Genomic DNA, 56,990 nt, shown 5'->3' with positions numbered 1-56,990 from the left:
GGGACGCCCGCGTCATGACCCTCTACGAGGGCACGAGCCAGATACAGAAGCTGCTGATAGGCCGCTCCCTCACCGGCGTCTCGGCCTTCTGACGCCCGGCGGCCCCGAATCCGGCCGCACCCCCCCGCATCCCGGTTGCCCCGGATCCCGGCCGCCCCCGACCCCGGCGCCCCCCGGAGGTCCGCACCCCCTCCCGTACGCCCCGACCCCGGAGCGACCGCCCCTGCCGCCGACCGCTAAGCGCTTGCTCAGCCGCCAGGTAGGGTGTGACCCTGTCAACCGACCGGGTCAGACGGGTCAAAGGAGCGTGCGATGAGTGCGGAGGCGGCAACCGGCGAGGCGTGGGAGGACATCACCCCCGACGCCGCGAGGCGGCTGGTGGTCGCCGCGGTGCAGGCGTTCGCGGAACGCGGCTACCACGCCACCACCACCCGGGACATCGCCGGCCGGGCGGGGATGAGCCCGGCGGCGCTGTACATCCACTACAAGACCAAGGAAGAGCTGCTCTACCAGATCAGCAAGGTCGGCCACCAGCGCTCGCTCGCCATGCTCTGCGAGGCGCGGGACGGCGGCGGCAGCGCCGCCGAGCGGCTGGCGGCGGCGGTACGCGCCTTCGTCCGCTGGCACGCGGAGCACCACACCACCGGGCGGGTGGTGCAGTACGAGCTCGGCGCCCTCGCTCCCGACCACTACGCCGAGATCGTCGTCCTGCGGCGGCAGAGCGAGGAGGCGATCCGCGCGATCGTCGCCGACGGGGTGGCCGCGGGCGGGTTCGACGTGCCCGAGGTGTCCGGCACCACCCTGGCCGTGCTGTCGCTGTGCATCGACGTGGCCCGCTGGTTCAACCCGGCCGGCCGCCGGACGCCGGACGAGGTCGGCGCGCTGTACGCGGACCTGGTGCTGCGGATGGTCCGCGCGGAGGGCGGCCCGGCGGCCGGCCAGGAGCCCGGCGAGGCGGCAGCGGCGGCTCAGAGGTAGAAGCGCGCCACCGTCTCGGCCACGCACACCGGCTTGTCGCCGCCCTCGCGCTCGATCGTCACCCGGGTGACCAGCTGGAAGCCGCCACCCGCCTCGGTCACCTCGGCCACCGTCGCGGTCGCTCGCAGCCGGGAGCCGACCGGGACGGTGGCGGGGAAGCGCACCTTGTTGACGCCGTAGTTGACGCCCATCCGCACACCCTCGATCCGGAAGAGCTGCGGGGTCAGCGACGGGATCAGCGACAGCGTCAGAAAGCCGTGCGCGATCGTCGTGCCGAAGGGTCCCTCGGCGGCGCGCTCCGGGTCGACGTGGATCCACTGGTGGTCACCGGTCGCCTCGGCGAAGGCGTCGATGCGCTTCTGCTCGATCTCCAGCCAGTCCGTCCAGCCGAGCTGCTCGCCGACGGCGGCCCGCAGTTCGTCGAGCGAAGCGAAGACGCGGGGCTGCTGGGACATGGTCAAGGCCTCCGGGATCGTGGGTTTCCAAGCGCTTGCTCAGCATGGTTCCGGCGGCCCCGGGCTGTCAACGCCGCCGCACGTCCGCCGCGTCGCCCGCGCCCGCCGCGTCCTGCGCTCCGGGTACGCGCGTGAGCAGCGCGTTCAGCGCCGGGCGCAGCGCCACCAGCCGGTCGAGCTGGTCGAGCTGCGCGGGGATGTCGGCGGCGGCGATCCTGATCACCAGGTGCCGCGCGCCCTGGGCGACATAGCGGCCCAGCTGCTCCACCACCGCCTCCGGCGTGCCCGACGCGTTCGCCTGGATCCTCTCCATCTCCTCGATCGGGCGCCCGTAGTTGGCCTTGGCGTACGCGTCCAGGGCCGACCGGCCGCCGTCCGCGGCGTCGGTGACCAGGGTGTTCACGAAGAGCGCGGGCGTGATCGGTGCGCCGGCCCGGCCGGCCTGCGCGGCGGCGTTCCGTATCGCGGCGAGTCCCTTGCCGTAGTCGGCCGGGTCCGGCGGGTAGGGCAGCCAGCCGTCGTAGATCCGCCCGGTGCGGGCCAGCGCGGCAGGGGTGGCGCCGCCGAGCCACACCGGCGGGCCGCCCGGCCGGAAGGTGCGGATGCCCGGCCGGATGTCGTCGAAGTGCAGCACCTCGCCGTGGAAGGACACCGGGCCCTCGCCGGTCCACAGCCGCCGCCACAGCGCCACGGTCTCGTCGAGCCGGGTGAAGCGATTCGGCCACGGCGTGCCCGCCATCGCGTAGACCGGCTGCCCGAAGGGGCCGGGGAAGCCCGCGCCGACGCCCAGCACCAGCCGGCCGCCGGACAGCAGGTCGATCGAGGCGAGGGTCTGCGCGGCCAGCACGGGTGTGCGCAGCGCGGGCAGCAGCGCGCCGGTGCCGAGCGTGACGCCCTCCGTCACGGAGGCGAGCGCGGCCAGCACGGTGAGCGCCTCCAGCCGCGGGGTGAGCAGGGAATCGGTGGACCACAGCGAGTCGAAGCCCGTGCGCTCCGCGCGCACCCCGAAGGCCACCACCTCCCTGGGGTCGGTGCACTCGCTCCACTGGACCTTCGTGCTGGGCACGAAGACACCCATCCGCACGGTGTCGGTGTCGCTGCCGCGGGTGCTGCCGGTCATGGCGGTTCCGGGTCCTGCCCCGGTGAACGTGCTCGTCATGCCGCCGATCGTGGGCGGCCGCGGGGGCTGGCCTCAATTCCCTCGAGGGAATGGCCGCCTGCCGGGCCCGGGGATAGAAATGAGCGGTGGACGCCCCCAGGACCCCCGCCCCTGCCGCCCCGCAGGCCTTCCCGCAGGCCCTGCGCGCCAGCCGCAGCCGCCGCCGTCTCAGCCAGCTGGAGCTGGCGCTGCGCGCGGGCACCACCCAGCGGCACATCAGCTTCATCGAGAACGGCAGATCCGCCCCGGGGCGCGAGCTGGTCGCCAGGATCGCCGAGTCGCTCGCCCTGCCGCTGCGCGAGCGCAACGGCCTGCTGCTGGCGGCCGGATACGCGCCGGTGCATCCGCAGCGCGACCTCGCGGACCCGGCGCTCGCCCCCGCGCTCGAAGCGCTCGACCACATACTGACCGGCCATCTTCCCTATCCGGCGATCGTCGTGGACCGCTACGGGGACCTGGTCGCCGCCAACTCCGCCTTCGGGGTGATGACCGAGGGCGCGGACCCGGCGCTGCTCGGGCCCGGGGCGAACATCGCGCGGCTGGCCCTGCACCCGGCGGGCATGGCGCCGCGGATCCGGAATTTCCCGCAGTGGGCGCGCCATGTCATCGAGGCCCTGCGCGAGGAGCAGCGGCGCAATCCGGACGACCGGCTGGCCGCGCTGCACGACGAACTCGCCGGCTACGTGCCGGAGCCCGGCCCCGCGGCGGGGCGGCAGCAGGGCGCCGACACGCTGCTGGGCTTCACCGTGCCGATGGAGCTGGAGTCGGCCGACCGGGGGCTGCTGCGGCTGATGACCACCGTCGCGGTCTTCGCCACCGCGGCCGATGTCACCATCGCCGAGCTGAAACTGGAGGCCTTCCTGCCGGCCGACCGCGCGACCGCGGACGCGCTGCGGGAGGATGCCTGACGGACCGGCCGGAGCGCCGGGCAATCCGACAGAGGAGCCGTATGAGCCTGCGCCACCACGAGATCGCCGAGTCCCGGCACCGCATCCTCAACCCCATCACCGAGGAGAAGCTGATGCTGCTCGGCGAGATCTGCCGGCTGGAACCCGGGCAGCGCCAGCTCGATCTGGCGTGCGGCAAGGGTGAGATGCTCACCCGGTGGGCGCAGCGGTACGGCATCGGCGGGGTCGGCGTCGACCTGAGCGAGGTCTTCCTGACCGCCGCGAGGGAGCGGGCGGCGGAACTGGGCGTCGCCGAAAGGGTGGGCTTCGAACGCGGCGACGCGGGGGCGTACCGGGCGGAGGCCGCCGCCTTCGACGTGGTGTCCTGCATCGGCGCCACCTGGATCGGCGGCGGACTCGCCGGGACGATCGAGCTGCTGCGCCCGGCGCTGCGCCCCGGCGGCCTGATGCTGATCGGCGAGCCGTACTGGACGCGGCCGGCCCCCGAGGAGGCACTCGAGGCGATCGGGGCGGAGGCCGACGACTTCACCTCGCTCGTGGGCACCCTCGACCGGTTCACTGCGGCCGGCATGGAGCTGGTGGAGATGGTGCTGGCCGACGGCGACAGCTGGGACCGCTACGCCGCCGCGCAGTGGTCGACCATCTCGGACTGGCTGCGCGACGCCCCGGCCGGCCACCCGGACGCGGCGGACATGCGGGACTTCCTGGACCACAGCCGGCGTACCCATCTGGCCTGGAACCGCGAGTACCTGGGCTGGGGCGTCTTCGTCCTGCGGGCGGACGCGGTCGTGAGGAATCCGAAAACCTGACGCATGTTCATCTTCCGGGATCCGGCGTACCGGCGGTAACCTCCGCGCACCGGCTTCCGGAAGGAGCAGACATGCCGCTACGGACCCCACGACGGATCGGCAGGATCGGCACGCTGAGAACGGCCACCGCAGGCGCGCTGCTGGCGCTCGCGGCGACCCTGGTGGCCCCGGTGCCACTTCAAGCGCACGCCGCAGCGCAAGGCGACTACTGCGCGGGCCAGTGCGCCGACATCCTGCCCCCAGGTGAGAACGGCAACGCCACCCTCGCCGACATCCTGGCGAACAAGGCACTCGGCACCAGGCCCGCCCACACCTCGGACCAGCTCGGCCCGTACGCCTCCCTCGCGGACGGGTACCAGAACCTCACCGACGCCACCCTCACCGACTTCTTCAACGACTCGTCCTTCGGCGTGCCCCTGAACCAGATCGCGTCCATATCGAGCCCGCGCTCGGATGTGACGATCACCCGCGACAAGAAGACCGGGGTGCCGCACATCAAGGGCACCACCCGGCAGGGCACCGAATTCGGCGCCGGCTACGCGGCGGCGCAGGACCGGCTCTGGCTCATGGACCTCTTCCGGCACGTCGGACGCGGCGAGCTGTCGTCGTTCGCCGGCGGCGCCGCGGCCAACCGCGGCCTCGAGCAGGAGTTCTGGAAGCAGGCCCCCTACACCGAGGCGGACCTCCAGGCGCAGATCGACCAGCTCGCCGGCTCGGGCGGCGCCCGCGGGCAGCAGGCGCTCGCCGACGCCCAGGCGTACGTCGACGGCATCAACGCGTACATCACCGCGTCGAAGAACGGCCGCTACTTCCCCGGCGAGTACGTCCTCACCGGGCACGTCGACGCCATCACCAACGCGGGCACCATAGACCCCTTCAAGCTGACCGACCTGATCGCGCTCGCGTCGGTGGTCGGCGCGCTCTTCGGCACCGGCGGCGGCGGCGAGGTGCAGTCCGCGCTGTCGCTGCTGGCAGCACAGCAGCAGTACGGCGTCGCCGAGGGCACCAAGGTCTGGGAGTCCTTCCGCGAACGCGACGACCCCGAGGCCACCGCCACCGTCCACGACGGCACCAGCTTCCCCTACGCGGGCAAGCCCGCCGTCGCGCAGGGCCAGGCGCTGCCTGACGCCGGCTCCGTCACCGCCGAACCCCTGGTCTACGACGCCACCGGCGGTGCCACCCTGGCGACCACCAGCAGCCCCGGGGTGCTGCCGGGCAACCTCTTCTCGACGAAGAAGGGCATGTCCAACGCCCTGGTCGTCAGCGGCGCCCACACCGCAAGCGGCCACCCGGTCGCCGTCTTCGGCCCGCAGACCGGCTACTTCGCGCCGCAGCTGCTGATGCTCCAGGAGCTGCAGGGCCCCGGCATCAGCGCCCGCGGGGCGTCTTTCGCGGGCCTGGGGATGTACGTCGAGCTGGGCCGCGGCCAGGACTACGCCTGGAGCGCGACCTCCGCGTCCCAGGACGTCACCGACACCTACGCCGTGGAGCTGTGCCAGGACGCCACGCACTACGTCTTCCACGGCAGCTGCGTCGCCATGGAGAAGCTGGAGCGCACCAACTCCTGGAAGCCGACCCTGGCCGACTCCACCGCCGCGGGCTCCTACCGCATGCAGATCTGGCGGACCGCCTACGGTCCGGTCGAATACCGGGCCACGGTCGGCGGGAAGGCCGTCGCCTACACGCAGCTGCGCAGCTCCTACCGCCACGAGGCCGACTCGATCCTGGGCTTCCAGGAGCTCAACGACCCCGGCTTCGTCCATGACGCCGCGTCCTTCCAGCGGGCCGCGCAGGACATCAACTACACCTTCAACTGGTTCTACGCGGACTCGCGGCAGACCGCCTACTACAACAGCGGCACCAACCCGGTGCGGGCCGACGGGGTCGACGCGTCCTTCCCGGTCTGGGCGCGGTCCGCGTACGACTGGCGCGGCTGGGATCCGACCGCCAACACCGCCTCGTACACGCCGCCTGCGCAGCACCCGCAGTCCGTCGACCAGGACTACTACGTCTCCTGGAACAACAGGCAGGCCGCCGGCTACACCTCGGCGGGCTTCGGCAACGGGGCCGTGCACCGCGCCGACCTCCTCGACGACCGGGTCAAGGCGCTGGTCAGGACGGGCGGCGTGACCAGGTCCGCGCTGGCCAAGGCGATGGACGACGCCGCGCTCACCGACCTGCGGGGCGAGGACGTCCTGCCGGAACTGCTCCAGGTCATCAACGCGGCGCCGGTCACCGACCCGCAGGAAGCCGCCGCCGTGCAGCAGTTGACCGCCTGGAGTGCGGCCGGTGCCAAGCGGCACGAGACGTCACCGGGCTCCCACGTCTACGCGAACTCCGACGCGGTGCGGGTCATGGACGCGTGGTGGCCGCTGCTCGTCCAGGGTGAATTCCAGCCGGGCCTGGGCGGCGGCCTCTACACGGCACTCATCGCCGACCTCACCGTCGACGAGTCGCCGTCCGCCGGCCACGGGCCGACCGGTTCCCATGCGGGAAGCGCGTTCCAGTACGGCTGGTGGAGCTATGTCGACAAGGACATACGCCAGGTGCTGGGCCGTCCGGTGGCCGGGCCGCTGGCTCACGCCTACTGCGGCGGCGGGCAGCCGGCCGCCTGCCGCGAGGTGCTGCTGAGCACGCTCAAGCAGGCCGCGGCGGTACCGGCCACGACGGTCTATCCCGGCGACGACGGGTGCGGCGCAGGCGACCAGTGGTGCGCCGACTCCATCGTGCAGCGCCCGCTGGGCGGTGTCACCGACGACCGCATCAGCTGGCAGAACCGGCCGACCTACCAGCAGGTCGTCGAATTCCCGACGCACCGCTGAGGGCGGTCGCCCGCCCGCCGGGGATCACGGGAGTGTCCTCGGCCACCGTGCGGTGGGGGTGATCGGCACCCCCCACCGCACGGTGCGGCCCCCGAGGGCGGCAGGGGCCTCGCCGGACGGGAGGGGAGGTCTCACAGCAGGCCCGCCGCGCGCAGGGTGAGGCGGGCCAACTCCGGGTGGCAGATGTCGCTGTGGGCGCCGGAGGGCGGCCCGCCCGCGCGGACCACGGCCGAGGCGTCGACGCTGACGCAGGAGCGGGGGGAGAAGGTGTGCCCCAGGGCCGCGGCCAGCGGCATGGCGGGTGCGCCCGGGAGCCCGTGGAAGCCGTCGTGCCCGAGCGCTCCCCAGCGGTCGTCCCCCAGGAGGGACCTGTCGTCGCCCGACAGCCGGGACGCGAGCGGATAGAAGACGCCGAGCGCCTGGTCGTGGCTGGAGTGGCAGGCCACGACGGGGCCGTCGACGCGGGACTGCATGCCGTGGAGGGCGCCGTCCGGCGCGTAGGCGGAGTGCGAGAAGGCGCCCTGCAGAAGGGTCACCGAGGCGACGTTGCGGGCCTCGGGCGGCAGTCCGGCCAGGGCGAAGGAGACCAGCCGGGCACCGAAGCTGTGGCCGACCAGATGCACCCGGGTGCCGGGGGACTTCGCGGCCAGCCGCCCGAGCAGCGGGCCGAGCCCGGCTCTGCCGACCTTGCCCGCGCGGCCCTTCATGGCGTAGTACGTGGCCTGCCGCAGCATCTCCCTGGCCCCCGACCACACCTTCTTGCCGAGGCCGCCGAGCCCGCCCAGCAGATCCTGCTCGCCCCGCACCGCGGCGACCGCGTCGGCCAGGGCCGCGCACACGGTCGCGGGGTCGTCGGTGAGCAGTGCGGGCAGCGCGTCGGATTCGACGTCGCCCGCGTCACCGAGCAGGTGCGCGAGGGCGGCCCGCGGTGCGGAGCACCCGGTCACCGTGCGGACCAGCGCGGCGAATTCGCCGAGCGCCGCCGGATCCTCCGGCTCAGCCGCCAGGAGTTCCGCGATCCGGTCGGCCTCGTCGTCGTGCCCGGGAAGCACCCGCTTGAGCGTGGCGATGTCGGCGGGCGATCCGGCCGCGCGGACGATCGCGGTACGCGGGAAGTCCGCGATCGGCTCGTCGGAGAACCGCATCGAGGGCCAGTGCACCCCCGCGTAGCCGAGGCGGACGGCGGGCGCGTCTGCCAGCAGGGCGGGGAAGGGGGCGTAGAAGCGCTCGTAGAGGGCCGACGCGGTGGACAGGTCGTTGTTCCAGCCGTGTGCGAAGACCACCAGGTCCGTGCGGTCGCCCACCTGCGCGAGCAGGGCGTCGCGCTGCCCCGGGTCGGCGTCGCCGTCCTTGTCGAAGGTCAGATCCCAGTAGGGTCGTACGCCTGCCTCGGTCATGGCTCCCCCTCGCCCCGGCGATTGCCGATAGGGCCGCGATTGTCCGCTCTGCCCGCATCATCCCGGCGGGCCGCGGCACCGTCCATCCCTCCGGCGGGTGAATACGCACCGGCTACGCCGCCGGGCGGGCCCGCCCCTTCCGGATCCAGTGACCGACTGCTTAGTATGCCAGCACGGGGCAGCCCGGAGTCGAGTCGAAGGAGACACGGTTGTGGTGGTGCAATCACTGCGCGACGCCCGAGTGGTCGTCACCGGAGCGGGCGGCGGCATCGGCGCCGCCCTCGCCCGCGCCTTCACCGCCGAAGGCGCCCGGGTGGTGGTGAACGACCTCGACGCCGAGGCGGTACGCAAGGTCGCCGACGAGATCGGCGCCGCGGTGGTGGTGGGCGACGCCTCGGGGATCGTGCCCGCCGCCCGCACCGCGCTCGGCGGCGGCATCGACATCTTCTGCGCCAACGCGGGCGTCGCCACCGGCGGCGGACCCGAGGCCGACGACGCGGCCTGGGAGCTGGCCTGGGACGTCAACGTCATGAGCCACGTCCGCGCCGCCCGCGCCCTGCTGCCCGAGTGGCTGGAGCGCGGCAGCGGCCGCTTCGTGTCCACCGTGTCCGCCGCGGGACTGCTGACGATGATCGGCGCGGCCCCGTACTCCGTCACCAAGCACGGCGCCCTGGCCTTCGCCGAGTGGCTGTCGCTCACCTACCGGCACCGCGGGATCTCCGTGCACGCGGTCTGCCCGCAGGGGGTGCGCACCGCGATGCTCGAAGCCGCGGGCCCCGCGGGCGACCTGGTGCTCGCCCCGAACGCCATCGAGCCCGAGGAGGTGGCCCGCGCGGTGCTCGACGGCATCGCGCAGGAGCGCTTCCTGATCCTGCCGCACCCCGAGGTCGCCGGCTACCACGCGGCCCGCGGGGCGGAACCCGAACGCTGGCTCCGCGGCATGAACAAGCTCCAGCGCGGATACGAGGAGCTGCGGGCCAAGGCGGGTGACCAGGCATGACCGGATACGCCGACCAGCCCTGGCTGCAGTTCTTCACCGAGGAGCAGCGCGCGGACACCGACCACCCGCCGTCCGTGCTGCACGGCTTCCTCGCCGCCGCGGCGGAGCGCCCCGACCACCGGGCGCTGGCGTACTTCGACGGCGGACTGACCTACCGCGAACTCGACACCCTCTCCGACGGCCTGGCCCGCCACCTCGCCGAGCGCGATTTCGCGCCCGGCGACCGGCTCGCGGTCATGCTGCAGAACGTGCCGCAGTTCGTGGTCGCGCTGCTGGCGGCCTGGAAGGCGGGCGGCGCCGCCATCCCGGTCAACCCGATGTACAAGCAGCACGAACTCGCGCACATACTCACCGACGCCGGGGCCGCGGCCCTGGTCTGCTCCGAACGCGCCTGGCAGGACTACGTACGGTCCACCGCCGCGTCCTCACCGGTCCGCATCGCGCTCACCGCCAGCGAGTTCGACCTCCAGACCCGCGACGACCCCAGGGTGCTCACCGGGGCCCGGCAGCCCGCCGCCGACGCCGAGGACCTGCTGGCCGCCGCCCGCGCCGCCGCAGGGCCGCGCCCCGACGTCCCGCTGCCGGCCGCGGACGACACCGCCCTGGTCAGCTACACCTCGGGCACCAGCGGACGGCCCAAGGGCGCGCTGAACACCCACGGCAACATCTCCTTCAACGCCCACCGGCAGATCCGCGTGCACGACCTGCCGGCCGACGCCGTGATCTTCGCGCTGGCCCCGCTCTTCCACATCACCGGCATGGTCTGCCAGCTCTCCGCGGGGCTGGCCGGCGGCCGCACCGTGGCCCTTGCCCACCGCTTCGAGCCCGGCGTGGTCCTCGACGCCTTCCGCGAGCACCGCCCCGCCTACACCGTCGGCCCCGCCACCGCCTTCATGGCGCTGCTGGCCAGGCCGGACGCCACCGCTGACGACTTCGCGTCCTTCAAGCTGATCTCGTCGGGCGGCGCCCCGCTGCCGCCCGCCGTCGTCGAGTCCTTCCGCACCCGCTCAGGGGGCCTCTATCTGGCCAACGGCTACGGCCTCACCGAGTGCACCGCCCCCTGCGCCAGCGTCCCGCCGGGCCACGAGGCACCGGTCGACCCGGTCTCCGGCACCCTCGCGGTCGGTGTGCCGGGGCCCGGCACCATGGTGCGCATCCTCGACGACAGCGGCGCGGAGGTGCCGTTCGGCGAGTCCGGCGAGATCGCGGTCAGCGGCCCGATGGTCGTCCCCGGCTACTGGAACCTGCCCGCCGAGTCGCAGGCGGCCATGCCCGGCGGCGAACTGCGGACCGGCGACATCGGCTTCATGGACACCGACGGCTGGCTCTACGTGGTCGACCGCAAGAAGGACATGATCAGCGCGTCCGGCTTCAAGGTCTGGCCGCGCGAGGTGGAGGACGTGCTCTACACCCATCCGGCCGTCCGCGAGGCGGCGGTCGTCGGCGTCCCCGACGCCTACCGGGGCGAGAGCGTCAAGGCCTACGTCAGCCTCCGCCCCGGCGCGGCGGCCGAACCCGGCGAGCTCGTCGCCTACTGCAGGGAGCGGCTGGCCGCGTACAAGTACCCGCGCCAGGTGGAGGTGCTGGCGGAGCTCCCCAAGACCGCCACCGGCAAGATCCTCCGACGCGAGCTCAAGGCGACGGCCGGATAGGGTCCATACCGGCCGGGATGCCGGCGGGCAGCGCAGGAGAGGGGCAGGTCATGGCACGCAGCACGACGAGCGACGACGGCGGTACGGGGACGGCCGCGGGCACGGGCTCCGGTGCCGCGGTGCCCGAGCGGCTGCTCGCCGAGGCCACCCGGCTGTTCGCGGGCCGCGGCTACGACCGCACCTCGGTCCAGGAGATCGTCGAGGCCGCGGGAGTGACCAAGGGCGCGCTCTACCACTACTTCGGCTCCAAGGACGATCTGCTGCACGAGATCTACGCCAGGGTGCTGCGGCTGCAGACCGAGCGCCTCGACACGATCGCGTCCCGCGACACCCCGGTGCGGGAGCGCCTCGCGGAGGCCGCGGCCGACGTGGTGGTCACCAGCATCCAGAACCTGGACGACACGAAGATCTTCTTCCGCTCGATGCACCAGCTCAGCCCGGAGAAGCAGAAGGCCGTACGGGCCGAACGCCGCCGCTACCACGAGCGCTTCCGCTCGCTGGTCGAGGAGGGCCAGCGGGACGGCCACTTCAGGCCCGGCCTGCGCGCCGACCTGGTGGTCGACTTCTTCTTCGGCTCGGTGCACCACCTCGGCACCTGGTACCACGCGGACGGCCCGCTGTCCGCGGAGCAGGTCGCCACCGAGTTCTCCGACCTGCTGCTGCACTCGGTGCGGCAGCCCTGACCCCACCGGGAGTCCCAGCGTGAAGGCATGGCGCGTGCACCACATCGGAGAGCCGCGCGAGGCGATGCGCCTCGACGAGGTCCCGACCCCTGAGCCCGGCCCAGGCCAGGTGCTGCTGCGGGTGCGGGCGGCGGCAGTCAACTTCCCCGACGCGATGCTGTGCCGCGGCGAGTACCAGGTCAGGCCGCCGCTGCCCTTCACTCCTGGCGTGGAGATGTGCGGCGAGGTCGCCGCCCTCGGCCCCGGGGTGACAGGCCCAGGGACCGGTGCCCGCGTCATCAGCTCCGCCGCGCTGCCCGGCGGTGCCTTCGCCGAATACGCCCTGGTGCCCGCCGCCGGCGTGCTGCCCGCACCGGAAGCGCTCGACGACGCGGAGGCGGCGGCGCTGCACATCGCCTACCAGACCGGATGGTTCGGCCTGCACCGCAGGGCGGGGCTGCGACCCGGGGAGACGCTGCTCGTGCACGCGGCCGCAGGCGGGGTCGGCAGCGCGGCCGTCCAGCTCGGCAAGGCCGCGGGCGCCACCGTCATCGGCGTCGTCGGCGGTCCCGACAAGGCAAGGGCCGCACGCGAGCTGGGGGCCGACATCGTGGTCGACCGGCACGCGGAGGACTTCGTGGCCGTCGTCAAGGAGGCCACCGCGGGGCGCGGGGCCGACGTGGTCTACGACCCCGTCGGCGGCGACTCCTACACCCGGTCCACCAAGTGCATCGCCTTCGAGGGGCGCATCGTGGTGGTCGGCTTCGCCGGCGGCACGGTGCCCGCGCCCGGCCTGAACCACGCGCTGGTCAAGAACTACTCGATCCTCGGGCTGCACTGGGGGCTGTACGCGGTGCGCGACCCGGAGGCGGTGCGGCACGCCCACGACGAGCTCACCCGGCTCGCGTCCACGGGCCCGGTGCGCCCGCTGGTCTCGGCCAGGCTCCCTCTCGCCGAGGCCGCCGACGCGGTGGCCCGCGTCTCCGAGGGCCTCACGACGGGGCGCCTGGTCGTCCTCCCCTGAACGCCTCCCGCGGGGTCCTGCCGAGGACCCCGCGGCCGCGCCGTGCGGGCCCGCCGCTGCCTGTGGTCGCCGTCTCCGCCGGCAGGTCCGCCCCGAGGGCCGCTGGCGGCTCGCCCTTTTCGCGGAGGGGGCGTTCCTCACAGGCGCGGGGAACCGCTCGACGAGCCACGGCGGCGGACCCGCGCTGCCGCCGCAAGGGCCTGCCACCTCGGGGGCGCCGCGATCCGCCACCGGCGGAAGAGGGCGCGACCCGCGCCCCGGGGGCCGAACGGCCCCCGGGGCCACTCAGCGGTAGCGGGCCAGTTCGCGGCGGGCGAGCGAGCGGCGGTGCACCTCGTCGGGTCCGTCCGCGAGCCGCAGGCTGCGGGCCCCGGCCCACAGCCGGGCCAGCGGGAAGTCCTGCGAGACGCCGCCCGCCCCGTGCGCCTGGATCGCCCGGTCGATGATCCGCTGCACGCCCGCGGGCGTGGCGATCTTGATGGCCTGGATCTCGGTGTGCGCCCCCTGGTTGCCCACCGTGTCCATCAGCCACGCCGTCTTCAGCACCAGCAGCCGCAGCTGCTCGATCTCGACCCGCGACTCGGCGATCCACTCCTGCACGACGCCCTGCGCGGCGAGCGGCTTGCCGAAGGCCACACGGGCGGCGGCCCGGCGGCACATGAGTTCAAGGGCGCGCTCGGCCATGCCGATGAGCCGCATGCAGTGGTGGATGCGGCCGGGGCCGAGCCTGGCCTGGGCGATGGCGAAGCCGCCGCCCTCCTCGCCGATGAGGTTCGCGGCCGGCACCCGGACGTCGTGGAAGACGACCTCCGCGTGCCCGCCGTGGTCGGCGTCGTCGTAGCCGAAGACCCGCATGCCGCGGCGCACTTCCACGCCGGGGGTGTCCCGCGGCACCAGGATCTGGCTCTGCTGCCGGTGCCGGTCGGCGGCCGGGTCGGTCTTGCCCATGACGATGAAGACCGCGCAGTCGGGGTTCATCGCCCCTGAGATGTACCACTTGCGTCCGTCGATGACGTAGGAGTCGCCGTCGCGCCGGATCCGGGTCTCGATGTTCGTCGCGTCGGAGGACGCCACGTCCGGCTCGGTCATGGCGAAGGCCGAGCGGATCTCGCCGGCGAGCAGCGGCTCCAGCCACTCCTTGCGCTGGGCGGGGGTGCCGAATTCGGCGAGCACCTCCATGTTCCCGGTGTCGGGGGCGGCGCAGTTGAGCGCGGTCGGCCCCAGGAAGGGGCTGCGGCCGGTGAGTTCGGCCAGCGGCGCGTACTGGAGGTTGGTCAGCCCCGCGCCGTGCTCGCCGGGCAGGAACAGATTCCACAGGCCCTGCCGCCTGGCCTCGGCCTTGAGCTCCGCGACGACGGGCGGAACGGTCCAGTGCTTGTCGGGCCCCGCCTGCTCGTGCTGCTCGGCGAAGACCGCCTCGGCCGGGTGGACGTGCTCGTCGAGGAAGGCGGCCAGCCGGGACCGCAGCTCCTGCGTACGGGTGTCGAAGGCGAAGTCCATCCTGCTCAGTCCTCCTGGTGCGATGCTGCCCGGTCCCGGGCGTGGTCCTGGACTTTGCGCAGTCCGCGCTCGATGAAGAGCGGGACGACGGTGCCGATCCGGTCGAATCCCGCGCCGAGGGTCTGGCCGAGGGTCCAGCGGTAGTGGATGCCTTCGAGGATGACGGCGATCTTGAAGTAGGCGAAGGCGGTGTACCAGTCGACGGCCGAGACGTCGCGCCCCGACCGCCGGGCGTACCGCTCCACGATCTCGTCGGCGCCCGGGTGGCCGGGGGCGCCGCCCGCGGTGGGGACGGGGAAGCCGGGGATGTCGTGCTGCTCGCCGTACATGACCAGCAGCCCGATGTCGGTGAGCGGGTCGCCGAGGGTCGACATCTCCCAGTCGAGTACGGCGGTGAGCCGGTCGGCGTCGTCGAAGAGCACGTTGTCGAGCCGGTAGTCGCCGTGCACCACGGTGGGCGCGGGGGAGGCCGGCAGCCCCCGGCCGAGTGCGGCGTGCAGTTCGTCGATGCCGGGCAGCTCCCGGCTGCGCGAGGCGTCGAGCTGCTTGCCCCAGCGGCGCAGCTGCCGGTCGAGGAAGCCCTCGGGCCGGCCGAAGCCGGCGAGGCCCACCTCCTGCGGGTCGACCGCGTGCAGGTCCACCAGGGTGTCCACGAGGGTCAGCGCGACCGCCCTGGTCCGCACCGGACCGAGGGCGGTGAGCTGGTCCTCGCCCCGGTAGGGGGTGCCCTCGACGAAGTCCATCACGTAGAAGGGGGCGCCGATGACCTCGGGGTCCTCGCAGAGCAGCACGGTGCCGGGCACCGGTACCGGGGTGGGGGCGAGCGCGCTGATCACGCGGTGCTCGCGGCCCATGTCGTGCGCGGTGGCCAGCACATGGCCGAGCGGCGGCCGGCGCACCACCCAGGTGGAGCTGCCGTCGGTGACCCGGTAGGTGAGGTTGGAGCGGCCGCCCTGGATCAGCGTGGCCCGCAGCTCGCCATCCGCGAGACCGGGACGCCGCTGGTCCAGGTGGCGGCGCAGCCGGTCGAGATCCAGTCCCCGCGGGCTGTCGGTTTCACTCATGCGCGAATCGTACCGACTGGTCGGTATGTCGTCCAGTTCCCGGACCGCGCCTGTCGCCCGCGTTGACGGCCGAGGGGTCCCGCGCCTACGCTCCGGTCTTATGGGTGAACGTGATTCATATATGCAGACAGCGGGTCCCTCCGACGCGTTCACGGTCGCCGAGGTGCGGCTGACCCCCATCCTCATCGCCGACCCGCCGCTGCTCAACACGCAGGGCGTCCACCAGCCCTACACCCCCCGGCTCATCATCGAGGTCGTCACCGCCGACGGTACGTCCGGGGTGGGTGAGACGTACGGCGACACCCGCTATCTGGACCTCGCCGCGCCGCTGGCCGAGGCCCTGCCCGGGCACCGGGTCACCGACCTGAACGGCCTGTTCACCCTCGCCGAGCGGGTCTGCGGCGATCCCGCCGAGGTCTCCGACTCCGTCGACGTCGGCGGACTGCGCGGGGTGCAGACGGCGGACAAGCTGCGGCTCTCGGTGATCTCCGGCTTCGAGGTCGCCTGCCTCGACGCCCTCGGCAAGAAGCTGGGCCTGCCGGTGCACGCCCTGCTCGGCGGCAAGGTCCGCGACACCGTGGACTACAGCGCCTACCTCTTCTACCGGCTCGCCGAGCACCCCCAGGGCCAGGGCGAGCGGGACGACTGGGGCGCGGCCCTCGACCCCGCGGGCGTGGTCGCCCAGGCCCGGCGCTTCGCCGACACCCACGGCTTCGGCTCCTTCAAGCTCAAGGGCGGCGTCTTCCCCCCCGAGCAGGAGATCGCCGCCGTCCGCGCCCTCGCGCAGGCCTTCCCCGGCCGGCCGCTCCGGCTCGACCCCAACGGCGCCTGGTCGGTGGAGACCTCGCTTGAGGTGGCCCGCGAACTGGGCGGGGTGCTGGAGTACCTGGAGGACCCGGCCAGCGGCACCGACCGGATGGCCCGGGTCTCGGAGGGCACCTCGGTACCGCTGGCCACCAACATGTGCGTGACGACCTTCCAGGAGATCAAGGAGGCCTTCGCGCGCGACGCCGTCCAGGTGGTGCTGTCCGACCACCACTACTGGGGCGGCCTGCGCAACACCCAGCAGCTCGCCGCGATCTGCCGCACCTTCGGCGTCGGCCTGTCGATGCACTCCAACACCCACCTGGGCATCAGCCTGGCCGCGATGACCCATGTCGCCGCCACCGTGCCCAACCTGGACTTCGCCTGCGACTCGCACTACCCCTGGCAGACCGACGACGTCATCACCGAGCGGCACGTCTTCACCGGCGGCGCGCTGACCGTCTCCGACGTGCCGGGGCTCGGCGTGGAGCTGGACCGCGACGCGCTCAAGGCACTGCACCAGCGCTGGCTCGACGACGACGGCACCATGCGCGACCGCGACGACGCCGCCGCGATGCGCAAGGCCGACCCCGACTGGGTCACGCCGTCCGTGCCGCGCTGGTGAGCCGCGGCCGGCCCGCGGCCGGCACACGCACGAGGGGCGACGGGCCCGAACGGCCCGCCGCCCCTCGCCGGTCGCGCGGCGACGTCCTGGTCAGATCACCAGCGACAGCAGCATCACGAAGCCCAGCGCCACGACCGAGATCACCGTCTCCATCACCGACCAGGTCTTGAGGGTCTGCGGGACGTCCATCCCGAAGTACTCCTTCACCAGCCAGAAGCCGGCGTCGTTGACGTGCGAGAAGAACAGCGAACCGGCGCCGACCGACAGCACCAGCAGTGCGGTGTGGGTCGACGACATGCCCTCGGCCAGCGGTGCCACCAGGCCTGCCGCCGAGATGATCGCCACCGTCGCGGAACCCGTCGCGACCCTGATCAGCACCGCGATGAGCCAGGCGAGCAGCAGCGCCGAGATGTGCCAGTCCTTCGACCAGTCGAGGATCATCTGCCCGACACCGCAGTCGATCAGCGTCTGCTTGAAGCCGCCGCCCGCGCCGACGATCAGCAGGATGCCCGCGATCGGGCCCAGCGAGGAGTCGACGGTCGACGAGATGCGGTCCTTGGTGAAGCCGGCCGCCCGCCCGAGGGTGAACATCGCCACCATCACCGCCGCGAGCAGCGCGATCAGCGGGGTGCCGATGACGTCGAAGATCCGGTAAGCCAGGCTGCCCTGGTCGTCGATGATCACATCGGCCAGCGCCTTGGCCAGCATCAGCACCACAGGCAGCAGCATCGTGCACACGGTGGCGGCGAAGCTCGGCCGCCGCTCCAGGTCGTCCGAGGCGCGGGCCGGGGTCAACCGCTCAGGCGGTGAGACATCCACCCAGCCGGCCGCGACCCGGCCGAACAGCGGCCCCGCGATGGCCAGCGTCGGCAGCGCCACCAGCACCCCGAGGGCCAGGGTGATGCCCATGTCGGCGTGGATCGCGCCGATCGCGGCCAGCGGCCCGGGGTGCGGCGGCACCAGGCCGTGCATCACCGACAGGCCGGCGAGGGCGGGGATGCCGAGCCGGATCAGCGACTGGCCGCTGCGCCGGGCGACCAGCAGCACCACCGGGATCAGGATGACGATGCCGATCTCGAAGAAGAGCGGCAGCCCGACCAGGCCCGCGATCAGGGCCATGGCCCACGGCAGCCGTTTCTCGCTGGTCCTGGCCAGGATCGTGTCGACGATCTGGTCGGCGCCGCCGGAATCGGCGAGCAGCTTGCCGAGTATCGCGCCCAGCGCGATCAGCGTGCCGACACTGGCCACCGTCGAGCCGAGGCCCGTGGAGTAGCTGGCGACCGTCTTGGCCAGCGGGGCGCCCGCGACCGTGCCGAGCACGCCGGAGCCGATGGTCAGGGCGAGGAAGGCGTGCACCTTCCAGCGGGTGATGAGCAGGACGATGACGGCGACGCCGGCAAGTGCGGCCAGGGCCAGCCGGGTGTTGCCGGCGTCGGCTATCGGCGGTGGCGTGGCGGCGGCCAGCAGCTCGACGCTGAGTGCGGACACGGGTGCTCCAAGGGGGTACGAGGGTGCGGGAGGGGCGCCGGAGGCGGCCGGAGTGAGGGGGGTCGGTCAGCGGGGGAGTGCGGCGAGCGCGCGCTCGGTGATCTGCTGCGGGCCGCCGTCGATCGGCACGACGGCGCCCGGCTCGTCGGGGGCGAGCGGTTCGAGCGCCTCGAGTTGGGAGGCGAGCAGCCCGGATGGCATGAAGTGCTGCATCCGGCCGGCCAGCCGGGCGGCGATCACCTCGGCAGGGCCGTCCAGGTGGACGAAGAAGACCTCGGGTCCCGCGGCCCGCAGCCGGTCGCGGTAGCGGCGGCGCAGTGCGGAGCAGCTGACGACGCCGCCCCGGTCGCCGCGCCCCGATATCCACTCGGCGATGGCGTCGAGCCAGGGTGCGCGGTCGGCGTCGTCCAGCGGGTGGCCGGCCGACATCTTGGCGATGTTGGCCGCCGGGTGGAAGTCGTCCGCCTCGGCGTAGGGCACGCCGAGCCGTTCGGCCAGCAGGCCGCCGACCGTCGACTTGCCGGAGCCCGACACTCCCATGACCACGACCACAGGGCGCGGTGCGGGTCCAGCCGTCATTGCACGTGCCTCCACGTCCTCCGTATGTGGCACGTGCCGCGTCCTGCGGCACGTGTGGCGACAACTGAACACCTTAAGTACTACTTATTCAAGTGGCTGTGATGTAAAAGTCATACGACTGTGCTGACGCATAGGCTGTCGTCATGCCACAGCAGGAATCCCGGCGGGACGGACAGGACGAGGGCGGCGGTCTGCACTCCCGGCTCCTGGCCGAACTCGGCCCGGCAATCGCCTCGGGCGGCTACCCGCCCGGCACGGTGCTACGCATCGACGAACTCGAGGCCCGCTACGGCGTCTCCCGCACGGTCGTCCGCGAGGCGGTCAGGGTCCTCGAAGCGATGCAACTGGTCGAGACCCGGCGCCGGGTCGGCATCACCGTGCGCCGCACCGAGGAGTGGAACGTCTTCGACCCCGCCGTCATCCGCTGGCGGCTCGCCGGCAGCGACCGCCCCCGGCAGCTGCGGTCGCTGACCATGCTGCGCACCGCAGTGGAACCCGTCGCCGCGGGGCTGGCCGCGGCCGCCGCCACCCCCGGGCAGTGCCGCGAACTGACCGTGCTGGCCGCCGACATGGCAGCCGCGGGCCGTGCCGCCGACCTGGACGCGTACCTCGTCCACGACATCGCCTTCCACCGCGTGGTGCTGGCGGCGTCGGGCAACGAGATGTTCGCCAGGCTCGGGGACGTGGTCGCCGAGGTGCTGACCGGCCGCACCGAGCACCATGTGATGTTCACCGCCCCCGACCCGGCCGCCGTCACCCTGCACATCAGGGTCGCCGAGGCGGTACGCGCCAGGGACGCGCACTCCGCCGAGGACCTGATGCGGGAGATCTGCGTCGGCGCGCTGCGCGAGCTGGACATCCTGGCGCCCTGAAATCCCGTTTACGGGCGCCCCCCGCGGCTGCTGGACTGTCCGCGTGACGCCTGACCCGACCGCCCCGCCCCGGCCCTTCCGCTGGTCGCTCTCCCGCCAGGGAGGCGCCGCCGAGGCGCGCCTCGGCGCGCTCACCGACGGCACGGGACCGGCCCGGCTGTGGCACCTGCCGGAGCTGACCGAGTGCACGGGCAAGGTGCTCGCCAGGTCACGGGCCGCCGACCTGTGCTTCCTCGGCCGCTCCCTCGACAGCATGTACGACCTGCTCAGCGGCGCCCTCGAAGGCGCCGCCTGGCCCGGCCGGCTGCTCCGGCTGCCGCTCTCCGCCCGCCGCGCCACGCGCTACGCCGAGCCGCTGCGCGCCCGCTTCCGCGAGCACCTCGCAGCGGTCGGCCTCGAACCGTACGCGCTGGCCCGCCGCAGAAGGCCGCTGGCCGTGGTCGACGTCGTCCACAGCGGATCCAGCTTCGACACCCTGCACCGCGAGCTGGCCGCCTGGATCGAGGAGAGCCGCGAGCCGTGGGCGGTCATCCGGCGCAAGCTGCGCTACGTCGGGGTCACCGTCCGCGGCCGGACCAGTCCCAACCACCCCCGCTGGCAGCAGTCCGAGGCATCCGCCGGCTGGGTGCGCACCCTTCCCGCGGGGCATGTCGTCAACGTGTCCCTGGCGTGGCCCGCGTGGTCCTGGTACGGCAACGAGCAGCCCAAGCTGCACGGCACCTTCCCCGCCGCCCGCTGGTTCGACGAGGACGCCGCCGAGCCCTGGCACCACGCCCAACTGCCGGAATCACTCGCCGAGTCGCTGGCGCTGGTCGCCGCCGGGAGGACCCGTACCGTACGCGAGCAGCTGGTGCGCACCCTGGCCGCGGAGCCCGGCTTCGCCGACCGCGAGGTGCGCGCGCTGGCCGGCGCCCTGCGCGGCCGGTCACGCTGACGGGGGTCAGGCCGATGCCGGCTCGCACCTGCGGGGGTGCATGCCGCCGCGTGCCACCGCCCGGTGCGCGGCCCGGCGACCGTCGGTGCCGCCCCCGCCGGGACCGCACCCCGGCGCCCGTGCTGAGCCTTCGCTCACCACACCACCGCGGCCCCGAAGACCGCCAGCGCCACCATGCACGCCGCCACCGCGAGCGCGGAGGACGCCGGCAGCACCACCGGGTGCGGTGCGCCCAGCCGGAGCATCCGGCGGTGCGCCAGCCACAGGAAGACCAGGAAGACCAGTGCGGCCAGGCTCACCGCGAGGGCGGCGGGCCGCCCTCCGCCGTGCAGCACCTGCCGCCCCGCGAGCACCGCGGTCACCGCGCAGGACAGGGTGGTACGCCGCCACGCCAGCCGGGTGCGCTCCGGCTGGAGGCCCGGGTCCCTGTCGGTCTCCACCGGCAGCCGCTCGCCCGTCATCCGGCCCAGCCGAAGAGGACCACCGCGACCATCGCCAGCGCGATCACGGCCACCAGCAGCGCGAGCACCGCGGGGAAGCGGGACACCGGCAGGTTCGCGCCGCGCCGCATCGCCCGTTCGCACCGCACCCAGTGGTTGACCGCCCGCAGCGTGCAGGCCACACCCCCGGCCAGCAGGACGAGCGCCAGCACCACCCGGGCCCAGTGCGTCAGATGGTCGGTGAGGAACTGGTCCACGGCGAAGCCGCCGCCGATCAGGGCGAGCGCGGTACGGATCCACGCCAGGAAGGTCCGCTCGTTGGCGAGCGAGAACCGGTAGTCCGGCGTCTCGCCCTCCTCCTGGACCCGGGCCGGCGTGAACCACAGCCTTACCGCGTCCCGGCCGGCGCCCAGCTGGTCGAATACGCTCACCCGTCCACACTATGCGGTGCCGTCCGAGCCCACCCGCCGCGCCCCGGGCAGGCTCACCTGCGGCGCTGGAATACCGCGTAGACCAGCACCACCACCGCGACGGCCAGCACCACGGACACCACGACCACCGCCGTGTGCCCGCCGCCACCGCCCTCGTGACGGGGGGCGATGTCGGCGAGCAGGACGGTGCTGTGCAGCGCGTTCACGAGGTGCCTCCGGCGGTCGCCCGGGGACCGGCCCCCAGGATGAGCATCAGCAGGACGGGGAATTCCAGGTAGGCGTGGTACGCGGCCAGCGCCGCGTAGAGCGAGGTGCCCTGGTCGTAGTCGTCGGCGAACAGTGCCGCGAGCGCCGCGCCGGCGCCCAGGCCGAGCGCCCAGGCGCGGCGGGTGTTCAGCACCGGCACCCGCCGCTCGAAGGCGGCCGTGGCGTCGGGGGCGTAGCGCGGCATGAACCACACCCACACCAGGTAGTGCATCAGCGCCATGAAGGCGAAGGCGGTCACGAAGCGCAGCCCCGCGCCGGTGTGCTGCCAGGCCGGCGGGGTGTACGTCGCGGACAGCCGGTCGGTCCAGCCGGAGCCCGCGCCCATCAGCCCGTCGAAGGCACCGGAGAGGATCAGTGCCGGAATCACCAGCACCCAGCAGAGCTGCACCGCGCGGAAGGCCCTGCGCCCCCGCCGCATCTGCCGCGACCAGTCCCACAGGAAGACCAGCGGCACCACGTTGTGCAGATGGGTGAGCACCACGAAGTGGTAGTCGGGGAAGCTCAGCGAGGCCGTGGCCGCCGCCGCGATCACCGCGCCCGCACCGGCCAGGACCGCGGGCCGGCGCCGCAGGGCGTGGACGCAGGCGACCGCCAGCAGGCCGTACGCGAGCAGGATCTCGCCGTCCCTGGCGGCGGCCGACGCGGGCAGCACCCTGCACAGCACGATGCCGGTGATGAGCGCGGCGAGCAGCCGCAGGAAGGGGCCGTGCAGCACCTGCTCGAAGCGCCCCGCCATGTACCGCAGTTCCAGGACGTTGTGCAGGATGCCCAGGCTCGCCAGGCCCACCACCGCGGTGCCCGCGGGCATCCGCAGGGAGAGCGCGAGGACGGCAGCGGTGGCCAGCGCGAAACCGGCGACCGGACCGTTCCCCACCGTCCCGGCGGCGCCGAGCCGCCGGTTCCCGAACGCGCCGCCCGCCCCTGCACCCGTGCCGACCGCACTGGCCATGGCTTCCCTCCCCGTGACACGATCCCGCCGTGTCCTACCCCCCGGCCCTCGGCCTCACCGTGGCGACCGAGGTGCCCGTCTACGTCGCGGCGCTGACTTCGGTGTCCCGCACCCCGCCGGGCCGCACCGCCTGCGCCGCCGTCATGGTCAACTGTGCGACGCACCCGCCCCTGTGGTGGTTCCTCCGCCAGGTGCCGGGCGGCGCCTACTGGGCCGCCTTCGCCGCCGCCGAGTCCGCGGTGGTCCTGGCCGAGGGCCTGCTGGCGTCCCGCGTGCTGCGGCTGCGCGGCCCCGTCCCCTACGCGGCCTCCGCCGCCGCCAACGCGGTGTCCGTCCTTGCGGGCCTCCTGCTGCTGGGCTGACGGCCCTGCGGCTGCCACCGCTCCGGCCCGGGGCCGGCTCGGCCTACGACTCCGGCTGCGCGCCCTGCTCCGCCGACAACGCGAGCAGCCGCCGGTAGGCCTCGAGGCCGTCGGGCACCCACGGCCACTCGCCGAGGCGCCGCGCCAGCTCCTGCTCGGTGAGGAAGCCGTGCCAGGCGACCTCCTCCGGCTGCGGTGACACCGGGAGTTCGCACCGCACCTGGTAGACCGCCGACCACCACGCGCGCGGACCGTCCTCGTACAGGAAGCGGAAGAGCGGCTCGGGCCGCGGCAGCCCGCTGACGCCCAGCTCCTCCTCCGCCTCGCGCAGCGCCGCCTCGTCGTAGGTCTCACCGGCGCCCAGCACACCGCCGACGAAGAGGTCGTACAGCGAGGGGAAGACCAGCTTCCGGGCGGTGCGCCGGTGGACGAAGATCCGGTCCTCGCCATCGCGCACCAGCACGAACGCGGCCCTGTGCCGCAGCCCGCGCTCGTACGCATCGGCGCGCCGCGCCTGCCCGACCACCCGGTCCCGCTCGTCGACGATGTCGATGATCTCGTCGGCCGACAGCCCGGCCCCCGTGTCGCCCTCGCTCATGTGCCGATTCAACCACCCGCGCCCGCGGCACCCCCACCTCTTGCGCACCGGGAACCACGGCAAGGAGGATCGTCGCAGTCGGAGGCCCGGGACCGGAGTGGCGGGAGAGACGGTTGACCGTACGGCGTGAACCCCTGCGGATCGCGAACTGCTCCGGGTACTACGGCGACCGGCTCTCGGCCGCGCTGGAGATGGTCGAAGGCGGCCCGATCGACGTACTGACCGGCGACTACCTCGCGGAACTGACCATGCTGCTGCTGTGGAAGGCCAGGCAGCGCGACCCCGAGGCCGGTTACGCCGTGTCCTTCCTGGCCCAGATGCGCGACGTGCTCGGCAGCTGCCTCGACCGCGGCATCAAGGTCGTGGTCAACGCGGGCGGCCTCAACCCGGCGGGACTCGCCGCCAAGCTCCGCGAACTGGCCGCGCTCAGCGGCCTGCACCCCCGCGTCGCCCACGTCGAGGGGGACGACCTGCTCGACCGGCTGCCGGAACTCCAGGCCCGCGGCCACGACTTCGCCCACCTGGCCAGCGGCCGCCCGCTGGCCGGCTCCGGAGTACGGCCGGTCACCGCCAACGCCTACCTCGGCGGCTGGGGCATCGCCCAGGCCCTGCGCTCCGGCGCCGACGTCGTCATCTGCGGCCGGGTCACCGACGCCTCCCTGGTGGTCGGGCCCGCCGCCTGGGCCCACGCATGGGCGCCCGACGACTGGGACGCGCTCGCGGGCGCGGTCACCGCGGGCCACATCATCGAATGCGGCCCCCAGGCCACAGGCGGCAACTACTCCTTCTTCACCGAGATACCCGACCCGGTCCACCCGGGCTTCCCGATCGCCGAGGTCGCCGCCGACGGCTCCAGCGTCATCACCAAGCACCCCGGCACCGGCGGCGCGGTCACCGTCGGCACCGTCACCGCGCAACTCCTCTACGAGGTCGGCGCGCCGCGCTACCTCAACGCCGATGTCGTCGCCCGCTTCGACTCGATACGGCTCACCCAGCTCGGACCCGACCGGGTCCAGGTCGGACGGGTCACCGGCGAACCCGCGCCCGCCACCCTCAAGGTCTGCCTCAACCACCAGGGCGGCTACCGCAACGCGGCCACCTTCGTCCTGACCGGCCTCGACCTCGACGCCAAGGCCGACTTCGCCGAGGCCACCCTGCGCGACGCCACCGGCGGCCCGGCCGCCTTCGCCGACTACGACCTGCGGCGCGAGCACGGCGGAGCCTGCGACCGGCTGACCCTCAGCGTCAAGGACCCGGACCCCGCGGTCGCGGGCCGCGGCTTCTTCACCGCCGTCGCCGGCACCGCGCTGTCCGGCTACCCCGGCCTCCACCTGGAGCACGCCACCGCCCGCGCCACCGAATACGGCGTCTACTGGCCCGCGCTGATACCCGCGGCCGAGGTCACCGAGGTCACCGTCCTCGCCGACGGCACCCGGCTGCCCGTACCGCACCCGCCCACCGCCGGCACCGCGTCGGCCGCGGCACTATCCGCGCCGCCGGGCGAAGACGCCGTCCCGCCGGAGCCGCAGCCGCCGCTGGCCGCGGTGCCCGACAGCGCCCCGCCCCGCCCCGGCCGGCCGGAACCCCACGAGCCGGGGCTGCGCAGGACCGTACGGATGCCGCTCGGCACCGTGCTCGGTGCCCGGTCGGGCGACAAGGGCGGCGACGCCAACGTCGGCCTGTGGGCCCGCGACGACCGCACCTACCTGTGGCTGCGCGACCACCTGGACATCCCCCGGCTGCGGGCGCTGCTCCCGGAGACCGCCAGGCTTCCCGTCAGCCGCTGGGAACTGCCCAACCTGCTGGCCGTCAACTTCGTCGTGCACGGCCTGCTCGGCGACGGCGTCGCCGCCTCCACCAGCGCCGACCCGCAGGCCAAGGCGCTCGGCGAACGGCTGCGCGGCTGCCTCACCGACATCCCGGAACACCTCGTCGACCTGCCGCAGGCCCCGTTCGAACCGCAGCTCACGGAGTGACGCCGCGAGGATCCCGCTCCCGCCCTGACCTGCCCGCCCGAGGCATGATCTGCGCATGAGCAATCTCGATGTGAAGCCGGCGGCCACCGTCTGCGGTGGCCGCCGGGACGTGCCCGCCGCCCCGGTCCGTGAACTGCTCACCGCCCGCGACGTCCAGCTCGGCGAGAGCACCCGGGTGCGGCGGCTGCTGCCCAACCTCGGCCGCCGGATGATCGGCGCCTGGTGCTTCGTCGACCACTACGGCCCCGACGACATCGCCGACGAACCCGGCATGCAGGTCCCGCCGCACCCGCACACCGGCCTCCAGACCGTGAGCTGGCTGCACGAGGGCGAGGTGCTGCACCGCGACAGCCTCGGCAGCAAGCAGACGGTACGCCCCAGGGAACTCGGCCTGATGACCTCGGGCCAGGGCATCTCCCACTCCGAGGAGTCGCCCCGCGACCACGCGCGCTACCTGCACGGCGCCCAGCTGTGGGTCGCCCTCCCCGGCACCCGCCGGGACATCCCACCCGCATTCGAGCACCACGCGGAGCTGCCCGCGGTCACCGGCGGCGGCGGGCTGCACGCCACCGTGATCCTCGGCGAACTGGACGGCGCGCGTTCCCCCGGCACCACCCACACCCCCATCGTCGGCGCCGACCTCACCCTCGCCGAGGGCACCAGCGCCCGCCTCCCGCTGCAACCCGACTTCGAGTACGCCGTGATGTCCATGTCCGGCGAGGCCGAGGCGGACGGCGTCCGCCTCTCCCCGGGATCGATGCTCTACCTCGGCTGCGGCCGCACCGAACTCCCGCTGCGCGCCGACGTCGACAGCTCCCTGATGCTCCTGGGCGGCGAGCCCTTCGAGGAGCGGATCGTCATGTGGTGGAACTTCGTCGCCCGCACCGGCGACGAGATCGCCCAGGCCCGCACCGCATGGGAGGCCGGCGACCGCTTCGGCGAGGTCCACGGCTACGCGGGCCCCCGTCTCCCGGCCCCCGGCCTGCCCCCGACCCCGCTGAAGCCCCGGGGGAGAGAGCGCTGACCTGCCCCTTCCCCGTCCGTCCTGGCGGCTTCCGATGCCGCGGCGGGCCGACTTTCCCCGGAACCCCTGTTGGAGCGTGATGGCGTGACCACATCCCCGACTCCGCAAGCGCCCGACGGCCCCACGGCCCCCGACGCGACTGCGGTGCGGTGCCCCGTGCGGGAGGTGGCGGTCGGGTCGGGTGGGCATGTCGGCTACCTGGTCACCGGATATGCCGAGGCCCGCCAGGCGCTGGCCGATCCTCGGCTGTCGAAGGACACGGCCGCCTTCTTCGCCGGCAAGGCGTCGAATCGCCGCCTGCACTCGGCAGTCGCGCAGACCATGCTGGCCACCGACCCACCTCGGCACACCCGGCTGCGTGCGCTTGTCACCAAGGCATTCACCACCGGCGCGGTCGCCAGGTTGCGCCCCTTCATCGCCCGCACCGCGGACGCACTGCTGGACCGGTGGCCCGCCGAGGGGCGGGTCGATGCCGTCGCGGGGCTCGCCCTGCAGTTGCCGGTCATCGTCATCTGCGAACTGCTCGGTGTTCCGGAGGCCGAGCGAGCAGCCGTACGGCGGTGGTCGGCTGACCTTTTCGCCGACGGCCGTCCGGACGTCATCGACGCGGCATCGCATGGCCTCGCGGAGTACATGGCCGCCCTCATCGCAAGCAAGCGGAAGCAGCCGGGTGACGCGCTCCTTGACCGGCTCATCACGGCCCGCGACGGCGAGGACCGCCTCTCCGAGGACGAACTGGTGTCGCTCGCCTGCCTGCTGCTCATCGCCGGCCATGAGACGACTGCCGACTTCATCGGCACCGCCCTGCTGAGCATCCTCCGGCGCCCGGCAGAGATGGCCCGGCTGCGCGCCCACCCCGCCGACATCCCCAAGCTCCTCGACGAGCTGCTGCGGCATGCCTCCCCGGTGAGTACTGCCACCTTCCGGTACGCCACGCAGCCCGTCTCGCTCGGCGGCACCGACATCCCGGCAGGGGCACCGGTCCAGGTGGCGATCGGCGCCGCCAACCGCGATCCGGCGCGCTATCCGGAACCGGAAAGCCTGATGGCGGAGCGGGACGCTGCCGGCCATCTGGCCTTCGGCCACGGAATCCATCGCTGCCTCGGTGCACCACTTGCAAGGGCCGAGGCCGACATCGCCCTGTGCGCGGTTCTGGCCCGCTTCCCCCACCTGCGCCTGGCCGTTGCCGCGGAGGAGCTGACGTGGCGCCGCACCCGCTTGGTCCGGGGCCTGGAGTCACTTCCCGTCCTCGTCCGGTAGCACGGCGCCGCCCAGTCCCGTGCCCGAGCAGTGCCAGGAGCGCAGAGTGTGGCCGCGGGCCTCGCCAATTGACCTTGTGCACCCCATGACTTCCCGCCCCGCTTCAGTGAAGGAAGCGGGCGGCACCTGCTGTGCACCATCGGATGGAATTCCGTGGCCACCCGCCTGGCGAGCCCAGGGCGCACCGCTGCCCGCGTCTATGTTCACGGCATGAGCACTCACTCGCAGTTCCAGGTCGACGAGGTGGAGCCCTCCTACTGGAAGGTGACGTTCACCAACGGGGACATCAACCTCTACGACCCCGACAGCGTCGAGCAGCTCGCCGATCTGGTGACGCGCATCGAGCGGGCTCCGGATCTGACCGTCGTGGTGTTCCGGAGCTCCAACCCGGATTTCTTCATGGCGCACTGGGACCTGAAGTCCGACATGGCGCGGGTGACGGCCATGCGCCCCGGCCCGACAGGACTGCACCCCTACGCGGACAACCTCATCCGCCTCAGCCGGGTGCCGGCCGTGACGATCACCTCGATCAACGGGCGGGCGCGAGGCGCGGGCAGCGAGTTCGTACTGGCGACCGACATCCGCTTCGCCGGACCCCAGGCTGTCCTGGGGCAGTTCGAGGTCGGCACCGGCTCCGTGCCCGGCGGCAACCCGATGGGGCGCCTGACCCGGTTGGTGGGCCGAGGCCGCGCCATGGAGATCATCCTGGGCGCCGACGACTTCACCGCGGAGCGCGCCGCCGAATACGGCTACGTCAACCGGGTCCTGCCCGCGGCGGAACTCGACGGCTTCGTGGACTCCTTCGCCGCCCGCATCGCCGGTTTCGACAAGGCGGCGGTGGCACAGGCCAAGGCCCTCATCGACGCGAGCGCGAAGGTGCCCGACGAGGAGTCCGCCGCCAGCATCGAGACCTTCTTCCGCACCGCGGGCCGCCCCGAGAACGCCGACCGGCTGCGCCGGCTCTTCGAACGGGGCCTCCAGCGCCCCGACGGCGCCGAACTCGACCTCGGCCGCCGGGTCGCCGAGCGCGCCTGACCCCCGGGGCGAGTGCCGCCGGGCAGGATCCACGCTGTGGTCCCCGCTCACCGGGGGAGGGAGCGCTGAGCCTGGCCGGGCACCGTCGGTCGGACACCCTCGGTCAGGTGCCGTCGGTCAGGTGCCGTCGATCATGGCCAGGAAGTCGTGGAAGGCCCGGTCGGTGCGGGCGGTGTCGCCGGTCGCGTCCAGGTCCTTGAGCAGGCCGCGGATGACGGCGAGCACGACGGTGGCCAGTCCGGGTCGCCCGATGCTGCGCATGCCGGCCTCCAGGGGCGCGAGCCAGTCGGTGGTCGCGGCCTGCCGGAAGCCGGGCCAGAGGGGGTCGCCCGCGGTGTCGTGCAGGCGGCTGAACATGCGGAGGTAGGGCGCGCCTTCCGGCCCGGAGATCGCGGACCAGGCGCGGGCGAGGGTCAGCGGGTAGGGCTCGTCGGGTCGCAGGCTTATCAGGTCGGTGAAGGCCTGGAGCTGGCGCTGCCGGGCCTGCCCGAGGATCTCGCGGAGCAGCCGGTCACGATTTCCGAAGTGGTAGATGAGCATGCGGCTCGATGTGCCCGCGGCGCCGGCCAGCGTCTCGAGCCGGTCGGGGAGCCCGTGTTCGAGCGCGTGGTCGGTGCACGCGACGAGGAGGCGCTGCCTGATCTGCGGTTGCGGGTGCCTTCCCATTCGCGCGATTTTTTCACGTAATTTTCCGTACGCCTATCGTGCCGGGAAGCGGGTGACGGCATACGAGGAGGTCGTGGTGAGGGTCGTTTTCGTGCACGGGGCGTGCGTCAAGGACGGTTCCTGGTGGTGGCACCGGGCCGGCGGGCTGCTGGCCGAGCGGGGTGTGGCCAGCCGGGCGCCCGCCCTGCCCAGTTGCGGCGAGGCGGGTGGGCCGGTGGGCGCGGCAGGACCCGGGCTGGCGGAGGATGTCGCCGCGGTCCGGCGGGTGCTGACCGCGAGCGACGAGCCGGCCGTCGTGGTCGCCCACAGCTACGGCGGGATCGTCGCCGCGGAGGCGGCCGCGGGCGTGGACGCCGTGCGCCATCTGCTGCTCGTGTCGAGCTACCTGCCGGAGGTCGGGCAGAGCCTTTCCTCTTTCGGCGGCGAGGAGCCCGCCCCCTTCCTCGACGTCGATCCCGGGGCCGGCACCTTCACCGTCAGGACCGAGGCGCTGGCGGGGACCTTCCTCCAGGACTGCGATCAAAAGATCCAGCGGCAGGCCGCGGGCAGGACGGCCGCGCAGAGCACGGCGGTCCTCGGGCAGCAGGTGAAGGCGGCGGCGTGGCGGCAGGTGCCCTCGACGTACCTCGTCTGTGCCCAGGACGGCGGCACCCCGGCCCGGCTGCAGCGCGAGTACGCCCGCAGGGCGGCCCGCGTCGTCGAACTCGACTCCGGCCACCACCCGTTCCTGTCCCGACCGGCCGCCGTGTGCGAGCTGGTCCTCGGGTTGTGAGGGCGCCCGTGCGGCGCTCCGGCGCCCGGGGGGCAGGCGGCTGGCGGCCATGTGTGGGGCACGGGCAACGCGCTTGTGTCACTACCGTTCTGACTGTATATAGATAGCAAGTACAGTCGAGGGAACGGGGGTCCGCCGTGCGGGTGGTGCTGTCCAACAGCTCCGGCATTCCGCTCTACCAGCAGATCAAGGAGCAGGTCGGCACGGCCGTCCTGTCGGGGGAACTCGCCGAGGGCAGCGCCCTGCCCTCGGTGCGCGCCCTCGCCCGCGACCTGCGGATCAGCATCATCACCACCACCCGCGCCTACGCGGAGCTGGCCGCCGAGGGGTTCATCGCCACGGTTCCCGGCAAGGGCGCCTACGTCCTGCCGCTGGACTCGGCCCTCGTGCGCGAGCAACTGCTGCGCCAGGTGGAGGAAGGCCTGCAGACCGCCCTGGACGCGGCCCGGCGGGCCGGCCTGGGCCGCGAGGACCTGATCGAGATCCTGGACGGGCTGATGCAGGCGGAGCACGAACATGCCTGAGACCGGCAGGCCGCAGACCGGGGGGGAGCGCCCGGTGACCGGCGATCTCGCGTTCGCCCTGCGGGGCGTGGGCGCCGCGGTGGGTGACGGATTCGCCCTGCGCGACATGGACTTCGAGCTGCCGACCGGCTACGTGATGGGGCTCATCGGCGCGAACGGCGCGGGCAAGACCACGACGATCCGCTGCCTGCTGGGCATGCGCGGCATCGACAGCGGCGAGATCGAGCTGCTCGGCCACCGGGTCCCGGGACCGGTCGCGCTGCGCCAGGACGTCGGGGTGGTGCTCGACCACACCTACCTCGTGGGCGACTGGCGGCTGGCCGAGGTCGAAAGGACGCTGCGCCCCTTCTACGACCGCTGGGACGGCGGACGCTACCGGCAGCTGCTGGAGGAGTTCGGCCTTGAGCTGCGGGCGAAGGTCAAGGACCTCTCCCGCGGCATGGCGATGAAGCTCATGATCGCGATCGCGCTCTCGCACCGGGCGCGCCTGCTCGTCCTCGACGAGCCGACCAGTGGCCTCGACCCCGTCGCCCGCGACGAACTCGTCGGCATCATCGGGGACTTCCTGCTGGACGAGGGGCACAGCGTCCTGTTCTCCACGCACATCACCTCCGACCTGGACCGCATCGGCGACTACGTCACGCTCATCCACGAGGGCCGCGTCGTCAGGACCGGGTCCAAGGACGAGATCCTGGACGCCTACCGGGTCGTACGGGGCGGCCCTGACGACCTGAGCGGCCTCGTCGGCGTCGAGCTGATCGGCGCCCGGCGGACACCGACCGGCGCGGAAGCCCTCGTACGCACCGAGGAGGCCGACCTGCTCGGCGGACGGGTCCTGGTCGAGGCACCCACCCTCGAGCAGATCGCCGTCCACATCGGATCAGCGCGGCGGCGGCCGGCGGCACCGCGCAACGGCCGGAGCGGGGCGGTCGCATGACCACCGTGGCCCGGGTGGCCGTGCTGCACCTGCGCACCGTCGCGCCCTACCGGAACCAGGGCCTGCTGATGTTCGCGCTGCTGGTCGGGGTGCTCGCCCGCAATCCCGTCGGCCTCGTACCGGTTCTCGCGCTGATGCTCACCCCGCTGATCGCCGCGTATCCGTTCGTGGTGGCGGACAAGGCCGGCCTGGAGACGCTGTACGCCGTGCTGCCGCTGTCCCGGCGCGCGGTGGTGCTCGGGCACTATGCCTGGGCGCTGGTGAGCTTCCTGGCCACCGTGACCGCGGGCGCGGTGCCGGCCCTGCTCTTGGCCGGGGCCGAGGGCACGCCGCTGGGCGGCCGCACCCTGATGACGCTGCTGACCCTGTCCTGGGCCCTGTTCTGCCTCAACATCGCGATCCAGCTGCCGCTGCTGATCCGGTTCGGGTACGCCCGCAGCAGCGTGCTGGGCACCAACACGCCGGTGGCGCTGGTCATGCTGCTCTTCTACCGGCTCCACCCGACCGTCGCCTCGGTCCAGGTCTGGCTGCCGCTCCTGTGGGTGGCCGGCGCCGCCGCCGTGCTGGTGTCCGCGGCCCTGGCGTCGCGTCCGCGGGCCTTGCGGTCCTGAGGCTGCGGCGACACCGGCATCACCGTACCGGCCGTCACCCGGTGCGGCCGCCGCCGACGGTCGACATGTGCGGCGCGGCCGCATCCTCGCCGGCACCGGCAGCCGTGGGAGAGGCGTAGAGGACGTCAGGCGTGTCCGCCACGCCGAGGTGGGGGAGTCGCGACAGGCCGGCGACCACGCCCCGCGGCCCTCCCCACCCGGCCGACCGCGTATCCCGCTTCCCGGAGCCGAGCGGCGCGTATCTCCTCGTGCGACATCCACATGCCCTCACCCGATTCACCGTCGCACACCAGGGGCCCTCGTGCGCCGGCCCTCAGGTGACGGCATGGCCCCGGGGTCCGCGGGTAGGCGGGCGACACCATTCGAGGAACCCGAGGGGGTGAGCCCAGGTGACGCACGAACCGCTTTCGCCCGCGGGGGTCCGGGACAGGAGCGCTGCACAACCCGCGAACGATGCGACTCCCGCCGACGGCGGGCCTCCGGCGGACGGCGCGACTGCGACCGACGGCGCGCCACCCGCGAACGGCGCCGCCCGCCCGGGGAACGGCGTCCGCCCGGGGGAGGCGGCGGGCGCTCTCGCGGCCGCCGGCCGCCGGATGCGCGGGCGTTCCTGGTTCGGCATCGGCTTCGGGCTGAGCTTCGGCGCGATCGTGGCATGGCTCATGGTGCAGACGGTGCTGCGGATCAGCGCCATTCTCACGCTGCTCCTGCTGGCCGTCTTCATCGCGGTCAGCCTGGAGCCGGTGGTCGTCTGGCTGTGCCGCCGCGGGCTGCGCCGCGGCGTGGCGGTACTCGCGGTCGCGTGCGGTCTCGCCGGGCTGCTGGCGGGCTTCGCCGCGCTCGTCGTCGCCCCCGTCACCCGCGCGGTCAACGCGCTCGACGACGCCATTCCGCGCTGGCGGACCCAGCTGCACGACCACCACTCCATGCTGGGCAGGCTGGAGGACCGCTACCACATCATCGAGAAGGTGCAGCAGAAGGTGGGCTCAGGGGGTGCCTCGGAGATCACCGGCGGGGTGCTGAACGCCGGCCAGCTGGTCCTGAGCACCCTCACCTCGGTGGTGATCGTCGTCACAGTGACGCTGTACATGATGGGCGCGCTGCCGGTGATCAAGGGATTCGCCTACCGCTTCGTGCCTGGCACCCGCCGGGCACGGGTGGAGACCGTGACCGAGGAGATCCTCACCAGGATCGGGCGGTACATGCTGGGCAACGTCGTCACGTCGGCCATCGCGGGGCTCGCCACCTTCGTCTGGTGCGAGGCGCTGGGCGTCCCCTACGGCGCGGCGCTGGGGTTCTTCGTCGCGCTGATGGACATGGTGCCGATCATCGGGTCCACGATCGGCGGGATCGTGGTCAGCCTGGTCGCGTTGATCGTCTCCTTCCCGGTGGCGATAGCGACCGCGGTGTTCTACATCGGCTTCCGGCTGGCCGAGGACTACCTGATCATGCCGCGGGTGATGAAGTTCGCCGTGGACGTCCATCCGGTCGTCACGGTGGTCGCGGTGCTGGCCGGCGGATCCCTGCTGGGCATCATCGGCGCGCTGGTGGCCATCCCGGTGGCCGTCGCGCTCGGGATCATCCTGGAGGAGTACGTCTTCCCCGGCACCCAGAAAGCCTGATCCGGCCGATGGTGCCCCCTAGCCCCCGGCGCCGACCCCGCCCCCGACCCCGCGGCGGGGTCGGTGGAAGAAAGTTTTGAGAAGTGTGGTGTGGGGGGTGAGGTCCTGGGTAGACGGGCGCCGAGCAGCCGACATTTGAGGGTGATGAACGTGACCGCAGCCACACAGTCCGCAGGGATCTCCACCGAACGGGTCCCTGCAGTCTCGCGCACCGCGTCCGACGCCGGATACGTCGGCGAACTGCCCTGGATCGAGGACGCCGGGAAGGTTGCTCCGAAGGACGCCAGGTCGCTGTCGAAGATGTTCTTCGACCGGCTGCAGAGTCTGGAGGAGGGCACCGAGGAGTATTCGTACGCCCGGAGCACGCTGATCGAGATGAACATGTCGCTGGTCCACTTCAGCGCCCGCCGCTTCCGGGGCCGGGGCCCCGAGGAGTGGGAGGACATCCTCCAGGTCGGCACGATCGGTCTGATCAAGGCGATCGACCGCTTCGAGCTCAGCCGCGAGGTGGAGTTCACCACCTTCGCGGTGCCGTACATCGTCGGCGAGATGAAGCGGTTCTTCCGCGACACCACCTGGGCCGTCCATGTGCCGCGGCGGCTTCAGGAGCTGCGGGTGGAGCTGGCCAAGGCCCGCGACCACCTGACCGCCACGCTGGACGCCCCGCCGACCGTCGCCGAGCTCGCCGCCTACCTGGAGATCACCCAGGAAGAGGTCATCGAGGGCCTGGTGGCCTCCAACGGCTACACCGCCGGTTCGATCGACCTGCCGACCGGTGACAGCGAGGACGCCGGCTCGGACGCCGGCCGCTCGTACGCCGAGACGCTGGGCGCCTGCGACCCGGCGATGGAGCTGGTCGAGGACTTCCAGGCGCTCGCCCCGCTGCTGGGCACGCTGGACGAGCGGGAACGCACCATCCTGCAGCTGCGCTTCGGCCAGGAGATGACCCAGGCCGAGATCGGCGAGCAGCTCGGCTACTCCCAGATGCACGTCTCCCGGCTGCTCGGCCGCATCCTCAAGAAGCTCAGGGCCGGGATGCTCACCGACAAGTGAGGGTCGGCCGCGAAAGGTGACGCAGTCGAGGACCACGGGGGGCGACGTCACCGGCACTCTTCCACTTACCCTTCAATGCCGCTCCCGTGTGGGTGGGCGGGGAGCCCGTGGTGGGCGGGCGAGGAGGCGAGTGGTGCGCGCGAGCCGGACCTTCGACGGGACCTCGGGTTCCATAGCAGGAGCCCGAAGGCTCGCCACCGCCTTTCTCGGCGAGGTCGCGGCCGCCGAGGGGCAGGTCATACCGGACCTGGTGGTGGACACCGCCCAACTGGTCGTCAGCGAGCTGGTGACCAACGCGGTCAGGCACACCGACGGCCCGTGCGGCCTCGATGTGGAGCTGGTGAACGGGGCGGTCGAACTGAGCGTCTGGGACACCTCCTCCCAGCCGGTGAGCGTCATGGAGCGGGACCCGGCCAGGGTCGGCCGGCACGGCATGGAGATCGTCACGGCGCTGTGCGGGGGCTTCGAGGTCGTTCCGACCGCCGCGGGCAAGCGCGTCGTGGTCCGCATACCGCTGTGAGGGCGCGGGGCCGCCCCGGCCCCGCGCCCTCATGGGCCGCCGCGGCTCGGGTACGGCTGCCCCGCCGGGCGGCCCTCAGCCGGTGGGACAGATGACGAAGCGCGCGAAGGCCCGCCGCGCGGGCCGGTCGCCGATCTCCCGCAGCGCGTCCCGGATATCGCGCAGGTCGCCTGTGGTCATTTCCAGCGGCGGCTCGTCGGGCTGGTAGGCGGTGAGCACCGGGTAGTCCACGCCCGCTTCCGTGGTCATCTCGATGTGGCAGCCCAGCACATGGGTGACGGGCCGGCTCTCGGCGAACTCGATCAAGCGGTCGATGCTGCGGGTGTATGCCGCCCAGTCCTGGACGTAGAGCCGGCCGGGATAGACCGTGTCGCCCGTGAGCAGGAAACCGGTCCAGGGGTCGTAGAAGGTGACTGCCGCCTCGTGGTGGCCGGGAGTTGCCAGGCACTCCAGCACCCGGCCCCCCAGATCGACCCGCGCGGGGGCGGTGGGATCGGCGCGGAAGCCGAAGTAGTCCCAGGCGGTGTCGAGGCCGGCGTCGACGACGGTGGTGTGGGGGCGGCCGGCGAACTGGCCGTCGCCCGCGATGTGGTCGCGGTGCGGGTGGGTGTGCAGCACCAGCAGGGGGCAGCCCTCCTGGGGATGGCGGGCGAGCCGGGCCTCGATGAGCTCGTCGACCACCTTGCGCAGCGGGAAGTGCTCGGCGGACGCGGTGGCACCGGTGTCGATGAGGACCGCCCGTGCCTGCCCGAACAGCAGGAAGAGGAAGGGCGCTTCGGAGTCGACCGCCATGTTCTGCCTCAGCAGGACGGTGTGCTCGTCGTAGGCGTGGACCTGGATGTCCGGGTCGGTGTTGTGCTTCGCCGAAGGGGAGCCGTGGATCCAGCGCACGTCCAGCGGATGGGGTTGGGGGACCGGGCCCGCGGGATCCGGCAGCCGTCCGTCCTGCTTCATGGCGCACTCCTCGACTGCGTCGTCCTGGCAGGCCGGGTACGGCGCACGTCTCACCCGGGGCCGACCACCTGTGAGGCTCCGATCGGACATTATCACGGCGCTGATCAGGTGTTCTTCGCCACGTGTGGCCAGGACGGGCGTGCGCTGGCGGCCGTCGTGCGGTGGACTGGCGGTCTCGAACCGAACTCCCGACCCTGGAGTCAGCATGGCGAGCAGGCCGCCCCTTCCCCCCTTCACGCGCGAGAGCGCCGTCGAGAAGGTCCGCCAGGCGGAGAACGGCTGGAACTCCCGCGATCCCCACAAGGTGTCGCTCGTCTACACACCGGACAGCCAGTGGCGCAACCGGGCCGAGTTCGTCAGCGGCCGCGAGGAGATCGTCGCCTTCCTCACCCGCAAGTGGACAAGGGAGCTGGAATACCGGCTGATCAAGGAGTTGTGGGCCTTCGACGGCAACCGCATCGCCGTGCGGTTCGCCTACGAGTGCCACGACGACTCCGGCAACTGGTACCGCTCCTACGGCAACGAGAACTGGGAGTTCGACGGCGAGGGCCTGATGCGGCGGCGTATCGCGAGCATCAACGACCTGCCCATCGAGGAGTCCGACCGGCTCTTCCACTGGCCGCTCGGGACGCGGCCCGACGACCACCCCGGGCTGTCCGAGCTCGGCCTGTGAGCGGCGCCGCCGGCCTTCCCGCCGTCAGCCTTCCCCGTCGCTCCTGAACGGGTCGGCGGCCGCGGGTCTGACGGCACGCCAGACGAGGAGGTCGGTGGACTTGCCGTTCAGCAGCCGGAACATCGCGGCGTGTACGGACGGGTCGGTGGTGGCCTGCCGGGCGGCCCGCGCGAAGCCGCCGCGGTCGCCCGCGAGCTGGGCGATGCCACGGTAGGTGTCGCGTATGGCGCGGGTCATGTCCTCGGCCCGTGCCTCGAGTCCGGCGACGACCGAGCGGACCCAGGCGTCGAACTCGTCGGGGACCTGCGCGAGCAGCGCGTCCAGCGGCCCGGTCCCGGCGGTCTCCAGCGCGGCGATCTCCGCGGGGGAGACGCCGAGGGCCTTCGCGGTGTGCCCGCGGTCGTGCCCGGTGAGGCGCTGCATGCCCGCGTACCGCCAGATGTCCCGCTCGGTGATGCCCGTGAGGACGCGGTGGAGCCTGACGTAGCCGTCGAGCTTCACCTTGACGCGGATGCCCGACGCGAAGCGCAGGACCCAGCCCTCGGCGTCGGTCCCTGATGCCGGGCGCCCGTCGAGCCGCATGTCGTCCCCTGCCGCCAGCAGGAGGTCGGCCAGCGGCATCGCGGGCCAGGTGCGCACGACGCTCCCGACGGGCTCCCATCCGCCGGCCGCGTCGCGCAGCGGGATCTCCCGGCCTGCCGCGTCGAAGGCCGCGAGCAGGACCATGTCCCGGCGGCCCCCGTAGTCCACGACGATCCGGTTCTCCGGGTAGAGGACCTCGGCGAGGTAGGTGGTGCCGGGGGTGAGCCGCCCGGTGTCGTGGCCGTCGAGCCATGCCTGCGCCCAGAGGGCCTGTTCGCCGGTGAAGGAGCCCTTCGACGCGGCGCGCCACCGGCCTTCGTGGTGGAAGACGATGCCGAGGCTGCCGTCGACCTTGTCGTACACCTCGAACGGCTCGTCGGGCAGCGGCGGGGCGTAGGGCCTGCCGGTGCCGTGCTCGCCGGCGTTGAAGAACTTCCCGAAAGGCCACGCGACGATCTCGCCTGAGGTGTCGTCGGCTATCAGCCCGCGGCATCGGGTGGTGACCGGGGTCCAGGCGGCCTCGTACTGGGCGGTCCTGGTGTAGGTGAGCACGGAGATCGGCAGCTCGGGGTGGGCCCTGCGGGTCACGTGCCCCGCGGCGACGGCCGCCTCCAGGTCGCCCGGGTCGAAAAGGTCACAGAGCCGCATCGCGGCCTCCCTCGCTCGGACCGCGGGCTTCGGGTCGGTTCACGGCGGGCTCTCTCCTCGGCGTCCGGGAGGTCAGGATGCTCGAACGCGCGGGGTTCCGGCCACCGCATTCCCTCCGCTCCGCCCCCCCGCGCCCCACGGCCGGCACCGGTCTCCTCCGGATGCCCTTCGATCAGCTGCCAACTCCCCTGTGGTCACTGGATTCCGCAGGTTTGAGGACACAAGTGACGTCCTTCGAAGGGATTCCGGTTTTTTCATTGACAGCGGAAAAGAACTCCGCCTACGTTTCCGGCCATGCGCCTGGCCTCCCCGTACGAGGCGGTGCCGGTGACGACGCCGGCCGCCGCCCAGGTCTTCACCACCGTGCTCTCCCACGGCCCCCTCACCCGGGCCGAGATCGCACAGCGCACCAACCTGTCCTCCGGCGCGGTCACCAAGGCGGTACGGCCGCTGATGGAGGTCGGCTACCTGGTCGAGGACGTCGCGGAGGGGGCACGGGCCGCCATCGGGCGTCCCGCCAACCCGGTGCGGGTCGACGCGGGCAGGGCGCTGTTCATCGGCATCAAGGTGACGGGCGACGAGATCATCGCCGTACTCACCGACCTGTGCTGCCGGATCCGGGTCGCCCGGCACGTCCGGCTCACGGACCGCCGGCCGGCCGCGGTGCTCGCCTCCGTCATCGCGATGGTCCAGGAACTCCTCACCGAGGCCGACGGGTTCGGCGTGCGGGTCCGCGGCCTGGGCATCGCGCTCTCCGGTGACGTGGACCGGGCCGACGGCGTGGTCCGCTACTCGCCCTTCCTGGAGTGGCGGGACATCCCGCTCGCCGAGGTCGCCGGGACCGCGACCGGCCTGCCGGTCACGGTCGACAACGACGTGCGCGCCCTCACCGTCGCCGAGCAGTGGTTCGGGGCCGGAGTGGGACTGTCCGACTTCGCGCTGGTCACCGTCGGCGCCGGCATCGGCTGCGGCCTCGTGGTGCACGGCCGGGTCGTGTCGGGCGCGCACGGGGTGGCCGGCGAGATCGGGCACCTGTCCATCGACCCGCAGGGCCCCCGCTGCCACTGCGGCTACCACGGCTGCGTCGAGGCCATCGCCGCGGACCCCGCGATCCTGCGCGCGGTCCGCGAGGCCACCGGCGAGCCCGTCGCCTCCGTCGCGCAGGCGCTGGAGCTGGCCCGCGGCGGCGACCCCCGGGTGCGCGAGGTCTACGCCCGGGCCGGCGAGGCCATCGGCCGGGCCATCGCCGCCGTGGTCAACGTCCTCGGCCCCGCGCGGGTGATCATCTCCGGCGAGGGCCTGGCCGCCTACGACCTTTTCGCCGACGGCATCCGCGACGCCTTCACCCGCTCCGTCTTCGGCGCCGCGGCCCAGTGCGACGTGATGACCCGGCCGCTGCCCTTCGAGGAGTGGGCACGCGGAGCCGCCGCCACCGCGATCCAGTCCTTCATCGGATCCGAATCCACCACCTAGCTCCCCCCGCGCCATCCACCTGAGCCCGACAACAGGAGGTCCGACCCCATGCGGTCATCCTCGTACCCCGTCCTGCCCGCAGTCCCGGCGCGCGCCCCGCGCCGGGCCGCAAGAGCCCTGACCGCCCTGGCCGTCGCGATCGGCCTGGCGGCCGCGATCCCCGCCGCCGCCCACGGCGCCCCCGCGACGGCCGCGCCCGCCACGGCGCCCGCCGGCACCGCGGCCACCCCGTACATGGGCTGGTCCAGCTGGAGCATGCAGACCTCGAGCTACCCCGGCCTGAACCCGGACGGCAACTACAGCTACCTCACCGAGGCGAACGTCCTGAAGCAGACGGACGCGCTCGCCGCCAAGCTGAAGAAGTTCGGCTACGACCACGTCAACATCGACGCCGGCTGGTGGATGGACAACAGCTGGACGTCCGAGTACGACCAGTACGGCCGGCAGACCCCCGACCCGGTCCGCTTCCCGCACGGGATGAAGGCGGTCGCCGACCACATCCACGCCAAGGGCCTCAAGGCCGGCATCTACCTGCCCGTCGGCCTGGAGAAGGGCGCCTACGGCGAGGGCAAGGTACCGATATGGAACGCGCCCGGCTGCACCACCGCCGACGTGGTCTACCCGGACCTGCGCACCACCAACGGCTGGGACAGCGCCTACAAGCTGGACTTCGACAACCCCTGCGCTGCGAAGTACATCGACTCGCAGGCGCAGATGCTGGCCGGCTGGGGCTACGACTTCCTCAAGCTGGACGGTGTCGGCCCCGGCTCCTTCAAGTCCGGTGACAACTACGACAACGTTGCCGACGTCGCGGCCTGGCAGCAGGCCATCGCCGCCACCGGGCGGCCGATGCACCTCGAACTGTCCTGGTCGCTGGACATCTCGCACGCCGCCGACTGGAAGCGGTACTCCAACGGCTGGCGCATCGACACCGACGTCGAGTGCTACTGCAACACCCTCGTCAGCTGGGAGAACTCGGTCGACGACCGGTGGGACGACGCCCCCGCCTGGAGCGGCAAGGCGGGCCCCGGCGGCTGGAACGACCTCGACGCGGTCGATGTCGGCAACGGGGCGATGGACGGCCTCACCAAGGCCGAGCGGCAGAGCTACATGACCCTGTGGGCCATCAACAAGTCGCCGCTGTTCACCGGTGACGACATCACCAAGCTGGACGACTACGGCGTCTCCCTGCTCACCAACCGGGACGTCATCGCCGTCGACCAGAACGACTCGCCCGTCGCACGCCCCGTCACCCCGGTGGGCGACCAGCAGGTCTGGGGCACCAGGAATTCCGACGGCAGCTACACCGTCGCCCTGTTCAACCTCGCCGACGCACCGGCCGCAGTCACCGCCGACTGGGCCTCCCTCGGGTTCACCGGCAACGCCGCCGTCCGCGACCTGTGGAACAAGCAGGACCTGGGCACGTTCAAGAACCACGTCACCGAGGCGCTGCCCGCACACGGCTCGCGGCTGTTCACCGTCAGGCCCGGCCGCAACAGCGCCCTTCCGACCACGGGCTACGAGGCCGAGTCCGCCGCCAACACCCTGTCGGGCAACGCCTCCGTCGCCGGATGCGACGCCTGCTCCGGCGGCAGCAAGGTCGGCAACCTCTACGACGGCGGCGCCCTGCGCTTCAACGGCGTCACCGTCAAGAAGGACGGGATCTACACCGTCAGGGTCGGCTACGTCAGCGGCGACCCGCGCTCGGCGACCGTCTCCTCCGACGGCGGCAACGGCACCAGCCTGAAGTTCCCCTCCACGGGCGACTGGGGCACCGCCGAGACCGTCAGCGTCCGGCTGGCCCTCAAGGCGGGCGCCAACACCATCACCTTCGACAGCGGCAGCGGGGGATACGCGCCCGACATCGACAGGATCGACGTACCGCAGTCCCTCTGACGTACGGACGCGGCGGCCGGCGGCGCTTCCCCCCGCCGGCCCCCGCGCCGCTCCCCGGACCTGGAGTGCACACCGTGGACATTCAGCACGAGCAGCCTCGCGACGACCACCGCAGCCGCAGGGGCTTCCTCGCCCTCGCCACCGCGGCCGGCGCCACCGCCGCACTCGGCGGCCTGCCCGCCTTCACCGCCTCTGCCGCCCCGCTCCGCCCCGCCACCTCACCCCTGCTGTCCGCGCACGAGGCCGCGCGGAACCAGCTGTGGTGGCAGGCCCCCGGCTCCGCCGGCTCGATGATCGGGCAGGGGCTGCCGGTCGGGAACGGCCGGCTCGGCGCACTGGCGAGCAACGACACCGCAAGCGAACTCCTGGTGCTCACCGACGCCACACTGTGGACCGGCGGGCTCAACGACACCCTGCAGAGCGACGGCCAGTTCCCCTACGGCCGGGACGACTTCGGCTCCTTCACGGTGCTGGCCGAGCTCACCGTCGACCTCCCCGGCCACGACCTGGGCTCCGTCAGCGGCTACCGACGCACCCTCGACCTGGCCCAGGGCCTGATCGACGTCTCCTACGACCTCGCCGGAGTCACCTACCGGCGGCAGGTCTTCGCCAGCCGCCCCGACGACGCCGTCGTGGTGCACTTCTCCCAGCAGGGCGGCGGCGACCACACGGGCACCGTCACCCTGGCCGGCACCCACGGTGAGACCACCACCGCCGACAGCGCGGCGCGCTGCGCCACCTTCGGCGGCGCGCTCGGCAACGGCCTGCGGTACGGCGCCTCCGTCACCGCCTACAGCAGCACCGGCAAGGTCCGCGTCGACGGCACCTCGATATCCTTCCGCGGCTGCAAGGACCTCACCGTGGTGGTGAGCGGCGGCACCGACTACGCCCCCGACGCGGCCGCAGGCTTCCGCGACCCGGCCGCGGACCCGCAGGCCCTCGCCACTGCCAAGGTCCGCGCGGCGGCCCGCCATTCGGCCGACGCGCTGCTGCACACCCACGTCGCCGACTTCCTCGCCGCCTTCCGCCGCTTCGACATCGACCTGGGCCCGTCGTCCGAGGCGCAGCGCGCGCTGGACACCTGGGAGCGGGTGCAGGCGCGCCACCGGGACGACATCCCCGACCCGGAACTGGAGGCGTCCTACCTCCGGTTCGGCCGCTACCTGATGATCTCCGGGTCGCGCGGCAGCCTGCCGATGGGACTCCAGGGCCTGTGGCTCGACGGCAACGACCCGGACTGGATGGGCGACTACCACACCGACATCAACATCCAGATGAACTACTGGATGGCCGACAGGGCCGGCCTGCCCGGCTGCTTCGACGCCTTCGCGGACTACTGCCTGGCCCAGCTGCCCGGTTGGACCGACGTCACCCGGCGGCTGTTCAACAGCCCGGCCAACAGGTACCGCAACTCCAGCGGCAGGATCGCCGGCTGGACCGTGGCCATCTCCACCAACCCCTACGGCGGAGGCGGCTGGTGGTGGCACCCGGCCGGCAACGCGTGGCTGTGCCAGAACCTCTTCGAGCACTACGAGTACACCCAGGACCCCGCCTACCTGGAGAAGATCTACCCGCTGCTGAAGGGCGCGGTGGAATTCTGGGAGGCCCGCCTGATCACCACGACCGTCACCGACGCCTCGGGAGCCTCGCGCGAGGTCCTGATCGCCGACAGCGACTGGTCACCCGAGCAGGGCCCGCTGGACGCCAAGGGCATCACCTACGCACAGGAACTGGTGTGGAGCCTCTTCGGCAACTACCGCACCGCGACCGCGGCCCTGGGCAGGGACGCCGCCTACAGCAAGACGATCGGCGGCCTCAGGGACCGCCTGTACCTGCCGGTGGTCAGCCCCACGACAGGCTGGCTGGAGGAGTGGATGTCGCCCGACAACCTCGGCGAGACCACGCACCGGCACCTGTCGCCGCTCTTCGGCCTGTTCCCCGGCGACCGGATCCGGCCGGACGACTCCACGCCGAAGGACATCCTCGACGGCGCCACAGCCCTGCTCACCGCCCGCGGAATGAACAGCTTCGGCTGGGCCAACGCCTGGCGCAGCCTGTGCTGGGCGCGGCTGAAGGACGCGGAGAAGGCCTACCGGCTGGTCGTCACCAACCTCAGGCCGTCGGTAAACGGCAGCAACGGCAGCGCGATGAACCTCTTCGACATCTACGAGGTCGAGCAGGGGCGCGGCATCTTCCAGATCGACGCGAACCTCGGTACGCCCGCCGCGATGATCGAGATGCTGGTCTACTCGCGGCCCGGGTACGTCGAGTTGCTGCCGGCGCTGCCCGCGGCCTGGGCGGCGTCCGGCTCGGTGTCGGGTGTGGGGGTGCGCGGCGGCTTCGTCGCCGACCTCAGCTGGAAGGGCGGCAAGGTCACCCAGCTGACGCTGCGGAGCGTCGGCGGCCGGGAGACCACCGTCGTCGCGGGCGCCGCCTCGCGCAAGGTCAGCCTCAGGCCCGGCGGGTCCGTCACGCTGCGGAACCTCGCGTGAGGACCGCCGCCGCCCGCCGGTGGCGCGCGGCCGGCCTCGCCGCCGCGCTCGCCACCGGGATCTGCGGACCGCTGGCCGCCATGCCGCAGGCCCACGCCCAGACCCCCGCGCAGGCCCGGGTCAGGGAAGGGGCCGCGGGCGAGGCCGCGACGCACGAGGTGGTCACCTGGGGCGCGAGCGCGGACCGGCAGGGCGCAGGGCCCGCCGACCGCAGCTACCGGCTGGTCGTGCGCACCAGTGTCGGCGGCACGGGCATGCGGATCCGGCTGTCCAACGCCTTCGGCGAGCACCCGGTGACCTTCGCGAGCGCCTACGCCGGGCTCCAGCGGCAGGGCGCGGAACTGGTCCACGGCTCCAACCGGCCGCTGGCGTTCGGCGGCAGCCCCTCGGTCACCGTGCCGGCGGGCGGGACCGTCCTCAGCGATCCGCTGCCGGGCCGGCTGGCCGCCCAGAGCAACCTGGTCGTCAGCCTCCACGTCACCGGCGCCCAGGGGCCGACGACCGGCCACGGCATGGCCATGCAGACCAGCTACGCGGCGGCGGGCGACCACGCCGCCGATGAGGGCGCGGCAGGCTGGACCGACCCGATGGGCTCCTGGTACTGGCTGGACGCCGTCAGCGTGCAGGCACCCGGCAGCGTCACCTCGGTGGTGGCGCTCGGCGACTCCATCACCGACGGCTGGGACTCCACGGCGGACGCCGACCGCCGCTGGCCCGACTACCTCTCCCGCCGGTTGCAGGCCGCCCCGGACGGCACCGTGAAGGGCGTGGCGAACGAGGGCGTCTCGGGCAACCAGGTGCTCGCGGACGGCAACGGGCAGGCGGCGCTCGGCCGGCTCCAGCGCGACGTGCTCTCCCAACCCGGCGTCGGCACGGTCTTCCTGCTCGAAGGCATCAACGACATCAAGGCCCACACCGGCGTGACCGTGGACGCGCTGACCGCCGGCTACCGGCAGATCATCGACCGTGCGCACGCGGCGGGCGAGTGCGTCGTGGGCGCGACCGTGATGCCCTACAGGGGCTGGCCGGAGTACGACGCCGCCGGTGAGGCCGTACGCCAGGGCGTCAACGACTGGATCAGGAACAGCGGCGCCTTCGACGCCGTGACGGACTTCGACAAGGTCATGCGCAATCCCTACGACCCGCAGGAGATGATGCCGTTCTTCGACAGCGGCGACCACGTCCATCCCAACGACAAGGGCATGCAGGCGATGGCCGACGCGGTCGACCTGTCCGCTCTGCGCTGCGCCCGCTGAAGTCCCGCCGCCCGCGGCCCGGTTGCCGGATGCGGGCGGCTTTCAGACCTCGCCGCGGTGGGGGGACGGTGCGGTGTCCCCGGCCGCGGTGAGGGCGCTCCAGGGCGGCCGGTGCCCGCCGCCGGCCGCGGCGGCGCCGGTCTCGTCGTAGCGGGCGGTCGCCAGGGACCAGGTCAGGTTGCCCGCCATCAGGTGCCGCATGCCGTCCACGTAGTGCTCGACGTGGTCGCGCAGCTCCGGCGGCACACCGTGTCCTGCGAGCCCGCCGGTCAGGGCGCCGGCGAGCCGGGCGAAGCGCGCGGTGCGGGTGTTGGCCAGCGCGCTGACGTGGTCGACCGACTCCTGGAGGGTGCAGCCTTTGTGCCCGCGGTGAACGACCACGCTGTTGTTGACGTCGCCCGCGGCCAGTTCCTTGGCCAGCGAGACGATGTCGTTGACGAAGATCACCACGTCACCGGTGATCTCCCGCATCTCCCGCAGCGCCGCCAGGTCGTGCAGCGAGTCCGGGAGGGAGTAGCCGCCGCACCGCTCGGTGAAGTCGAGGCACGGCCGCACCCCTATGGTCTCCCGCCGCACGTCGAGGAACCGCTCGAGCGAGGGCAGCCGGTCGGAGTTGCGGTGGTGCGCCTCGCCCTCGTGCGCGGCCAGATACGCGCTCCAGTGGGCGCGGAAGCGCAGCCGCCAGGCGACCGGGGTGCCCGCGATGGAGCGGAGCCAGATGTCCCGGAAGGAGCGGACGAGCGGGGTGTCCCCGGTGCCGTCCGGGTGCGGCGCTCCGTCCACCGCCATGGTCCCGACCAGGGCGTCCACCACCCGCCGGATCTCCTCGGGCCGGGTGCCGAGCAGCCCGTCGAACTGGTCGTCGAAGATGAAGAACCAGGCGTTGAAGTCGGCTGCCAACTCCAGGTCGGAGGCGCCCGCGTCGGGATAGAAGTAGGCCATCAGCCGTTCGAGCCGCAGCGCGTCGTATTCGGCCGTGGCGACGTCCCCGCTGATCAGGCCCATGCCCTGCACCCACTGGAGGGTGTGCTGCCTGGCGCGTTCCGCGTGCAGGTTCAGGCGGGCGGGGAAGGGGATCCTGACCGCGGCGGTGCGCCGGGTGGGATCCGGGCTGCCCGGGAGGGCGCGGCAGGAAAGGGTTTTGTCCGACATCGGCCCTCCAGGGTTCCGCAAACCCGCTCGTACCGCCGCTGCGGTACGGGCCCGACACGTGCTGGAAGCTGGGCGCTGTTCGACGCTGGGCGCTGTTGTGAGCCGGGAGCCGTGCGGGGAACGCCGGCCCGGTGTCCGCCGGCAGACCGCGACCGGCGCGTGGTACGGATCGCGCGACCGGCGCACTCTCCGTGCGCCCCAGGGGTGAACGGTGGTGGCTGAGAGGGTAGCGGTAGCGCCCCTTCCGCGAGCCGCGTTGGTGGGAGCCGGAGGAAGAAGTTGCGCGGAGGACTTCGAATCGTGCGCGCATGCGTACGCTGTGCGTACCCGGCGACGGGGGACGGGGACACCGCGCGTTCGAGGGAAACGGACATGGTTTTCATGGGAGACCGGCCGGGGCGGCCGAAGCGGCTGCTGCTGGAGCGCGAGATGGAGACAGCCGCGCTGGAGTCCCTGCTGAGCGATCTGAGCGGTCCGCCCTCGGGCGCGGCCGCGATCGGCACCGGCGGCTTACTCGTCTTCGCCGGACCCGCGGGGCTCGGCAAGACCACCCTGCTCAACGAGGTGCGCAGAAGGGCCATGGCCCGCGGTTGCACGGTGCTGTCGGCGCGCGGCGGGGAACAGGAGCAGGGCGTCGCCTTCCAGGTCGTACGCCACCTCGTGCAGCCGCTGCTGGCGACCGGCACCGAGGAGGAGCACCGCAGGACGCTCGGGAACTGGTACGACATCGTCGCGCCGGCCGTGGGCCTGGTCGCGGGCGCCGGGATGGGCTCCCCGGACCCGCAGGGAGTGCGGGACGGCCTCGACTGGATCGTCACCCGCTTCGCGGTGCAGCACGCGCCGCTGGTGCTGATGCTGGACGACGCGCACTGGGCGGACGCCGAGTCGCTCGCCTGGCTCACCGGTTTCGCCGCGCGCGTGACGGAACTGCCCATGCTCCTGGTCGTCGCCTACCGCCCCGACGAACTCCCGCGCGACGCCCTGGCGTTCGGCAAGCTGGCGGAGCGGCACGGGATGCGCACCCTGGACCTGGCACCGCTCACCCCCGGCGCCGTCAGCCGCATCGTCCGGGACACCCTGGGAGAGGACGCCGACGAGGCGTTCTGCCGGGAGACCTGGGCGGTCACCGGGGGCAACCCCTTCGAGGCCGTCGAGCTCGCCGCGAGGGTCGCCGACAGAGGGCTCAAGCCCCAGGTCGTCCACCTGCCGGAACTCAGGGAACTGGCCTCCGCGGTGAAGGGCGGTGGCCTCGTCGAACGGCTGGAGCGGCTCGGCACCTCCGTGGTCCGCTTCGCCTGGAGCGTCGCCGTGCTGGGAGCCGACGCGTCGCGTACCAGGGCGGCGGCCGTCGGCGGGCTGGGCGAGGCGGAGTCCGCCGACGCCGTCACCCGGCTGCGCGAGGCCCGTATCCTCGCTGAGCCGGTCAGGGACGGGCACGACGAGGCGGACAGCCGCCTGGAGTTCTTCCACCCGCTGGTCTCCACCGCCGTCTACCGTGCGATTCCGGCCGCCTTCCGCGTCGCCATGCACGGGCAGGCCGCGGCCGTGGTCGCGCAGGCCGGCCTCGGCCCCACCGCCGCCGCCCGCCACGTGCTGGAGACGCACCCGGAGAGCGACCAGTGGGTGGTGCAGCAACTGACCGAGGCCGCCCGCGAATACCAGCGGGCGGGCGCTCCCGACGCCGCCAGGCGCTGCCTGGCCCGCGCGCTGCGCGAACCGCCCGCCATGGAGGACCGCGCCCAGGTGCTGTTCGAGCTCGGCTGCTCCGCGCTGCTGACCGAGCCCGCGATCACCGTCAACCATTTGCGGGCCGCGCTGGACGAACCCGTCCTCACCCCCGACCTGCGCGAGGCGATCGTCTACCGGCTGGCGCAGGCACTCGGCCACTCCGACCGGATGGCGGAGGCCGCCCAGACGGTCGCCGACGCGGCCAGATGGGCCACCGACCTCAAGACCCGGCTGCACCTGCAGGCCGAGCAGTTCATGTGGAACGCCTTCAGGGCCGACGAGCAGGACTCCACCGCCCGCTCGCGCAAACTCGCCCGGCTCGCCGACCACCTGACCGCACGGGGCACCGCCGAGCGCTACATCCTGGGGCTGCGGGCCTGGGACGCGATGGTGCGCGGCGAACCCGCGGCCACGGCGCTGCACTGGGCCGAGGAGGCGCAGGGGGACGGCCTGCCGTGGACGGACGACCTCTGGGGCTTCGAGGTGCCGGTCCTGGTGGCGCTCACCTTCATGTACTGCGACCAGCCGGGACGCGCCGAGGAGCTCTTCCACCAGGGCATCATGGAGTGCCAGGACAAGGGCTGGCGCGGCGCGCACCTGTCCTTCGGCTACACGCTCCTGGGCTACATCCGCTACCGCCGCGGGCGCCTGAGCGCCGCGGAGGCCATGGTCCGCGACGGCCTGCGGATCGCCGACCGGGTCGGGCACCAGGTGCCCGCGCAGTATTTCGCGGTCGGCATCCTGATCGAGATCCTGCTCGCCCGCGGCCGCACCGAGGAGGCGCAGGAAGTCGCCCTGTCCTACCGCTACGGCGACATCGAGCCGAGCGCCGTGGTCTACCCCGACTCGCAGACCGTCCACAGCGAGCTGCTGCTCGCCCTCGGCCGGCACCGGGAGGCCGAGCAGCAGCTCGTCCGGGTCGGTGAACGCCTCGACGCCCGCGGCATGCGCAATCCCGCCTGGTGCCCCTGGCAGCTCAACCTGGCCAGGGCCAAGGAGTTCACGGACCCGGAGCGGGCCGCGGAGGTCGCGGAGGAGGGTGTCCGCAGGGCCCGCAGGTTCGGTACCCAGTCCGCCGTCGGGCAGGCACTGCACGCCCTCGCGGAGGTGACACCGCTGACACGGCGGGCCGCTGTGCTCGCCGAGGCCGTCGCGCACCTCGAACGCTCGCCCGCCGGCTACGACCTGGCGCGGGCGCTGGTCGACCACGGTGTGGCGCTGCGCAGGACCGGGCTCCCGCAGATGGCCGCCGAGCAGCTGCACCGGGGCCTCGAAGGGGCGTTGCAGTGCGGGGCCGACTCCCTGGCCTCGCGGGCCCGTGAGGAGCTGGACGCCACCGGCCTGTGGCCGCTCCAGCCGCGCAGCGCGGACGCCGACCTGCTCACCGTCCAGGAGCGCACGGTGGCCGAGTGGGCGGCGGACGGCTGGTCGAACTCCCGGATAGCCGAGGCGCTGGGCTCCCCCGAAGCGGTGGTCACGCGGCTGCTGTCGGACATATACCTCAAGGCGGGTTGCGACCACGCGGGACTGCCTCGGCTGATCGCGAGGGCCGAGGGCGAGGCGTCGTAGGACCCCGCCCGGTACGGCGGTGGGTGCCGGCGGCCTGAACCCGCCGGCACCCACCGCCGTACCGGGTCCGGCGCCCCCTGCCCGCTCCGCCGCGCCGGGTGGCCGCCGGAGGCCCGGCCGAGGCGGGGTATTCAGGATTCCGCCCGCACCTGCATAAGGTGATCGCAGCGGATGCCCCCTGCCGGCCCACGTCCGGCGCGGGCGCCCGTTCCGGTCCTGGGCGCGATCGATGGGGGCAGTGGCGTGAGCGACGAATTACCGCGGATCACGGCGGAGGCCGAGGACGGGGCCGAGAGCGCGGAAGGGCCGGGGCGGCTGCGGCAGGACGTGCCGCACAGCGCGCGCATGTACGACTACTACCTCGGCGGCAACACCAACTACGCGGTGGACCGGGACGCGGCCCAGCAGGTCGTCAGGGCCTTCCCCGCGGTACGGACGGCCGCGCGGGTGAACCGTGCCTTCGTGCACCGCTCGGCGCGGCTGCTGGCCAGGACCCACGGGATCCGGCAGTTCCTCGACATCGGGACGGGGATACCGACCGCGCCCAACCTGCACGAGGTGGTCCAGCGCGAGGCGCCCGCCGCGAGGGTCACCTACGTGGACAACGACCCGATCGTGCTGGTCTACGCCGACAGCCTGCTGCGCAGCTCCGCCGAGGGCGCCACCGGCTACGTCGAGGCCGATGTGCGCGACCCGGAACACCTGCTGGACGTGGTCCGGCGGGACGGCTGCCTGGACCTGACGCAGCCGGTGGGGCTGAGCCTGAACGCGCTGCTGCACTTCGTACCGGACGACATGGACGCCTACGGCGTGGTGGGCGGCCTCGTCGGGGCGCTCGCACCGGGCTCGTACCTCACCATCTCGCACTGCACGCCGGACTTCGCGCCTGACGTGTGGGCCGCCATCGTGGAGGTGTACACCAAGGGCGGCACGCCGCTCCAGGTGCGCAGCCGCAGCGAGGTGCGGGACTTCTTCACCGGACTCGAACTGCTGGACCCCGGCGTGGAGGTGGCCCACCGGTGGAATCCGGAGCCGGGCAGCGGGCCGAGCCTGATCTCGGACGCGGACGCCTCGCTCTACGTGGGCGTGGCGCGCAAACCCTGAGCCAGGGGCGGTCCCTCCGCCGCGCCGGCGGCGCATGGCGTGGGCGCCGCCGGCGGGAACCGGGTCAGCGGTACTTCTGGCAGTAGTCCTTGAGCTTCTGCAGGCAGCTCGCGGGTCCGAGGGAGTTGACCATCAGACGGTCGAAGCCCCGCTCGTAGCTGTCGACCTCCTGGCGGTCCTGGAGGTAGAGCCCGCCGTTGCAGCGCTCGACGTAGACGATCGCGGGAAGCTGGTCGGCGGTGAAGTCGAAGACCGTCGTGGTGCCGATCTGGACCGGAAGGTTGAGCTTGGCGGACGGGGCAAGCCGGAAGCTGATCCGTTCGTGCGCGGAGAGTTCCATCAGGTGCTCGATCTGCCGGCGCATGATCGGGTTGGTGCCGTAGCCGCGGGAGAGGGTGACCTCGTCCAGTACGCAGATCAGCTGGGCGGTGGACTCGCGCAGGAAGCGCTGTGCCCGCATGGCCCGCAGCTCCATGATCCGCTCCGCCGTCCGCCGGTTGGGCTCGAGCGAGTTCGCCTTGACCAGGGCCCGGGTGTAGTCAGGGATCTGCAGCAGCCCGAGCAACTGGCCGCTCTCGTAGGAGCGGATGCGCGCGGCGATGTCCTCGAGGCTGACGTAGGTCTGGAGTTCCTTGGGCGCGACGTCCCGCCAGGCCTCCCACCAGCCCTTCTCATTGGCCTGCTGGGACAGTTCCAGCAGCCGCTCGCGCTCGGCCGGGTCCGCGACCTGGTAGACGTCGAGCAGGCACAGGACGTCCTTCTCCTTGAAGTCGTGCTCGCCGCTCTCCAGCCGGCTGATCTTCGATGCCGAGCAGCTGCCGATCGCCTGCCCGACCTGTCTCTCCGTCAGGCCGAGCGCTTCGCGGTGTTTTCGCAGCGTCTCACCGAAGATCATGCGCTGCGCGGTCGGCGCCCGGCCGGACAGCGGGCGGACGTGGCGCACTCCGCGCGGGGCGCGGGAAGGCTGGGCAGACACGGGCGGATTCTCCCTCGCGCTGAGCGGGCATTTCCATGGCCCCCTCATCCTGCCTCAGTCATATGAGATCGGAAGTTGCCAACCTGGGCGGCCGTTTACCGTCGTCCAGTGAACTCGCCGGCGGCCACGGCGGCAACGAATGCCTGTACCGCTGCTCGTTCGAAGGTCAGAACCGCGCCTTCCGGGTCCTTGGAGTCGCGGAAACCGACCGTTCCCTGATCGAGCCTGCCCATTTCCACGCAAGCGCTCTGGTGGTTGCTGTGGCTGCTCTTGCGCCACACCACGGCTAATCCTCCGGAACCGGTCACTCCCATCAGGTGTTCTCCTTGATCGTCGCTGCGTCGCTGAGCGGTCATGGGTCCTCTTCTCCCGACGGAACGGATGATCAGGTCAGCCATCTGCAAATGCAGACGGGGTAGACCCACTTGAAGGATGACCGGCCGTCGGGGAATTCATGCCCGGCGACGGCTCGCCCGCGGATACGGCGGAGGTCCGCCGGATGCATGCGGTCTGCAAATGCGCGCCCGGGGCAACTTCTTCGGCTGCCCCGCTCCGGCGCGGCGGGATGCGCCGGCGGTCGGCGGACTGCCGGCCGCGCTCCCGCGTACCGCGGCCCCTGCGGGCCCCCTGCCCAGCCGTTCACCAGGGCTTACCCGGCGGCTGAGGCACACGACGACGCCTACCACACCCACCTTTGAACGACGGGCGCCGGGAAAGGTCGCCTGCCCCCACCCGCGGAACGGCGGCGACGGCGCGGCGGCAGCGGTGAAAGCGGCGGAGCCGGTGGGGCACGCTTGAGGCCGAAACGGAACGGGTCCTGCCGCGGCGCCTCGGCGCCGGACGCGCCCCGGCCCGCGCATGTCCAGGACCTGCGTATCCGAGGAGGGACGACGGTTGCCCGCTCACTCCCACCGCACCGGGCGGTCCGGCCGGTGACCGGCCAGGGCCCCGCCGGCGGCCGCCGCTCCCACCTCGCGCCCGTCCTGTGCCAGCTGCATCGGGCCTCGGGGATGCCGCTGCGGGCGCTCGCCGTACGGCTCGGCATACCGACCGCGGACGCCGCCGCGATCCTGGCGGGGGAGTGCTTTCCCGGCTGGCACCTCACCGAGCGCTTCGCGCAGGCCTGCGGCGCCGACCCGCTGGTGCTGCGCAAGGTGTGGGAGGACGCGAGGCTCAGGGAGGACCGGCATCGCGGGCCCAGGAACGGGCCCGGCTGATCGTGGCTGTGATTTGAAACCGTTCAATCCCCCTCCGGTGACACCGGCGCAGGTGGTCCGTGCGCTACCCCGGCGAGGCCGGTCGGATCCCCCTGTGGAACGCGTCGGACCACGGCCGGGTCCTGTGGGCGCGTGGTCGAACATGTCGGATCCTGAGAAGTGACCCGCCGGGGGGAGAGCCTCCCGCCGCGATGCGTCGCGATGCGGGCTGACCTGCGAAGCCCGGTCCTCCGCAGGAGGTCGCCGCCACCCTTGGGCGTGCCGTGAGCCGACCGGATCCGTGGCCCCGCGTGGGCGATTGTGTGCGAACTCTTGCGCGCCGATCGGCCCAAGGCTAGGTTTCCAGCTCGTTAAGACGATTCAAGCCCCGGCGTCGGCAATCGCGGCATGACCTGCACCGTGCCGGACCGCGGCGCGCTCGCGCGCCTCCCACCGCAATGTCGTCGAAGGGAACCTCCGTGGAAATATCCCGCCGTGCCTTCTCCACGCTGACCGGGTCAGCCGCCGCCGCGCTGGCGCTGCCGTCCGTCGCGCAGGCGGCCGCGCCCCCCGCCCCGGGCGCGGCAAAACCGGGGGCCGCCCGGCCTGCCGGCCCGTCAGGACACGGGTCACCGCACACCGTCTCCTTCGACCGCTACTCCCTGCTCATCGACGGGCAGCGGGTGCCGATCTGGTCCGGCGAGGTGCACCCCTTCCGGCTCCCCAGCCCGTCGCTCTGGCTCGACGTCCTGCACAAGATGAAGGCCAACGGCTACAACGCCGTCAGCATCTACGTCGCCTGGAACTACCACTCGCCGGCGCCCGGCAGCTACGACTTCACCGGCGTCCGCGACCTCGGCCGCTTCCTCGACATGGCCGCGGAGGCCGGGCTGTACGTCATCGCGCGGCCCGGCCCGTACATCAACGCCGAGGTCGACGGCGGAGGCTACCCCGGCTGGCTGGCCACGACGCCGGGCCGGGCCCGCACCAGCGACCCGACCTACCTCGCGCACGCCGACGAGTGGCTCACCGCGGTCGACGCCGTGATCGGCAGGCACCTGTACACCAAGGGCGAGGGCACCGTCGTGCTCTACCAGCTGGAGAACGAGTACGCCTCCTTCGTCACCAGCGCCGCGGGCACCGACTACATGGCCCACCTGTACGCGAAGGTGCGGGCCGACGGCATCGACGTGCCGCTCTTCCACAACGACAAGGGCCGCAACGGCTACTGGGCGCCCGGCAGCTTCGACACCGGGGGCGAGCAGGGCCGCTACCTCTACGCCTTCGACGGCTACCCCTCGCCTTCGAGCACCCCGCCGGACTGGGGCTACTTCGGCACCGGCGGCGCCAAGGGCGGCTCCACCGCCAGCCCCGACACCCCCGGTTTCACCGCCGAGTTCGGCGGCGGCTGGTTCGACCCGTGGGGCGGCGCGGAGTTCGGCGGCCTGGGCTACGGCGAGTCCCGCAGGACCCGTGACGCCGCCTTCGAGCGGCGGTTCTACCTGACCAACCTCGCCAACGGCATCAAGGTCCACAACGTCTACATGACCTTCGGCGGCACCTCGTGGGGCTGGCTCCCCGCGCCCGTGGTGTACACCTCGTACGACTACGGCGCCGCCATCGACGAGGGCCGCAACCAGACGCCCAAGCTGCTGCCGATGCGGCAGATCGGCTCCATGCTCGCCTCCTTCCCCGACCTGGCGGAGCTGGACCGCGCCGAGGACACCGCGGCGACCCCCGTCACCGGCGGCGCGGTGCGCGTCTACCACCTGGCCAACCCCGAGCGCGGCTCGCACCTGTACTTCCTGCGCAACGACAGCTCGCAGGACGCCACCTGCACCCTCCCGGTGATCACCGCGACCGGCGCCGCCACCGTGCCGGCCGCGGCGGGCGGCCTGCGGGTGGCCGGCAAGGACATGAAGGTCGTCGCCACCAACCTGTCCCTCGGCCGGCGGGCGCTGCTCCACACCACCGCCCAGCCGATGTGGCGCGCCTCGGGCGACGCCCAGGACATCGCCCTGCTCACCGGCCGCCCCGGCGACCCGGTGGAGACGGTCCTGGTCTGCCGCAGCCGGCCCACCGTCACGGTCAGTGCGGGCAGCGCGGAGACCGCCTACGACGCCGCAGCCGGCACCCTGCGCGTCAACGCGGTGCTCGACGGGCTCACCCGGGTCCGGGTCGAGGGCGGCGGCACCGCCACCCCGCTGCTGCTGCTCCTCGCCGACGACACCGCGGCCGCCACCCTGTGGCCCCGCGACACCCCCGAAGGCCCGGTGCTGGTCCGCGGGCCCGCCCTGCTGCGTACCGCGGAGATCCACGGCGCGAACCTGGGGCTGACCGGCGACACCGACGCGCCCGCCCCGCTCGAGGTCTGGGCGCCGCACCCGGTACGGCACGTCGACTGGAACGGCCGCCGCGTCACCGTCCGCACCACCCGCGACGGCAGCCTCGCCGCCGACCGGTCGCTGCCGGGGCCCGTCGCGGTGCGGCTGCCCGCGCTCACCGGCTGGCGGTACGCGGCCGAGAGCCCCGAGGCCGAGGCCGGCTTCGACGACCGCCGCTGGCGGCTGTGCGACCAGACCGCCTCGAACAGCTCCACCCCGGTGCCCGCCGGGCAGCCCGCGGTCCTGTTCGCCGACGACTACGGCTTCAACTACGGCGACGTCTGGTACCGCGCCCGCATCGACAGCGCCGCCGACGCGCAGACACTGGCACTGACCTACCAGGGCGGCACCCTCGGCCTGCTCATGGCCTGGTGGGACGGCCGGCCGCTGGGCACCCACCGGCTGCCGACACCCACCAAGGCGCAGGATACGGTCGCCAGTTGGACCGGCACCGCGCAGTTCACCGTCCCCGCGGACCTGCGCGGCGACGGTCCGCACACCGTGGCGGTGCTGGTCAGGCCGATGGCCCACGCGGAGGACGGCGGCGCCAACGACGCCTTCAAGGCCGCCCGCGGCCTGCTCGCCGCGACCCTCGACGGCACCGCGCTGACCTGGCGCATCCAGGGCGCGACCGGCACCGACCCGGTGCGCGGCCCGCTCAACACCGGCGGCCTGTACGGCGAGCGCGAGGGCTGGCACCTGCCCGGCCACCCCGACCGGCACTGGGCGCCGGTCACCCTGCCGTACACCGACTCCCGGCAGGGCGTGGCCTGGTACCGCACCGACTTCACCCTGCGCGTCGACCGGGGCACCGACGCCTCGATCGGCCTCACCCTCACCGACGACCCGGCCCGCGCCTACCGCGTACAGATCTTCCTCAACGGCTGGAACCTCGGCCAGTACGCCAACGACGTCGGCCCGCAGCACACCTTCGTCCTGCCCAACGGCATCCTGCGGACGGACGGGTCCAACTCGCTGGCCATGGCCGTCCTCTCCGACGGCACCACCCCCGCGGGCCTTCCGGCGCCGGCCCTCACCCTGCTCGGAGCCGTCGCGGGCGGCGTCCCCGTCCAGAACGTGCCCTCGCCGGCCTACGGGTCACGGCACTAGGGCACGCCCGAGACACCG

51 protein-coding genes (1 of these 51 running past the window's edge) are annotated in these 56,990 nt (G+C 72.9%); 33 read left to right on the top strand and 18 right to left on the bottom strand.

The features are described from left to right. Both ACGFMP_RS12280 and ACGFMP_RS12275 read left to right on the top strand, forming a co-directional pair. A protein-coding gene (locus ACGFMP_RS12280) for an acyl-CoA dehydrogenase family protein (RefSeq protein WP_393672162.1) crosses the window boundary here: on the top strand, positions 1-92 show its 3' end. 1,063 nt of this gene lie to the left of the window's left edge; the window shows 92 of its 1,155 coding nt (coding positions 1,064-1,155); its start codon lies beyond the left edge, outside the window; it ends in the stop codon at positions 90-92. 220 nt (positions 93-312) lie between these two features. Continuing rightward, a complete protein-coding gene (locus ACGFMP_RS12275; protein ID WP_393672038.1) occupies positions 313-978 on the top strand; it encodes a TetR/AcrR family transcriptional regulator in 666 nt (221 codons plus the stop codon). Here ACGFMP_RS12275 and ACGFMP_RS12270 read toward each other — a convergent pair. Then, entirely contained in the window at positions 969-1,433 is a 465-nt protein-coding gene (locus ACGFMP_RS12270) for a MaoC family dehydratase (RefSeq protein WP_393672037.1), read from the bottom strand. The genes ACGFMP_RS12275 and ACGFMP_RS12270 overlap by 10 nt on opposite strands. Before the next feature lie 67 nt (positions 1,434-1,500). Then, positions 1,501-2,592 carry an LLM class flavin-dependent oxidoreductase gene (locus ACGFMP_RS12265; protein WP_393672036.1) on the bottom strand — a complete coding sequence of 364 codons (1,092 nt, stop codon included), beginning with the start codon at positions 2,590-2,592 and terminating at the stop codon, positions 1,501-1,503. A gap of 86 nt (positions 2,593-2,678) precedes the next feature. On the opposite strand from ACGFMP_RS12265, the gene ACGFMP_RS12260 reads away from it, so the two are divergent. From ACGFMP_RS12260 to ACGFMP_RS12250, 3 genes are all read left to right on the top strand, one after another. Next, entirely contained in the window at positions 2,679-3,500 is an 822-nt protein-coding gene (locus ACGFMP_RS12260; protein ID WP_393672035.1) for a helix-turn-helix domain-containing protein, read from the top strand. Positions 3,501-3,541: 41 nt separating this feature from the next. After that, positions 3,542-4,309, top strand: coding sequence for an SAM-dependent methyltransferase (locus tag ACGFMP_RS12255; protein WP_393672034.1), 768 nt, complete (start codon positions 3,542-3,544; stop codon positions 4,307-4,309). A 71-nt stretch (positions 4,310-4,380) separates the two neighbouring features. Further along, positions 4,381-7,131, top strand: a complete 2,751-nt coding sequence (locus tag ACGFMP_RS12250; protein WP_393672032.1) for a penicillin acylase family protein — start codon at positions 4,381-4,383, stop codon at positions 7,129-7,131. 131 nt (positions 7,132-7,262) lie between these two features. On the opposite strand, the gene ACGFMP_RS12245 is transcribed toward ACGFMP_RS12250, so the two are convergent. Further along, positions 7,263-8,528, bottom strand: coding sequence for a serine-threonine protein kinase (locus ACGFMP_RS12245; RefSeq protein WP_393672030.1), 1,266 nt, complete (start codon positions 8,526-8,528; stop codon positions 7,263-7,265). A gap of 217 nt (positions 8,529-8,745) precedes the next feature. Between ACGFMP_RS12245 and ACGFMP_RS12240 the strand changes: the two genes are divergently transcribed. From ACGFMP_RS12240 to ACGFMP_RS12225, 4 genes are read left to right on the top strand one after another with little or no spacing between them, the layout of a single operon-like run. Beyond that, positions 8,746-9,528 carry an SDR family oxidoreductase gene (locus ACGFMP_RS12240; protein WP_393672161.1) on the top strand — a complete coding sequence of 261 codons (783 nt, stop codon included), beginning with the start codon at positions 8,746-8,748 and terminating at the stop codon, positions 9,526-9,528. Further along, positions 9,525-11,180, top strand: a complete 1,656-nt coding sequence (locus ACGFMP_RS12235) for an AMP-binding protein (RefSeq protein WP_393672029.1) — start codon at positions 9,525-9,527, stop codon at positions 11,178-11,180. The genes ACGFMP_RS12240 and ACGFMP_RS12235 overlap by 4 nt, the downstream gene beginning before the upstream one ends. A gap of 50 nt (positions 11,181-11,230) precedes the next feature. After that, on the top strand, positions 11,231-11,863 hold the full coding sequence (locus tag ACGFMP_RS12230) for a TetR/AcrR family transcriptional regulator (RefSeq protein ID WP_393672028.1): 633 nt from the start codon (positions 11,231-11,233) through the stop codon (positions 11,861-11,863). A 19-nt stretch (positions 11,864-11,882) separates the two neighbouring features. After that, a complete protein-coding gene (locus ACGFMP_RS12225; RefSeq protein ID WP_393672026.1) occupies positions 11,883-12,866 on the top strand; it encodes an NADPH:quinone oxidoreductase family protein in 984 nt (327 codons plus the stop codon). A 285-nt stretch (positions 12,867-13,151) separates the two neighbouring features. Here ACGFMP_RS12225 and ACGFMP_RS12220 read toward each other — a convergent pair whose 3' ends face one another. Next, entirely contained in the window at positions 13,152-14,366 is a 1,215-nt protein-coding gene (locus ACGFMP_RS12220) for an acyl-CoA dehydrogenase family protein (RefSeq protein ID WP_393672024.1), read from the bottom strand. 5 nt (positions 14,367-14,371) lie between these two features. Beyond that, complete coding sequence (locus tag ACGFMP_RS12215; RefSeq protein WP_393672022.1) at positions 14,372-15,430, bottom strand: phosphotransferase family protein; 1,059 nt, start codon at positions 15,428-15,430, stop codon at positions 14,372-14,374. A gap of 121 nt (positions 15,431-15,551) precedes the next feature. Between ACGFMP_RS12215 and ACGFMP_RS12210 the strand changes: the two genes are divergently transcribed. Further along, a complete protein-coding gene (locus ACGFMP_RS12210) occupies positions 15,552-16,859 on the top strand; it encodes a glucarate dehydratase family protein (RefSeq protein WP_393672020.1) in 1,308 nt (435 codons plus the stop codon). 90 nt (positions 16,860-16,949) lie between these two features. Here ACGFMP_RS12210 and ACGFMP_RS12205 read toward each other — a convergent pair whose 3' ends face one another. Both ACGFMP_RS12205 and ACGFMP_RS12200 read right to left on the bottom strand, forming a co-directional pair. Continuing rightward, complete coding sequence (locus ACGFMP_RS12205; RefSeq protein ID WP_393672019.1) at positions 16,950-18,347, bottom strand: gluconate:H+ symporter; 1,398 nt, start codon at positions 18,345-18,347, stop codon at positions 16,950-16,952. A gap of 66 nt (positions 18,348-18,413) precedes the next feature. Further along, complete coding sequence (locus ACGFMP_RS12200; RefSeq protein ID WP_393672018.1) at positions 18,414-18,926, bottom strand: gluconokinase; 513 nt, start codon at positions 18,924-18,926, stop codon at positions 18,414-18,416. A 143-nt stretch (positions 18,927-19,069) separates the two neighbouring features. On the opposite strand from ACGFMP_RS12200, the gene ACGFMP_RS12195 reads away from it, so the two are divergent. Beyond that, positions 19,070-19,798: a FadR/GntR family transcriptional regulator gene (locus ACGFMP_RS12195; protein WP_393672017.1), complete on the top strand. Its 729-nt coding sequence runs from the start codon at positions 19,070-19,072 to the stop codon at positions 19,796-19,798. Between the two features lie 43 nt (positions 19,799-19,841). Beyond that, the gene (locus ACGFMP_RS12190) at positions 19,842-20,732 is read left to right on the top strand and encodes a hypothetical protein (protein WP_393672016.1); all 891 of its coding nucleotides are present in this window, start codon (positions 19,842-19,844) and stop codon (positions 20,730-20,732) included. Between the two features lie 134 nt (positions 20,733-20,866). Here the strand turns inward: ACGFMP_RS12190 and ACGFMP_RS12185 are convergent, their stop codons facing one another. Genes ACGFMP_RS12185 through ACGFMP_RS12170 form a run of 4 tightly spaced genes read right to left on the bottom strand, consistent with a single transcriptional unit; the run spans position 20,867 to position 22,819 of the window. Continuing rightward, complete coding sequence (locus ACGFMP_RS12185) at positions 20,867-21,193, bottom strand: DUF202 domain-containing protein (protein WP_393672015.1); 327 nt, start codon at positions 21,191-21,193, stop codon at positions 20,867-20,869. Further along, positions 21,190-21,603: a YidH family protein gene (locus ACGFMP_RS12180; protein ID WP_393672014.1), complete on the bottom strand. Its 414-nt coding sequence runs from the start codon at positions 21,601-21,603 to the stop codon at positions 21,190-21,192. Before ACGFMP_RS12180 ends, ACGFMP_RS12185 begins: the two co-directional genes overlap by 4 nt. 53 nt (positions 21,604-21,656) lie before the next feature. Beyond that, positions 21,657-21,809 carry a hypothetical protein gene (locus tag ACGFMP_RS12175; protein ID WP_393672013.1) on the bottom strand — a complete coding sequence of 51 codons (153 nt, stop codon included), beginning with the start codon at positions 21,807-21,809 and terminating at the stop codon, positions 21,657-21,659. Then, entirely contained in the window at positions 21,806-22,819 is a 1,014-nt protein-coding gene (locus ACGFMP_RS12170) for a hypothetical protein (protein WP_393672012.1), read from the bottom strand. Before ACGFMP_RS12170 ends, ACGFMP_RS12175 begins: the two co-directional genes overlap by 4 nt. Before the next feature lie 29 nt (positions 22,820-22,848). On the opposite strand from ACGFMP_RS12170, the gene ACGFMP_RS12165 reads away from it, so the two are divergent. Further along, the gene (locus ACGFMP_RS12165; RefSeq protein WP_393672011.1) at positions 22,849-23,181 is read left to right on the top strand and encodes a hypothetical protein; all 333 of its coding nucleotides are present in this window, start codon (positions 22,849-22,851) and stop codon (positions 23,179-23,181) included. Between the two features lie 43 nt (positions 23,182-23,224). Here the strand turns inward: ACGFMP_RS12165 and ACGFMP_RS12160 are convergent, their stop codons facing one another. Next, entirely contained in the window at positions 23,225-23,779 is a 555-nt protein-coding gene (locus ACGFMP_RS12160) for an NUDIX hydrolase (protein WP_393672010.1), read from the bottom strand. Positions 23,780-23,970: 191 nt separating this feature from the next. Between ACGFMP_RS12160 and ACGFMP_RS12155 the strand changes: the two genes are divergently transcribed. The 4 genes from ACGFMP_RS12155 (at position 23,971) to ACGFMP_RS12140 (ending at position 29,074) form a co-directional block, all read left to right on the top strand. Continuing rightward, the gene (locus ACGFMP_RS12155) at positions 23,971-25,755 is read left to right on the top strand and encodes an acyclic terpene utilization AtuA family protein (protein WP_393672160.1); all 1,785 of its coding nucleotides are present in this window, start codon (positions 23,971-23,973) and stop codon (positions 25,753-25,755) included. Between the two features lie 55 nt (positions 25,756-25,810). Then, positions 25,811-26,779, top strand: coding sequence for a pirin family protein (locus ACGFMP_RS12150; RefSeq protein ID WP_393672009.1), 969 nt, complete (start codon positions 25,811-25,813; stop codon positions 26,777-26,779). A 144-nt stretch (positions 26,780-26,923) separates the two neighbouring features. Further along, the gene (locus ACGFMP_RS12145; RefSeq protein ID WP_393672158.1) at positions 26,924-28,039 is read left to right on the top strand and encodes a cytochrome P450; all 1,116 of its coding nucleotides are present in this window, start codon (positions 26,924-26,926) and stop codon (positions 28,037-28,039) included. A gap of 210 nt (positions 28,040-28,249) precedes the next feature. Beyond that, positions 28,250-29,074, top strand: a complete 825-nt coding sequence (locus ACGFMP_RS12140) for an enoyl-CoA hydratase/isomerase family protein (RefSeq protein ID WP_393672008.1) — start codon at positions 28,250-28,252, stop codon at positions 29,072-29,074. Positions 29,075-29,191: 117 nt separating this feature from the next. Here the strand turns inward: ACGFMP_RS12140 and ACGFMP_RS12135 are convergent, their stop codons facing one another. Next, positions 29,192-29,740 (bottom strand): TetR/AcrR family transcriptional regulator, encoded by a 549-nt coding sequence (locus tag ACGFMP_RS12135; protein ID WP_393672007.1) that lies wholly within the window; start codon positions 29,738-29,740, stop codon positions 29,192-29,194. A 76-nt stretch (positions 29,741-29,816) separates the two neighbouring features. Here ACGFMP_RS12135 and ACGFMP_RS12130 point away from each other — a divergent pair, with 76 nt between their 5' ends. From ACGFMP_RS12130 to ACGFMP_RS12100, 7 genes are all read left to right on the top strand, one after another. After that, positions 29,817-30,512: an alpha/beta hydrolase gene (locus tag ACGFMP_RS12130; protein WP_393672006.1), complete on the top strand. Its 696-nt coding sequence runs from the start codon at positions 29,817-29,819 to the stop codon at positions 30,510-30,512. Between the two features lie 137 nt (positions 30,513-30,649). Further along, positions 30,650-31,036, top strand: a complete 387-nt coding sequence (locus ACGFMP_RS12125) for a GntR family transcriptional regulator (protein WP_393672005.1) — start codon at positions 30,650-30,652, stop codon at positions 31,034-31,036. 34 nt (positions 31,037-31,070) lie between these two features. Next, entirely contained in the window at positions 31,071-31,973 is a 903-nt protein-coding gene (locus ACGFMP_RS12120) for an ABC transporter ATP-binding protein (protein WP_393672003.1), read from the top strand. Beyond that, complete coding sequence (locus ACGFMP_RS12115) at positions 31,970-32,584, top strand: ABC-2 transporter permease (protein ID WP_393672002.1); 615 nt, start codon at positions 31,970-31,972, stop codon at positions 32,582-32,584. The genes ACGFMP_RS12120 and ACGFMP_RS12115 overlap by 4 nt, the downstream gene beginning before the upstream one ends. Before the next feature lie 596 nt (positions 32,585-33,180). Next, positions 33,181-34,206 (top strand): AI-2E family transporter, encoded by a 1,026-nt coding sequence (locus ACGFMP_RS12110; RefSeq protein WP_393672000.1) that lies wholly within the window; start codon positions 33,181-33,183, stop codon positions 34,204-34,206. Positions 34,207-34,350: 144 nt separating this feature from the next. Continuing rightward, complete coding sequence (locus tag ACGFMP_RS12105) at positions 34,351-35,259, top strand: RNA polymerase sigma factor SigF (RefSeq protein WP_393671999.1); 909 nt, start codon at positions 34,351-34,353, stop codon at positions 35,257-35,259. A gap of 133 nt (positions 35,260-35,392) precedes the next feature. Then, positions 35,393-35,779, top strand: coding sequence for an ATP-binding protein (locus ACGFMP_RS12100; RefSeq protein ID WP_393671998.1), 387 nt, complete (start codon positions 35,393-35,395; stop codon positions 35,777-35,779). 75 nt (positions 35,780-35,854) lie between these two features. On the opposite strand, the gene ACGFMP_RS12095 is transcribed toward ACGFMP_RS12100, so the two are convergent. Further along, positions 35,855-36,733, bottom strand: a complete 879-nt coding sequence (locus tag ACGFMP_RS12095; RefSeq protein ID WP_393671997.1) for an MBL fold metallo-hydrolase — start codon at positions 36,731-36,733, stop codon at positions 35,855-35,857. A gap of 205 nt (positions 36,734-36,938) precedes the next feature. On the opposite strand from ACGFMP_RS12095, the gene ACGFMP_RS12090 reads away from it, so the two are divergent. Then, positions 36,939-37,406: a DUF1348 family protein gene (locus ACGFMP_RS12090; protein ID WP_393671996.1), complete on the top strand. Its 468-nt coding sequence runs from the start codon at positions 36,939-36,941 to the stop codon at positions 37,404-37,406. Between the two features lie 24 nt (positions 37,407-37,430). On the opposite strand, the gene ACGFMP_RS12085 is transcribed toward ACGFMP_RS12090, so the two are convergent. Then, entirely contained in the window at positions 37,431-38,636 is a 1,206-nt protein-coding gene (locus tag ACGFMP_RS12085) for an RNA ligase (protein ID WP_393671995.1), read from the bottom strand. A 294-nt stretch (positions 38,637-38,930) separates the two neighbouring features. On the opposite strand from ACGFMP_RS12085, the gene ACGFMP_RS12080 reads away from it, so the two are divergent. From ACGFMP_RS12080 to ACGFMP_RS12065, 4 genes are all read left to right on the top strand, one after another. Further along, complete coding sequence (locus ACGFMP_RS12080; protein ID WP_393671994.1) at positions 38,931-40,109, top strand: ROK family protein; 1,179 nt, start codon at positions 38,931-38,933, stop codon at positions 40,107-40,109. 48 nt (positions 40,110-40,157) lie between these two features. Continuing rightward, a complete protein-coding gene (locus ACGFMP_RS12075) occupies positions 40,158-42,005 on the top strand; it encodes an alpha-galactosidase D (RefSeq protein ID WP_393671993.1) in 1,848 nt (615 codons plus the stop codon). Between the two features lie 74 nt (positions 42,006-42,079). Then, positions 42,080-44,497, top strand: coding sequence for a glycoside hydrolase N-terminal domain-containing protein (locus tag ACGFMP_RS12070; protein ID WP_393671992.1), 2,418 nt, complete (start codon positions 42,080-42,082; stop codon positions 44,495-44,497). After that, positions 44,494-45,753: an SGNH/GDSL hydrolase family protein gene (locus ACGFMP_RS12065; protein ID WP_393671991.1), complete on the top strand. Its 1,260-nt coding sequence runs from the start codon at positions 44,494-44,496 to the stop codon at positions 45,751-45,753. The genes ACGFMP_RS12070 and ACGFMP_RS12065 overlap by 4 nt, the downstream gene beginning before the upstream one ends. Positions 45,754-45,795: 42 nt before the next feature. Here the strand turns inward: ACGFMP_RS12065 and ACGFMP_RS12060 are convergent, their stop codons facing one another. Then, positions 45,796-46,905 carry an isoafricanol synthase gene (locus ACGFMP_RS12060; RefSeq protein ID WP_393671990.1) on the bottom strand — a complete coding sequence of 370 codons (1,110 nt, stop codon included), beginning with the start codon at positions 46,903-46,905 and terminating at the stop codon, positions 45,796-45,798. Positions 46,906-47,286: 381 nt separating this feature from the next. Between ACGFMP_RS12060 and ACGFMP_RS12055 the strand changes: the two genes are divergently transcribed. Both ACGFMP_RS12055 and ACGFMP_RS12050 read left to right on the top strand, forming a co-directional pair. Next, positions 47,287-50,202, top strand: a complete 2,916-nt coding sequence (locus tag ACGFMP_RS12055; protein WP_393672157.1) for an ATP-binding protein — start codon at positions 47,287-47,289, stop codon at positions 50,200-50,202. Between the two features lie 243 nt (positions 50,203-50,445). Beyond that, on the top strand, positions 50,446-51,306 hold the full coding sequence (locus tag ACGFMP_RS12050; protein ID WP_393671989.1) for an SAM-dependent methyltransferase: 861 nt from the start codon (positions 50,446-50,448) through the stop codon (positions 51,304-51,306). Between the two features lie 64 nt (positions 51,307-51,370). Here ACGFMP_RS12050 and ACGFMP_RS12045 read toward each other — a convergent pair whose 3' ends face one another. Next, complete coding sequence (locus tag ACGFMP_RS12045; protein ID WP_393671988.1) at positions 51,371-52,282, bottom strand: helix-turn-helix domain-containing protein; 912 nt, start codon at positions 52,280-52,282, stop codon at positions 51,371-51,373. Positions 52,283-52,377: 95 nt separating this feature from the next. Continuing rightward, entirely contained in the window at positions 52,378-52,638 is a 261-nt protein-coding gene (locus ACGFMP_RS12040; protein WP_393671987.1) for a DUF397 domain-containing protein, read from the bottom strand. Between the two features lie 576 nt (positions 52,639-53,214). On the opposite strand from ACGFMP_RS12040, the gene ACGFMP_RS12035 reads away from it, so the two are divergent. Both ACGFMP_RS12035 and ACGFMP_RS12030 read left to right on the top strand, forming a co-directional pair. Then, positions 53,215-53,499 (top strand): helix-turn-helix domain-containing protein, encoded by a 285-nt coding sequence (locus tag ACGFMP_RS12035; RefSeq protein ID WP_393671986.1) that lies wholly within the window; start codon positions 53,215-53,217, stop codon positions 53,497-53,499. A gap of 458 nt (positions 53,500-53,957) precedes the next feature. Further along, on the top strand, positions 53,958-56,972 hold the full coding sequence (locus ACGFMP_RS12030; protein WP_393671985.1) for a beta-galactosidase: 3,015 nt from the start codon (positions 53,958-53,960) through the stop codon (positions 56,970-56,972). Positions 56,973-56,990 lie beyond the last annotated feature (18 nt).

The sequence above is a fragment of the Streptomyces sp. NPDC049040 genome, assembly GCF_043197715.1.
Taxonomy (GTDB): Bacteria; Actinomycetota; Actinomycetes; order Streptomycetales; family Streptomycetaceae; genus Actinacidiphila.
This window is presented reverse-complemented; position numbering and strand designations above follow the sequence as displayed.

What these genes read in the sequence shown, in the direction of transcription:
- ACGFMP_RS12275 (WP_393672038.1), top strand. Translation starts at nt 313, where the DNA reads ATGAGTGCGGAGGCGGCAACCGGCGAGGCGTGGGAGGACATCACCCCC.
- ACGFMP_RS12270 (WP_393672037.1), bottom strand. Translation starts at nt 1,433, where the DNA reads ATGTCCCAGCAGCCCCGCGTCTTCGCTTCGCTCGACGAACTGCGGGCC.
- ACGFMP_RS12265 (WP_393672036.1), bottom strand. Translation starts at nt 2,592, where the DNA reads ATGACGAGCACGTTCACCGGGGCAGGACCCGGAACCGCCATGACCGGC.
- ACGFMP_RS12255 (WP_393672034.1), top strand. Translation starts at nt 3,542, where the DNA reads ATGAGCCTGCGCCACCACGAGATCGCCGAGTCCCGGCACCGCATCCTC.
- ACGFMP_RS12250 (WP_393672032.1), top strand. Translation starts at nt 4,381, where the DNA reads ATGCCGCTACGGACCCCACGACGGATCGGCAGGATCGGCACGCTGAGA.
- ACGFMP_RS12245 (WP_393672030.1), bottom strand. Translation starts at nt 8,528, where the DNA reads ATGACCGAGGCAGGCGTACGACCCTACTGGGATCTGACCTTCGACAAG.
- ACGFMP_RS12235 (WP_393672029.1), top strand. Translation starts at nt 9,525, where the DNA reads ATGACCGGATACGCCGACCAGCCCTGGCTGCAGTTCTTCACCGAGGAG.
- ACGFMP_RS12230 (WP_393672028.1), top strand. Translation starts at nt 11,231, where the DNA reads ATGGCACGCAGCACGACGAGCGACGACGGCGGTACGGGGACGGCCGCG.
- ACGFMP_RS12220 (WP_393672024.1), bottom strand. Translation starts at nt 14,366, where the DNA reads ATGGACTTCGCCTTCGACACCCGTACGCAGGAGCTGCGGTCCCGGCTG.
- ACGFMP_RS12215 (WP_393672022.1), bottom strand. Translation starts at nt 15,430, where the DNA reads ATGAGTGAAACCGACAGCCCGCGGGGACTGGATCTCGACCGGCTGCGC.
- ACGFMP_RS12210 (WP_393672020.1), top strand. Translation starts at nt 15,552, where the DNA reads ATGCAGACAGCGGGTCCCTCCGACGCGTTCACGGTCGCCGAGGTGCGG.
- ACGFMP_RS12200 (WP_393672018.1), bottom strand. Translation starts at nt 18,926, where the DNA reads ATGACGGCTGGACCCGCACCGCGCCCTGTGGTCGTGGTCATGGGAGTG.
- ACGFMP_RS12195 (WP_393672017.1), top strand. Translation starts at nt 19,070, where the DNA reads ATGCCACAGCAGGAATCCCGGCGGGACGGACAGGACGAGGGCGGCGGT.
- ACGFMP_RS12185 (WP_393672015.1), bottom strand. Translation starts at nt 21,193, where the DNA reads ATGACGGGCGAGCGGCTGCCGGTGGAGACCGACAGGGACCCGGGCCTC.
- ACGFMP_RS12170 (WP_393672012.1), bottom strand. Translation starts at nt 22,819, where the DNA reads ATGGCCAGTGCGGTCGGCACGGGTGCAGGGGCGGGCGGCGCGTTCGGG.
- ACGFMP_RS12160 (WP_393672010.1), bottom strand. Translation starts at nt 23,779, where the DNA reads ATGAGCGAGGGCGACACGGGGGCCGGGCTGTCGGCCGACGAGATCATC.
- ACGFMP_RS12155 (WP_393672160.1), top strand. Translation starts at nt 23,971, where the DNA reads ATGGTCGAAGGCGGCCCGATCGACGTACTGACCGGCGACTACCTCGCG.
- ACGFMP_RS12150 (WP_393672009.1), top strand. Translation starts at nt 25,811, where the DNA reads ATGAGCAATCTCGATGTGAAGCCGGCGGCCACCGTCTGCGGTGGCCGC.
- ACGFMP_RS12140 (WP_393672008.1), top strand. Translation starts at nt 28,250, where the DNA reads ATGAGCACTCACTCGCAGTTCCAGGTCGACGAGGTGGAGCCCTCCTAC.
- ACGFMP_RS12135 (WP_393672007.1), bottom strand. Translation starts at nt 29,740, where the DNA reads ATGGGAAGGCACCCGCAACCGCAGATCAGGCAGCGCCTCCTCGTCGCG.
- ACGFMP_RS12115 (WP_393672002.1), top strand. Translation starts at nt 31,970, where the DNA reads ATGACCACCGTGGCCCGGGTGGCCGTGCTGCACCTGCGCACCGTCGCG.
- ACGFMP_RS12110 (WP_393672000.1), top strand. Translation starts at nt 33,181, where the DNA reads ATGCGCGGGCGTTCCTGGTTCGGCATCGGCTTCGGGCTGAGCTTCGGC.
- ACGFMP_RS12105 (WP_393671999.1), top strand. Translation starts at nt 34,351, where the DNA reads ATGAACGTGACCGCAGCCACACAGTCCGCAGGGATCTCCACCGAACGG.
- ACGFMP_RS12095 (WP_393671997.1), bottom strand. Translation starts at nt 36,733, where the DNA reads ATGAAGCAGGACGGACGGCTGCCGGATCCCGCGGGCCCGGTCCCCCAA.
- ACGFMP_RS12090 (WP_393671996.1), top strand. Translation starts at nt 36,939, where the DNA reads ATGGCGAGCAGGCCGCCCCTTCCCCCCTTCACGCGCGAGAGCGCCGTC.
- ACGFMP_RS12085 (WP_393671995.1), bottom strand. Translation starts at nt 38,636, where the DNA reads ATGCGGCTCTGTGACCTTTTCGACCCGGGCGACCTGGAGGCGGCCGTC.
- ACGFMP_RS12080 (WP_393671994.1), top strand. Translation starts at nt 38,931, where the DNA reads ATGCGCCTGGCCTCCCCGTACGAGGCGGTGCCGGTGACGACGCCGGCC.
- ACGFMP_RS12075 (WP_393671993.1), top strand. Translation starts at nt 40,158, where the DNA reads ATGCGGTCATCCTCGTACCCCGTCCTGCCCGCAGTCCCGGCGCGCGCC.
- ACGFMP_RS12060 (WP_393671990.1), bottom strand. Translation starts at nt 46,905, where the DNA reads ATGTCGGACAAAACCCTTTCCTGCCGCGCCCTCCCGGGCAGCCCGGAT.
- ACGFMP_RS12055 (WP_393672157.1), top strand. Translation starts at nt 47,287, where the DNA reads ATGGGAGACCGGCCGGGGCGGCCGAAGCGGCTGCTGCTGGAGCGCGAG.
- ACGFMP_RS12040 (WP_393671987.1), bottom strand. Translation starts at nt 52,638, where the DNA reads ATGACCGCTCAGCGACGCAGCGACGATCAAGGAGAACACCTGATGGGA.